The sequence below is a fragment of the Qipengyuania sp. S6317L1 genome (genome assembly GCF_023015615.1).
Lineage (GTDB): Bacteria > Pseudomonadota > Alphaproteobacteria > Sphingomonadales > Sphingomonadaceae > Erythrobacter.
Genome location: NZ_JALKAJ010000002.1, coordinates 913,255 through 967,196, shown reverse-complemented (window position 1 = coordinate 967,196; position 53,942 = coordinate 913,255). Strand labels below are relative to the sequence as shown.

Sequence of the window (53,942 nt, the reverse complement as noted above, 5' to 3'; positions counted from 1 at the left end):
TTGACGGGTTTTTCGCCCTGTGTGCGCTCGGCATAGCTGCGTTCGAATTCTTCGCGGTCATAGGACCCGTCGCTTGCCTCGCCCAATTGGCGGCATACGACAATCTCGCCCTGTATGCGGCCCACTTCGTTCTCGCGCTCGCATTGTTCCTCGATCACGGCATCGGGATCGCGCGGGACGGTCACCGACAGATCGAGCCCTCCGCCAAACGGGCGTGGAGGCGCGCTTGGGGCCGCGGTTTCGACCTGCGCTTCGCCTTCGGGATCGGATGTCACACCATCTTCATCTTGCGCGGCCAGGGGCGTAACAAGAACCGAGCCACAAATGACCGCAGCCCAAGCGCGCACAATTGGTGAGTTATTCATAGGAATGCTCGACAAGCGTGTGTCCTCATGGCTAAGCGCTCTGGCGACAGGTAAGGCCCCGACCCATCATGGGCGCAAAAGGACTGAATTCGCGATGAACACTACCGATACGAACGCTGCTCTTGGCACAGATGTACTGGCCGCAAAAGACCAAGATGACCAAAATGCGATTGACCGCGTGCTGGTTCTTGAAATGGTCCGGGTGACCGAAGCGGCGGCCGTGGCGGCGGCGCAATTGATCGGGCGCGGCGATGAGAAAGCGGCTGATGCAGCAGCGGTGGAAGCCATGCGCCGTGCGTTCGATACGCTTTACATGGACGGCACCGTGGTGATCGGTGAAGGCGAGCGCGACGAAGCGCCGATGCTCTATATCGGGGAGAAGGTCGGCGGGGCGCCTGATAAAGGCCCGAAAATCGACATCGCGCTCGACCCTCTCGAAGGCACGACGATCACCGCCAAGGCCGGTCCCAACGCGCTTGCGGTTCTCGCCGCGTCGGAAAAAGGCGGGCTTTTGAATGCGCCCGATGTTTACATGGACAAGCTCGCCGTTGGGCCAGGCCTTCCCGCCGATGTGATCGACCTTGCCAAAACTCCGACTGAAAATGTCGAGGCAGTGGCGGCGGCCAAGGGTGTTAAGCCTTCGGAGATCAATGTCTGCGTCCTTGACCGTCCGCGCCATGCCGACCTGATCGCAGAGCTGCGCGAAATTGGCTGCGGCGTGCACCTTATCGGCGATGGCGATGTCGCAGGCGTGATCGCCGTGACCGATCAGGACACCACCATCGACATTTACATGGGCCAGGGCGGCGCGCCGGAAGGTGTTCTCGCAGCAGCGGCCCTGCGGTGCGTCGGCGGCCAGTTCAACGGTCGTCTCGTTTTCCGCAACGATGATGAAAAAGCGCGCGCCAAGAAATGGGGCATCACCGACCTTAACAAGATCTACAAGCTCGAAGAGCTGGCGAAATCGGACTGCATCTTTGCCGCAACCGGGGTGACCGACGGGTCACTTCTCGAAGGGGTGAAGAAACGCAAGAAATCAACTGGTGCCACCATCATGACCACCGATAGCGTGGTGATGCGCGCCTCGTCCGGCACAGTGCGCTGGATCAGGGGCGAACACCGGATCGCGCCGCACCGGGGATAGGGCGCAAGAAGCCTAGCGGGTCGGCAAAGCGATGCCGGCCTGCGCCGCGCAGCCGCGCGTGATGCTTTCCACCTGCGCGCGCCCTGCGCCCAGCATATCGGTGACCTCAAGCCCCTGCTCGGCAAGGCGATCGGTCATGCAGGAGCACAAGGCGTTGCCCTTCGCAGGGTCAGGCGACATGCGTCCAAACTGCCGTTCGCACTTCGCAATGCTCGCCTCACGCACTTCTTCAGGCGTCTGCGGCCCGCACGAGCCAAGCGCGACAGTAAGCGCGAGAAGCGCCGGGATAGATGTGATGCGCATGATGCGTCCTTTTCTGGTTCGCCCGCAGTATGCCGCCCCTTGCCTAAATGAGGGTTAACCCTGACCCATTCTATGGCGGCCACGAACTGTGCCCGCTGGTCTCGCTCGACGGCGGCGCTTTTATGGTCACCGGCAACCCCGACAAACGAGGAGTAAAAAGAGCGCCCGCAGAACCGCCGCAAACCCTACTTGCAATATATTGCGCAATATGTTGTATAAAGCGCCAGCAAATCGATACAGGAGACCTCCAATGCCATCATTCCTGCGTGCCATGCTGGCCTTTCTCTGCCTTCTTCAGGCCTCTGCCCTCATGGCCCCTGCACTCTTGGCCAACGCCGCGTCAGGGCCAAGCGTTCAGGCGATCGAAAAGGCGCTGCGCGACAACTACGTTTTCCCGTCCCGCGTGCCCGACATCGTGCAAAGCGTCAGCGATGCAATGGCCGGTCCCGGGTGGAGCGACATGACAGATGCGCAGAGGGCAAACCGCCTTACTGATGCTTTGGTCGATGCGACGGGTGACCACCATTTCGTGGTCGGAGTACAAGAAGAAACAGGCCCATCCCCGGTCGAGTTTTCTAGTCTCGAAGACCCGGCTTCAAACTATGGATTTAACGAAGCCCGCTTGCTCGACGGTAACATCGGCTATGTGCGCTTCGACAATTTCTCAGAGCCTGATGCAGCCTTCGCGACGGCGTCTGCGGCGCTCAAATTTGTCGAAAATGCAGAGGGGCTGATCATTGATCTTCGCTACAATAATGGAGGCTACAACGCCCTTGGCCAATTTATCGCAAGCCACCTTTTCACCAATGAGGAGGATCGGTTGATCACCTCCTACTATTACAATGAGGGCGGCAAGCGGATTGAAAGCGGGCATTGGGTCCTTGCTGGCGTGCCGGGTCGACGGCGCCCCGATATGCCGGTGCACGTACTCACCAGTTCGGTGACATTTTCTGCGGCGGAATGGCTGGCGCATTCGCTTCAGAAAATGGAACGGGCCAAGGTGGTAGGCACACAGACAGCGGGCGGGGGCCATGCTATCGAGCGGTTCCCGCTGGAGGATAGCTGGTTCATTCAGGTGCCGATTGGCGAGATCCGCGGGCCAACCGGCGAAGAGTTTGAGGGTATCGGGGTCACACCCGATCTCGCCGTGCCTTCCCGCCATGCGCTCAAGATTTCGCACCTCGCCATGCTGGAGGAACTCAACGCACTCGAACCAAGCGCCCGGCGCGATTGGGTTCTCGCAGGTCTTCGCCCCGCTATCGCGCCCCCTGAACTCTCTCAGGCATGGCTGGCCGATGTTGCCGGGCAATATGAGGGCCGCGAGCTGATCCATGAAGATGAAGGGCTTACATACAAATGGGCAGGCCGATTCGTGCTTGGGTTGCGCCCTCTTTCGCAGCGCCTTTTTGCAGTCGAAGGCACAGAGGATTTCCGCTTGGAGATCGTGGGCGATACCCGCAGCGACTTTGCGCTTGCGCGGATCTTTGCAGATGGCACAAGGCAGGTGTTTAAGCGGGTTGATGCGAGCGATGAATCCAACTGATATCACCTATCTTGGCCGGCAAGCGGAGCGATTGAGCGACCTTATCGAGGCACAAACGCTCGCGATTTTTGAGCGCGGTGGTGTCGTCATACCGGTGAAGTCGTGCTCCTTGCTGGAGGCTCTGTCGCAATGCCAGCCTGCAAGCGCCTCTGATCTTGCATCCCGGCTTGGTCGCTCGCATCAGATTGTCATTCAAAAGATGCCCAAACTGCTCAAGCTCGACCTGATCGAGCGTCATCCCGATCCCGAGGATGCACGGCGTCAGCTTTTGAGCCTGACGCCGTTCGGGCGCGAACAGTTGGAGCTCATGAAACAGGCGACAGCCAAGCTCGCAGATGCCTACCGCGCGATGGAGCGCGACAGCGGGCCTGTTTTTGAAACGCTTCTTGAGACTATCTCGGCTCTTGAAGAAAAACCGCTGATCGAGCGGATAGAGTGATGCGCTTTCGCACGCATGCGCGCTCATCCGTCGACAAGCGCGCCTTCGCGTGTTGCATTTCAATGACGCTTCATTAGGCGGGGTTGCAACTCACTGACGCGGGGATTCGCAACGATGAAGATCATGTCCGGCAACTCCAACCTGCCGCTCGCCCGGGCGATTGCCGCCTATCTCGAAACACCGTTGACCGATGCGAGCGTGCGCCGGTTCGCCGATGAAGAGATCTTCGTCGAAATCCATGAAAATGTCCGCGGTCAGGATATGTTTCTGGTGCAGTCCACCGGCTATCCGGCCAATGACAATCTGATGGAGCTGTTGATCTGCATCGATGCGCTTCGCCGCGCGTCGGCCCGCCGGATCACGGCGGTCGTGCCGTACTTTGGCTATGCGCGCCAAGACAGGAAGCCCGGCCCGCGCACGCCCATCTCGGCAAAGCTGGTCGCCAACCTCATCACCGAAGCGGGCGCGGACCGAGTTCTGGCGGTTGACCTGCACGCAGGCCAGATCCAGGGCTTTTTCGATATTCCCACCGATAACCTGTATGCAGCGCCCGTCATGGCCGCCGATATTCAGGCGCGCTACGGCGATCAGGATCTGATGGTAATCTCGCCCGACGTGGGCGGTGTCGTTCGCGCGCGGGCCTTGGCCAAACGCCTCGATAACGCCCCGCTCGCTATCGTCGACAAACGCCGCGATCGTCCTGGCGAATCGGAAGTGATGAACATCATCGGCGACGTTTCTGGCCGTCACTGCATTCTGATCGACGATATCATCGATTCAGGCGGCACGCTGTGCAACGCGGCCGAAGCATTGCTTGAAAATGGCGCGAAATCGGTGACCGCCTATATCACCCACGGCGTTTTGTCGGGGGGCGCGGTGGCGCGCATTGATGGCTCTAAACTGAAAGAGCTTGTAATCTCCGATTCGATCCAGTTGACCGAAGCAGCGGAAAAATCAGACAAAATCCGCGCTCTGCCGATTGCGCCGCTGGTGGGCGAAGCGATCCGCCGGATTGCCGACGAAAGCTCTGTCAGCAGCCTGTTTGACTAAACGCGCAAGCTTTTGCCTTTTTGCGATAGCCCGATGTTGTCGGACTGTGTCGCCAGCCGGTTTATCCGGTCTGGCTCATTGCCTTATCAATCCTGTCGATCACGATAAGCGCGCTTTCACGTTGCCGTTCGGAAAGCTGGCCATACTTTGCTGTCGTCAGGGATGACACAAGCAGCTCACGAGCCCCGGTCAGATCGCCCGCAACATAGGATGACACACCGGCATGAAACCGCACCAAAGCGTGATCGGGCCGCCGCTCCAGCGCCATGAGCATACTGCGCATCGCCTTTTCCGGTTTTTCAGCCTCCAGAGCCCGATAACCGCGCGATATGAGCCGACTGACGGTCGCATCCAAAGCGTGCGCATAGCGCCCGCCCGGAAGGCGATTGAATTTGGAGTGGTTGCAATAGTCGCCGACGCAAGCCGGTGTCTGAATGCCCGGCGATCCCGCGCCAGAATTCGCGCCAGAATTCGCGTTTGCGGGAAATGCGAGCAAGGCTCCTGTCGTGAGCGTCAGGAGGCTGGTAAGAGCAACTTTCATATCATCTTCCCCATTCAAGCGTGGCCCAGACAATTGGCAAAATTGTATGTAAAGTCAATGAACGGCCTTTGAATCTACGTGTAGCGGTTCCTATTGGCCGAGATTGCGTCGGCCGCGATTAAGTAAAAACATGAATGGTCCAAATGATGTTTGACCCCGACGAAGTGCGCGACATCCTCATCGGTGCGGCGCGTGCTGGTAATGCGCTCACCTATTCGCAAATGCTTGGGCTGCTCGGGTACCGTTTTACACGGCCAAAGATGCGGGCATTGTGCAAGGTGCTCGACGCCCATGACGAGGATGCGCGTATCGCAGGCGAGCCGGGGCTTGCGGTCCTCGTGGTGCGGCAATCGGACGGCCTGCCCGGACAAGGCTGGTTCGTCAGCCGCTCGCACCTTTCGGGCGAAATGGCCAAGAAGTCTGGGCTCGAATGGCCGCTTGATTGGGAGGGGCCCGAGGCCAAGGCCTATATCGCGCTTCACCAAAACGAGGCTTTCGATTACTGGCAGGATAGGTAAATAGCCCCCATGACTCCAGCCGATCTCGAATTCGCCAACCGCCTTGCCGATGCAGCCGGTTCCGTCATCCGCCCGCTGTTTCGCGGCGACGCCAAGGGCGACTGGGAGGCGGAAACCAAAGCCGATGCCTCCGCCGTCACCGAGGCCGATCGCGCCGCCGAGGCGGTCATGCGCAAGATGATCGAGGAAGAGCGCCCCGATGACGGCATTATCGGGGAGGAATATGGCACAAGCAACGAGAGCGCAGGGCGCCAATGGGTGCTTGATCCGATTGACGGCACGCAAAGCTTTGTCGCAGGGCGCGCGATTTTCGGCACCCTCATTGCCCTGATGCAGGACGGCTGGCCCGTGCTCGGCATCATCGACCAACCGGTGCAGCGCGAACGCTGGGCGGGCCGCGTGGGCGATGGCACGACGCTTAATGGCAAGCCTGTCAAAACGCGGCCCTGTCGCGGGATCGAGGGCATGAGCATGGCGACCACCTCGCCCCATTGTTTCAGCGCGGATGAGGCCGATGCGTGGCTGAATGTGGTCACCAACGCCTACCCTAAGAAGCCGTGGCCGATCTATGGCGGCGATTGCTACAATTACGCGCTTCTGGCGAGTGGCCATATCGACCTCGTGATGGAAACAGGGCTCAAGCTGCACGACTACGCAGCACTCGTCCCCGTGGTCGAAGGCGCAGGCGGCGTGATGAGCGACTGGCAAGGCAATCCGCTTGACGCCGACAGCGACGGGACCGTGATTGCATTGGGCGATCCGGCGCGGATCGAGGATGTGCTGGCGGCAATGGGTTCGAGCGAGCTTGCGCCCAATGTAAAACAATCGACCGACAGCTCGATCTTGCCGAGTTCAGAAGGTTTCAGCTTTCCTTCGAACAACGAGTGATGGTTGCGAGCCAACCCACTCACCTCTTCTTTTACGGCGTCCTCCAGGAAGGCCTTGGCCCTGATGAGGGCGACTGGCCGTTCCTTGCCGGGCTCGGCATGGGAGCGCCTGCGACGACGCAAGGGGCGCTTTATGCGATCCCCTTTGAAGGCGAGTGGTTCCCTGCGCTTATCCTGACACAGGCGCGCTATTCGACGATTGTTCACGGCACAATCTACGAGGCGAGCCATGTGGACATGGGGCCTGTCGATGCGTTCGAGGGCGAGAGCTACACGCGCCAACCGGTGCCCGTTGATGGCTGGGACGGATATGGCGAGACGCTGGCCGATGCCTACATCTGGACCGATGAGTTGCCGGAAGGGTCTGAGCCCATTGCGAGTGGGAACTTTGCGCAGTGGCTGACCGAGACGGGGCGGCCAAGCTATTCTGGAGGGGCCTATTCAGGCGGGTAGAGATACCGCTTTCCTACATCGCTGATGCGCGTCACACTTGCAGGCGGAGCCGTTCTGTCACCACGCGCAACTTTCGGTTCTTGATTGACCCTGCGCCAAGGCTGCGTTTCATCAACTAAACCCACGCTGGCGCGGTGCCCGAATCGCTTGCATTGCCCCCGAAAATCGCTATGTGACGCGCCTCACTGACACGAATTTGCGAGTCCGGCCTGGCGACAAGGGCTGCCAGGGCTGGTCCAACGTGTCTCTATTGAAGGAGATGAAAATGCCCAAGCTTAAGACCAAAAGCGGTGTGAAGAAGCGCTTCAAAATCACCGCAACCGGCAAGGTCAAGCACGGTGTAGCTGGTAAGCGCCACCGTCTGATCAGCCACAATGCAAAGTATATCCGTCAAAACCGCGGTACCACTCTCGCAGCCGATGCGGATGCGAAGACAGTGAAGAAATGGGCCCCTTACGGGCTCGATTGATCGCGATTTAAGGAGACTTGAGATATGCCACGCATTAAACGCGGCGTTACCACGCGCCAGAAACACAAGCGTCTTCTTGAACAGGCCAAGGGTTACCGCGGCCGCCGCAAGAATACCATCCGTATTGCCCGTCAGGCAGTCGAAAAAGCAGGCCAGTACGCCTATCGCGACCGCAAGGTTAAGAAGCGGTCTTTCCGCGCGCTTTGGATCCAGCGCATCAACGCAGCAGTGCGCGCCGAAGGCCTCACCTACTCGCAATTCATGCACGGCGTGAAACTCGCCGGGATCGAGCTTGACCGCAAAGTCATGGCCGATCTTGCCATGAACGAAGAAGCGGCGTTCAAAACGATCATCGCTCAGGCGAAAGAAGCGCTTCCAGCGTAAGCCAAGGCCAGCCGATCGGTTCGGCGGCATGCAAAGAAAAAACAAGGGGCCCGGCGCTGGCAAAGCGTCGCGGCCCCTTTGTTTGTCTGGCGTTCCGGATTGTAGAACGGCGACACAAATCTTGTAGTTATCGGACAGTTGCTGCACACACGTGCCATGGGCGCGGAGGATACTTTCAATTCTGGACGGGGTGCGGTCGCTGAGCGGCCAAACAGCACGCACCAATCCGTTAGAGCGCATTTCCACGCGCCGCCCGCTCAGTTTGATGGGTGCTTTACAACCTTCTATCAGCTCGAGCTTGACGTGCCCGGTGGCGGCGAGGTTGAGGATTACCTTCAGCCAGAGTGGGCGAATTTGCGCTTTTTTGGCGGTTCGTGTCCGACCTCCCAGATCGGCGATTACAGCCTTTCGGGCGCTCGCTTCGTGGTGACAGGGCCAAGCTCCGAGGCGTGTCATTTCCGCATTGGCACCTCGCGCATGTGGGGCATTGGCCTCCTGCCGCTTGGTTGGGCGCGCCTCATCAATGCGGACGCCTTTGACTATCGCAACGCGCTTTGTGATGGCGCAGCAGATGCGCAATTTGCACAGTTCGATTGCCTGAGCGATACCTTGTGTGACCCGGATGCCGATCCCAAAGCGCAGCTTGCCGCGATCATTAAAGTGATGAAGCGCCTGATGCGACCCACGCGCGACGAGGCCAAGATTGTTCGGGTGCATAACGCCTTGGTCAATGGCGATCACCTCGCTGTCGCGAGCCTCGCCGAGGCGTGCGGAATGAGCATTCGCACGCTTGAGCGGGTGTGCCGGCGGTATTTCGGCTTCACCCCCAAGCGCCTTATGCGCCGTCAACGCTTCACCAGAAGCCTTGCCAGTTACATGCTGCACAGCGGCGCCTTGTGGACACAATCGATGGACGAAGAGTATCACGATCAGGCCCAATTCACCCGCGAGTTCAGCGAGTTCATGACAATGACGCCCAGCAAATACGCAAGCCTCGATCACCCGATCCTTGCCTCTTTCATCGAGGCAAGAGCCCGCATCTGGGGCAGCGCGGCGCAGGCGCTCGATGCGCCGAGGCAATCGAGCGATAGCGCGGATTAGGGCGAGCCAAGGCACAAGGTCATGCATGCAAAAACAGGCAGCTCGGTCACGATCCGCTTCGCCTTGCCCAGCGCGCGGCTGAAGCCCTTTGTGACGACCTATTACTACACGCAAGTGGTCGCATCGCCTGATGAGGGACAGGTCGAGGACCGCCTTCACCCCGAATGGGCAAACATTCGCTTTCTTGGCCAAGATCCGGCGCATTGCGCGATCAACGGCGGGCCTTTCGAGCCAGTGCCTGAATTCTCTGTCACCGGACCGACGTCGTGTTCGCCGCAATTTCGCATGGGCTCGGGCAGAAGCTGGGGCATCGGTCTTATGCCGCTTGGCTGGGCGGCGTTCTTTGCCGCGCAAGCCAGCGATTATGCCGACCGGATTGCCGACGGGGCAAGTGAGCCAGCCTTCGCAGCGTTTCGCCCGCTTGCGCAAAGCCTGGCGAAGAGCGACGGAGGTTTCGCCGAAGAGCTTGCCCTGATCGAGGGGCATATGGAGGCAATTGCCCTTCGCCAGACCAACGATATGCGTGCGATTGAAAGGGTCAGTTCGGCTCTGGTCGATCCCAAGCTGGCGATGGTGAGCGAGTTGGCAGATCGCACCGGCATGAACATTCGTTCGCTTGAACGGCTCTCGAAGCGCGCTTTCGGATTTACGCCGAAACTGCTTCTTCGCCGGCAACGTTTCTTGCGAAGCCTTGCGCAATTCATGCTCGATCCCTCGCTGAAATGGCTCAGCACCCTCGACGAGCAGTATCACGATCAGGCCCATTTCGTTCGCGATTTCAAACGTTTTATGGGTATGGGCCCGACCGAATATGCAAAACTGGACAAGCCGATTTTGATGGCCGCCGCGCAGGCGAGAATGGCGATAGCGGGCGAGGCGGTGCAAGTGCTTCACGACCCGAATCGAGGCTAATCGCTGCCGTCGGGAAAAGGTGGCTGGCATCGCTGCGCAAATCTCGCTAGCGGACGCGGCTTATTGAAAGCAGATTTGATGACCGAACTGACAGATCAGAAACAATCCGCCCTTGCGGCAATCAAAGCAAGCCCGACCCTTGATGCGCTCGAGGAGCAGCGCGTTGCTGCACTCGGCAAAAAAGGCTGGGTGAGCCTGGCGCTCAAGACGCTCGGGCAAATGGGCCCGGACGAGCGCAAAGAGGCAGCGCCCGCGATCCAGGCCGTGCGCGGCGAAGTGGCCGAGGCGATTGAGGCGAAGAAGGCGAAGCTCGAGGCATCCGCTCTTGAAGCGCAGCTGGCAGCCGAGACGATTGACCTGACGCTTCCAGCGCCTGAACAACCCAAGGGTTCCATCCACCCGGTAAGCCAGGTGATGGACGAACTTGCAGAGATATTCGCTGATCTAGGCTTTTCGGTGGCAACTGGTCCCGAGATTGAGGACGACTGGCACAATTTCACCGCGCTCAACATGGATGAAAGCCATCCCGCGCGCGCGATGCACGATACGTTCTATTTCCCGGACAAGGCATCTGACGGGGCCTCCATGTTGCTGCGCACCCACACATCGCCGGTGCAGATCCGGTCGATGAAAGAACAAGGCGCGCCCATTCGCCTGATCGCGCCGGGCCGTGTGTATCGCTCCGATTCCGATGCGACCCACACGCCGATGTTCCATCAGGTCGAAGGGCTCGTGGTGGATGAGGACATTCACCTCGGCCACCTTAAATGGACGCTGGAGACATTCTTCAAAGCCTTCTTCGAGCGCGAAGACATCGTCCTGCGTCTTCGCCCCTCCTACTTCCCCTTCACGGAACCTTCGGTCGAGGTCGATGTAGGCTACTCCAACGAAGGCGACCGCCGTGTCGTGGGTGGCCATGGCGACGATGATGGCCACGACTGGATGGAATTGGGCGGCAGCGGCATGGTCAATCGCCGCGTACTAGAATTCGCAGGGATCGATGCCGACAAATATCAAGGGTTCGCCTTTGGCCTCGGCATCGACCGCATTGCCATGTTGAAATACGGAATGAACGATTTGCGCGCTTTCTTTGACGGCGATCCGCGCTGGCTCGCCCACTACGGCTTTTCACCATTCGATCAACCGACGCTTTCCGCAGGTGTGGGAGTGCGCCCATGAAGTTCTCGATCACATGGTTGAAAGACCACCTCGAAACCGAAGCGAGCCTTCAGGAAATCACCGATGCGTTGAACGCAATCGGGCTTGAGGTTGAGGGCGTCGAAGATCCTTCCGAAAGCCTCGCTGGTTTCCGCGTTGCCCATGTTTTGACAGCGGAAAAGCACCCCGATGCGGACAAGCTTCAGGTGCTCAGCGTCGATACCGGCGAAGGTGATCCGGTGCAGGTGGTGTGCGGCGCGCCCAATGCACGCGCAGGGATGAAAGGCGTACTTGGCCTTCCCGGCGCAGTGGTGCCATCAAACGGCATGGAGCTTCGCAAAGCCGCCATTCGCGGTGTCGAGAGCACCGGCATGATGTGTTCTGCGCGCGAGCTTGATTTGGGCGAAGATCATGACGGGATCATAGAACTGCCTGACGATGCGAGCGTCGGTCACAGCTTTGCCGATTATCAAGGCTCCTCACCGATTATCGACGTTGCCATCACGCCCAATCGCCCTGATTGCATGGGCATTTATGGGATTGCACGCGATCTGGCGGCGGCCGGCCTTGGCACGCTCAAGCCTGTCGCAATTCCATCTTTCGACGCTTCCGGTGACTGCCCGGTCGAGGTGAGAACGGATGATCCCGAAGGCTGTCCTGCCTTCTATGGCCGCGTGATCAAGGGCGTTACAAACGGTCCATCGCCCGACTGGCTGCAACAGCGTTTGAAGTCTGCGGGGCAAAAGCCGATCTCGCTGCTCGTTGACCTTACCAATTATCTGATGCTCGCCTTTGGGCGTCCTGCGCACGTTTATGACCTTGCAAAACTGCAAGGCTCGCTTTGTGCGCGCAAGGCGGAGACGGGTGAGGAACTGCTCGCCTTGAACGAGAAGACCTATACGCTCGATGACACCATGACCGCGATTGCCGATGAGGCGAAGGTCGTAGGCATCGGCGGCATTATGGGCGGTGAAGAAACGGGCGTACAGGACGACAGCACCGACGTTCTTCTCGAAATCGCGTTCTTCGACCCCGCCACGACCGGCGTGACGGGCCGAAAGCTCGGCCTTGCGACCGATGCGCGCACGCGCTTTGAACGCGGAGTTGACCCTGAGTTTCTGGACGAGGGGCTTGACCTTCTGACGGGCCTGATCGTCGAACTTGCCGGCGGCACGGCTAGCGAAGCAATCCGCGCTGGATCGCCGCCAAGCGAGGCGAAGATTGTCGCTTTCGACACCGGCCTGACCAAACGCCTTGGCGGCGTGGAGGTCGCCGACGACGAGCAGCGTGCAATCCTTGAAAAGCTTGGCTTTGAGGTTGCGGATGATTGGCAGGTCACTTGCCCGCTTCGCCGCAATGATATCGAGGGACCTGCGGACCTGGTCGAAGAGGTCGTGCGTATCCACGGCCTTGATAAAGTCGAAAGCGTCGCTCTGCCGCGCGTCGATGGTGTAGCGCGTCCGACCGCCAGCCCCCAGCAAATGCTTGAGCGCAAATTGCGCCGGGCTGCGGCTGGCAGTGGGCTCGATGAAGCGATCACCTGGTCGTTCCTGCCTGAGGACGTGGCCGAACATTTCACGGCTACAGATGACCTCTGGAAGCTGAGCAACCCGATCAGCGAGGACATGAAAGTCATGCGTCCCTCGCTTATCCCGGGGCTTTTGCTGGCGGCGAAACGCAATGCCGACCGTGGCGCGGGCGTGACCCGCGTGTTCGAACTTGGCCGTCGCTATTTCAAAGGCAAAGGCGACGCGAGCGATGAGCGTGCGACCCTTGGCGTGGTACTCGCTGGCGAGAAGACGCAGCGCGGCTGGGCGAATGGCAAGGCGACGAGCTTTGATGCCTATGACGCCAAAGCCGCAGCGATAACTCTGCTTGAGGCCGCGGGCGCTCCAACCGCTCGGTTGATGGTGATGGGCGAGGCTGGCGAACAGTTCCACCCCGGCCAATCGGCAACCCTGCGCCTTGGGCCGAAGAACGTGCTCGCACGGTTTGGCATGATCCACCCGGCAACGCTCAAGGCGTTTGATATGGATGGGCCCGTCGCAGCGGTCGAGCTTTTCCTCGACGCGATCCCCGCGAAGAAGGCGAGCAAAGGTCCCGTAAGTTTCGCCCGCCCGAGCTTCACGCCGCCTGCGCTGCAAGAGGTGACACGCGACTTCGCATTCCTCGTGCCCGCTGACCTTGCCGCCGAAGACTTGCTCAAAACGGTGCGCGGATCGGATAAGACGAACATCACCGCCGCGCGCGTCTTCGACGTGTTCACGGGCGAAGGTGTACCCGAGGGCAAGAAATCCATCGCGATCGAAGTGACGCTTCAGCCGCAGGAAAAGAGCTTCAAGGACAAGGAACTCAAAGCCATCGCTGATACGGTTGTTACTGCTGCGGAAAAAGTCGGAGCAGAACTGCGCGGTTGATCGGGCGAGCTGGTATTTGGACCGGTCGGCCTGGGGCGTTTAGTTGCCCCAGCCACCTTGTTCGCTGCCAGCGGACTTGCCCCAATCATCGCCGTATTTCTTCTCGAACCTCATCTGCTCGATATCTTGCTCCATCTCGGAAATGGCGAGCATGGCCTCGTTTGATGCCTGGATGTGAGTCTGCATCTCCGGATTGTTTCCAATCATGGCTTTGGCAGCAGGGTTGGTTGCGAACATCATATCGAATGAACGCCCTTCAATGGCGGATGCGACGATTTCATTGGTGAACTGGTTCATCATATTGGCGTGATGGCTGTCCAGCTTTGCATTCAGCGCCTTACCATCAGGGGTCTGTGCTTGAGTGATGACGCGCGAGCCGGCGCCATCGGCCTCCACCTGATTGACGATGCGATAAAGCTCTTTGCCGCGTGAATCGGTGAGGACAATCAGAACCGTATCGTCGAGTGGGCGTGACACCCGAAAGTTATTGATGCTGCGCCCCATTAACGCTGTTGGGACGCGCACTTTTTCAATCGCTTTCATCACCTGTTCGGGCGACTTTTCGTAATAGGTGCCCGATTGCCCGCAGGCTGCAAGAGCCAAGGCTCCAATGCTGGCAAGAACAAGTGCGCGAAATTTCATCTATTGAACCTTCGATTTCAGAATCCGGTGCTGTAATTGGCGCAAGACCTTTAAAACGAGGCTAATGGAACGATTGGCCGCGTGAACAGTCTTTTTGAAGAACTCAAAACACGGAGACTTTTCATGATGAAACCCGCAATTGCGGCATCCCTTTCGCTCGCCCTCATTCCAGTCAGCGCCCACGCCCAGTCGGAGCCAGTCGCACTGTCGCAAGCAGAGCGCCCGGCCTCGCAGCAAGCTCTCGATGCGACGTTGGCCGAGCTTATCGCGCTGTCGCACAATACCCAGCAGGCGCATTGGAATGCTGTTGGTGAGGAATTCTATCAGGTGCACGATCTTCTCGGGCATTTTTATGAAGCGTACGGCCCGCTGGTCGACTCGATCGCAGAGCGGTCGCGCCAGCTGGGCTATCCTGCCGATGGCCGACCCAGCAGCATCGGTGAGCGCGCGCAATTAACTGAAATGCGAGCGAGCGAAATTCGCGATGTTGAAGCGGTTGCCATGCTTGCTGGACAGCTCAAAACGGTGTCGGACCGTTTGGGCACGCGGATCGGAACTGTAGGCGATGATCCGGTGACACAGGATATGCTGATCGAAGTCACAACTTTGATCGACAAGCAGATGTGGCTCCTTGGCGCGCACATGCGCTGAGCGTACCCCACATTTAGCTAGACCATGGGGCGGGTGGCTGGTAGCCGCGCGCCACCATGACTTCCAATCGCCGCACTTTCGCGATCATCTCGCACCCTGACGCCGGTAAGACGACGCTCACCGAAAAGCTCCTCTTGCAAGGCGGCGCGATCCACCTTGCGGGTGAGGTGAAGGCGCGCGGCGACCAGCGGCGTGCGCGCTCTGACTGGATGAAGATCGAGCAGCAGCGCGGGATTTCCGTTACCTCATCGGTTATGACGTTTGAGCGCGACGGCGTCACGTTCAACCTGCTCGATACGCCGGGGCACGAGGACTTTTCTGAAGATACCTATCGCACGCTGACCGCCGTGGACTCGGCGGTGATGGTGATTGACGCGGCCAAGGGTATCGAGCCGCAGACGCGCAAGCTCTTCGAGGTTTGCCGCCTTCGTTCCGTTCCGATCATCACCTTCGTCAACAAGGTCGACCGCGAAGGTCGGCCGGTCTTCGAGCTGCTCGACGAGATTGCCGACATGCTTGCACTCGACGTGTCGCCGCAAATGTATCCGGTGGGCATGGGCGGCGAATTTCAGGGCATTCTCGACTTTGCGAGCGGCGAAGTGGTCGTGCCTGAGGGGCCATCGCGCGAGTTCAAAGGCAAGCGGGTTGCAGACTTCGACCTACCCGAAGAGGTCGCCGAAAACGTCGAACTGGCCAAGATCGGCTATCCCGAATTCGACTTGGAAGCCTATCGCAATGGCGATTTGACGCCTGTCTATTTCGGTTCTGCGCTCAAGAATTTCGGCGTTACCGAACTGATCGAAGCCATCGCCGATTTCGCGCCGCCACCCCGTTCCCAGCCCGCAGGCGAAGAGCGGGTCGAGCCCGATCATAATGAAGTCACCGGCTTCATCTTCAAGGTGCAGGCGAACATGGATCCGAACCACCGGGATCGCATCGCTTTTATGCGTCAGGTGTCGGGCACGTTTAAACGCGGCATGAAGCTGACGCCGTCGGGTTTGGGCAAGCCGATTGCGATCCATTCGCCCATCCTGTTTTTCGCGCAGGATCGCGAGATTGCGGACACTGCAGAGGCAGGCGATATCATCGGCATTCCCAACCACGGCACATTGCGTGTGGGCGATACGCTGTCGGAGAAGAACCAGCTGAGGTTCACGGGGCTGCCAAACTTTGCGCCGGAAATCTTGCGGCGGGTGCAATTGAAAGATCCGACCAAGACCAAACAATTGCGCAAGGCCCTGGACGATCTTTCGGAAGAGGGCGTCATACAGGTTTTCTATCCCGAGATCGGCGCGCAACATATCGTCGGCGTTGTCGGCCAGCTTCAGTTAGAAGTGCTCATTTCGCGGCTTTCCGCAGAATATAAGGTGGAAGCGGCGCTTGAAGCGTCGCCGTTCGCCACTGCGCGTTGGCTCAAGGGCGATGCGAAAGCCCTCGATGATTTTGAAAGCTTCAACCGCGCAAACCTTGCGCGTGACCGCGATGGAGACCTGGTGTTCATGGCCAAGAGCCCGTGGGACGTGAATTATCAGGTTGAAAAGAACCCCGAGCTTACTTTTTCCGCCACAAAGGAAAGGTAACTTGCGAGGCTTGGCCGTTCGCGGCATTGGGGTTGCATGACCCAAACAGGCCCCACTTCCCAAAGCTTCATCTCACAGCGCCTCAAATTGAATTATGTCGATTGGGGCAACCACGACGCGCCGCCTCTGGTGCTTGTGCACGGCGGGCGCGATCATGCGCGCAGCTGGGATTGGGCGGCCCAGGAACTTGCCAAAGACTACCACGTGGTCGCGATGGACCATCGCGGTCACGGCGACAGCGACTGGGTTTCGGACGGCAATTACACCTCGAACGATATGGTCTATGACCTGGCGCAGCTTGTGCACCAACTGGGCCGGGGTCCTGTAACCATCGTTTCTCACTCAATGGGAGGCAATGTCGCCCTGCGATACACAGCCATGCTCCCCGATATGGTGACCAAACTGGTTGCAATCGAAGGTCTTGGTCCCTCTCCGGAATGGAAAGAAGAGCAGCGCCAGACGCCATACCCCGAACGCATGCGCGAATGGATCGAAAAGAAGCGCAAAGCCGCAGGGCGGACCCCGCGCAAATATGAAAGCATCGAGGCTGCATTTGCGCGAATGATCGAGGAAAACTCCTACCTCACAAAAGAGCAGGCCCGGCATCTCACCATCCACGGCGTCAACCGTAACGAGGACGGCACCTACAGCTGGAAGTTCGATCCGCACCTCAACGTGTGGCAGGTGGAAGATGTGGCTGATGAATTCATGGAGGCGATGTGGGGCGCGATTACATGTCCAACGCTGCTGCTTTACGGCGAGAAGAGCTGGGCATCCAATCCTGAAAAAGATGGGCGTCTTGAACATTTCAACACCGCCAGCGTGATCGAATTCGAAAATGCAGGGCACTGGCTGCACCATGATCAGTTTGACAAATTCATGGGCGTGCTGCGCGACTTTCTCTAGCGGTTGGAGCATATTGATATGGCTGAATTCTTCGAGGCACTGAACGAAAAACACACAGCCATGATCGTGCAGCAACCGGTGTTTTTCGTCGCAACTGCTGCCAGCGATGGACGCATCAACCTGAGCCCCAAGGGCTACGATGCGTTCCGGGTGCTCACGCCCACTCAGGTTGCCTATCTCGACTTGGGCGGTTCGGGCAACGAAACCCACGCCCATTTGATGGCGGATCAGCCCGACAGGGGCCGCATCACCATCATGTTCTGCAACTTCCAGCAGCCCGCCCTTATACTGCGCATCTACGGCAAGGGGCGCCCGGTCCTGCCGCAGGATGAGGAATGGAGTGCGCTTGCCGCCGGTTTCACTCTTTTGCCGGGCACAAGGCAGATTTTCGTCATTGATGTAGAAAGCGTACAGACATCGTGCGGGTGGGGTGTCCCGTTCATGAGCCTCGAGGGTGAACGCGAGACGCTTCAAAAGGCTCACCGCCAAGCTGATCCGGCCGAGTGGGAGGCAAAGGTGGCCGGTCGAACGTCGAGCATCGATGGACTGACCACTCGCGCGACAAACCGATATATTGCTGGCGAGCGATCAGATTGATTAAATTGTTACGCACATTGCGCAAATCCAGGCCGAAACAATCGACGCTGCCTAAAAAATAACCAAAAGATTAAAAATAGGGCACACAATTTTGTGCAGGTGCACAATTGGTCTGAGCCGTGAACGCGGATTCAGGCGGATTCCCTAGCGAAAATTGCCTTCGCGCGAAAATGGCACGCTCTTTGCTCCCATCGGAGGTGAGCCGGAATGGCCGGCCGAAACCTACAAAAGGGGGCAAGGATGAAGTTCATCATCGCCATCATAAAACCATTCAAACTCGATGAGGTGCGCGAAGCGCTTGGAACCATCGGGGTCGCTGGAATGACTGTATCCGAGGTCAAGGGGTTTGGCCGTCAGAAAGGTCAGACCGAAATCTACCGTGGCGCAGAATACTCCACCAACATGCTGCCCAAGGTGAAACTTGAGATTGCAGTGAGCGATGAAATCGCTGGCCAAGTGGTCGAAACCATCCAGCAGACCGCCAACACCGAGGCTATCGGGGACGGCAAAATCTTCGTTCTCGACCTCGCCTCCGCCACGCGCATCCGCACGGGCGAAGCTGGCGAAACCGCACTTTAAGTCTTGGGGAACAGGCTCATGAAATCACCTCTCCTAAAAGGCGCAGCACTTCTTGGTGCAAGCGCTCTTATCGCACAGCCAGCCATGGCTGCCGCGCCAGATGCGGAAGCCGTTTCCGCTGGCACGGCTTACATTTTCAATACTCTGCTGTTCTTGATCGGCGGCTTCCTCGTGATGTGGATGGCCGCTGGCTTTGCCATGCTCGAAGCTGGCCTTGTCCGCGCAAAGAACACATCAACGCAGTGCATCAAGAATATCGGCCTTTATTCGATTGCCGGTTTGATGTTCTGGGTGATCGGTTATTCGATCGCTTATCCGGGTTTTGCCGAAGGGTCGCTTGGCCTCTTTGGCGTGGCTGGCTTTCCTTATGCAATGCAAGGCGTCGGCTCGGCGGACACTGAAACCGGCTATTCGGTCGCTTCAGACTGGTTCTTCCAGATGGTGTTCTGCGCAACCACCGCTTCGATTGTTTCGGGCACGGTAGCAGAGCGTGTGAAGATCGTTCCGTTCTTCATCTTCGTAACTGTTCTCACCGGCATCATCTATCCAGTTGTTGTCAGCTGGGAGTGGGGCGGCGGCTATCTTGATAGCGTCCATGGCTTCAGCGACTTCGCTGGTTCTACCCTCGTCCACTCAACCGGTGGCTGGGCAGCTCTTGTCGGCGCGATCATCATCGGCGCACGTGCAGGCCGCTATGGTGCAGACGGCAAAGTGAACGTTTTCCCGGGCGCGAACATTCCGCTTGCAACGCTGGGCACTTTCATCCTGTGGCTCGGTTGGTTCGGCTTTAACGGTGCATCGCAGCTTGCGATGGGCACTGTGGGCGATGCCTCTGACGTCTCGAAGATCTTCGTCAACACCAACATGGCAGCAGCCGGCGGTGTGGTCGTTGCGATCATCCTGACGCAGGTTCTCTATAAGAAAGCGGACGTTACCATGGCGCTTAACGGCGCGCTGGCTGGCCTTGTTTCGATTACGGCTGAGCCTCTTGCGCCAACCGTGGGTCAATCGATCCTTATCGGCGGCATCGGCGGCGTGATCGTGGTCTTCACCGTTCCGCTGCTCGACAAGTTCAAGATCGACGACGTTGTCGGCGCAATCCCTGTTCACCTCGTTGCAGGTATCTGGGGTACGCTGATCGTTGCCTGGACGGGTGATGCGACCTTCATGGGTCAGTTGGTCGGTGTTCTTCTCACCGCTGTCTGGGTCTCGGCTGCATCGGCTGTCGTCTGGCTCGCTCTCAAGTTCACCATCGGTCTGCGTCCTTCGGAAGAAGACGAGATGATGGGGCTCGATAAGGCCGAAATCGGCGTCGAAGCCTATCCTGAATTCGCTCGGTAAGAGCGCAAACAGTTTGGCGCAGGGAAGGACCTCTCTCCTCTCTCTCCCTTCCTTGCGCCAACCGACGTTCCTCCTGCGAACGAACAAACTCATGAAGGCCGGAGCGCGAGAAACGCTCCGGCCTCTTTTTTATGTCTCAGATGATATGGGTTAGGCGGTTTCGGCGGCCTTGATGAAGTCGGCGCAGCGTTCGCCAATCATTATCGATGGCGCATTTGTGTTGCCACTGACCAGCTTGGGCATGACGCTCGCATCCGCAATCCAAAGCCCGTCCAGCCCGCGCATTTTCAGCGTTGGGTCAACCACCGCATCGTCATCGCCGCCCATGCGACAGGTGCCTACGGGGTGATAGACGGTGTCCGCGCGCTCGCGGATCAATTGATTGAGCTCATCATCATCATCGAGGTTGATGGGATGTCGGTCAGTGGGGCCAAAGGCTTGCATTGCCGGTGCATCAACAATCCGATGAGACAGCCGGACCCCGCCGCGCAAAACAGCGATGTCGCGATCGTCGTCAAGGAAATTGGGATCAATCACCGGCGCTGCCGCAGCATCGTTTGAGCCGAGCCGGACTGTGCCGTGGCTTTCGGGACGAAGCACACAGGCGTGGAGTGAAAAGCCATGGGTGTTCACTTTCTCGCGCCCATGATCCTCCAGAACCGCCGGCACAAAATGCCATTGCACATCAGGAGCAGGCGCGCCGTCGCTGACTGTCCAGAACCCGCCGCCCTCTGCATAAGGCGTGGTCATTGGACCGGTGCGACTGCGACGATGTTCAAGGATAGCGGCGGCCATCTTGAGCGTACCTTTGAGCGTTCCGCCAATCGGAACATCGCTTTCGGTTTCCCAGCCGGACACGTAGTCGATGTGATCTTGCAGGTTGGAGCCCACAGCGGGCTTGTCCAACACCACGTCGATATTGTGTTCCCTGAGGTGGCCGGCAGGGCCAATACCCGAAAGCATCAGGATCTGTGGCGAATTGAAAGCGCCTGCTGACAGAACAACGCCTTTGGTTGCGTGCAGCACCTCGGACTTTTTGCCGCGCCGGATTTGCACACCGGTAACACGGCCCTCTTCGATCACGAGCTTTTCGACCAGGGTGTTCGTGCGGATGTCGATATTGCCTTGCTCGCGAATGGGCTCGACATAGGCGCGGGACGCGGACCAGCGTTCGCCATCACGCTGTGTCACCTGATACAGGCCAAACCCTTCCTGTGTCTCACCGTTAAAATCGTCATTGCGCTTCAACTGAAGCTCGGCTGCTGCCTCGACAAAGGCTCCGCTGGCCGGGTTTACCCCGCGCTGGTTGGAGACGAAGAGCGGCCCGCCGGCGCCGTGATAATCATCCGCGCCGCGCTCGTTGCTTTCGGCCTTGCGGAAATAGGGCAGGACATCGTCGTAGCTCCAGCCGGTGCAGCCCATCGCGGCCCAGTTATCATAGTCCCAGCGATTGCCGCGGATATAGACCATCGCGTTGATTGCGGAAGAACCACCGAGGCCGCGCCCGCGCGGCTGATATCCGATCCGGCCGTTCAACCCCTCTTGAGGGACGGTTTCAAATTTGTAGTTCGACGAATTGCGGATGAAGGGCATGAAGCCCGGCGTCTTGATGAACACGTTGTCGTTGCGGCCGCCCGCTTCCAACAAACAAACCCGCCGTGTCCCATCTACGCCCAGACGTCCAGCTACAGCGCTACCTGCACTGCCACCGCCAATGACGATGTAGTCAAAACTCTCCATGATCTCTCCTTCACATAGGAGAGTTAGCAGCTTCGGCAGAGCCTGCAATCAGGTTTTGATCAGCCACTGGCTTTGCTTCGACAGGCAAGGTGCCCCTCTGACGCTGTTGCCAGCGTGCGCGGATCGTGTCGGAAGTCTCGCGGCTACCGTCGTGAGACCAGCCCGGTTCGCGCAGCAGATAAGACAGCTTATGCCTCCAGGGCGCGCGCCAGATGTCGCTCACCATGCCGATCCATTCATGGAAAACCGCGTAGAACAGATTGAAACTGCCAAGCTGTTTTACAATCCCGTAACGAATGGGTTCGCCGCCTTCATCGGTGCGTTGTTCGGGTTCAAAGGTGCCGAACATCTTGTCCCAGATGATGAAAACGCCTGCGTAATTTCGATCGAGATAGCGCGGGTTGGTCGCGTGGTGGACGCGATGGTGGCTGGGCGTGTTCATCACCGCCTCAAACCACTTCGGCATGCGGTCGATCGCCTCGGTGTGGATCCAGAATTGGTAAATGAGGTTAAACCCGCCGCAGATTGCGATCATCACCGGGTGAAAGCCCAGCAGCACCAAAGGAATCGCAAACAGCAAGCCGAAGGTGAAAGCACCCGTCCAACTTTGTCTGAGAGCAGTGGAGAGATTATAGTGCTGCGAGGAATGATGGTTCACATGGCTTGCCCACATCCAACGGATACGGTGCCCGGCGCGGTGGACCCAGTAGTATTTGAGATCATCCAGCACGAAGCATAGAGGCCAAGCCCACCAGATGGCCCACCACTGATCCCCCATATCGAAGATTCGGTATTCATATGCCTCGATAAATACATATGCTGCCAATCCGCCGAACAGAGCACCAGCTATGGTTGAGCCAAGGCCAAAGGCGAGGCTGACCAGGGTGTCCATCGGCTCATAGGCCTCTGGCCGCCGGAACCGCGCCCACACCATCTCGGCGAGCACTGCGACCACGAACAAGGGGACCGCATATTGGGTGGGTGAAAAGTCTGGCATTACGCGTGTCTATAGCCGGTTGATTGCATCGACCCAAGTCGCAGGCTTATCAAGCGAAAGGCGAACAGGGCCAAAGCGGGGGTCGCCGCAGGTAACGATGATCGCATCGACTTCCTCGCTCACGCGCGCATCGCTTGATAAAATGCGGCCCGCGAACTGATTGCCGTGACGTTTGATCAGCATGATCCTTCCTTCATCATCCGATGCAAGCGCCGCCAAGCCGCCTCTGGCAATGGCGACGCGCCGCGCCTCGAAACCGTCTTCTACCTCGGTCGCAACCGATTTCACCGATTCGTCATTCTCAAGCACGCGCTCGCCGCCCAGTCGCATGGCGCGGGCAAGGGCATAAAGCGCAAGGATCGCAATCAGCGACCCTGCGAACTGCACGAGGAGAGGGGGAATATCCATCGTAAGCAAGGCTAAATCCCGGAACGCGCGTTTCAGCGCGCCGCCAGCATATCCATCATCGGGCGGATCGGGCTTACATCATAACCAGCCGACATGGCTGCCTGCGTAATCTGATCGGGGTCATCACCCATCTTGGCCTTGGCCAGAGCCCAAAGGAAGGTCGAACGGGTGCCCGACCGGCAATAGGCAAGAACAGGCCCTTCTGCGTTTTCCAGAACCCCGACCATGGCATCAACCTGTTGTTCGCTAAAGCCGGAATGTCCAATTGGAACAGCAACATAGGCGAGGCCTGCTGCCGTGGCTTCTGCTTCGACATTGGCGCTTTGAGGGGCGCTTGGCTCTTCCCCGTCTGGACGATTGTTGACGATTGTCTTGATTCCCGCCGCCTTTGCTGCCGTCACATCGGGGAGCGTAATCTGCTCACTGGCGAATACATCTTGAGAAAGGGCTTTAAAATTGGGCACAGTAGTTAGGCTCCTGTTTCGCGTCTTTGATCCAGCCCGTGATTTCTCGCAAAAGCTGGGTTTTGCTGTCTTGCTGCATGGATTTGACAAGCAATGATGTTGCTTGAACCTGTCACACTTGGGCGGCATAAACCATAATGAGTTTAAATCATTCGCATAGCGGCCTTATGTGCGCTATGGTGGGACGAGAAAGAGGCACAATCAGATTCTTGATTGCGCCGCAAACGTTTGGCGCGGCTCGTTGCCCCCGCTGTCAGCGTTCGTGAATTTGGGCAGCGTGATAAGGTAATTGCTCAGTTATGGGATACGATAGGGGACGTCGACGCGGTCGGGACAAGCGCGATGGTTTCGGCGAGGACGGCTTCGATCCATTTGGCGGCGGCGACGGCTATAAGCCCCCGCGCGATTTCGGAAATGACCGTGGTGGAGACCGCTTCGGCGGCGGCGATCGTTATGGCGGCGGAGGCGGTGGAGACCGTTTCGGCGGCGGTGACCGTGATCGCGGCGGCTTTGGTGGCGGCCCACGTGGTGGTGGGGGCGGTGGCCCTCGCGGCGGCGGCGGCGGCGGTTTCAACCGCATGCCCGCTCAAGTTGTCGGCACCGGCAAAGGCACGGTAAAATTTTTCAACGGTCAAAAAGGCTTCGGCTTTATTCAGCAGGAAACTGGCGGTGAGGACGTGTTCGTTCACATCAGCGCGGTCGAGCGTGCTGGGCTTGAGGGCCTCGCTGAAGGCCAGGAGCTCGAGTTCAATCTGGTCGACCGTGGTGGCAAGATTTCCGCGCAAGATCTCCAGGTTGTTGGCGACGTCATCGAAGCACCACAGGCTGCCGCTGCGCCAAAGCGTGAGCTGACCGGTGACAAGGCGACCGGAACGGTCAAGTTCTTCAACTCGATGAAGGGCTTTGGCTTCCTGGTGCGCGACGATGGCCAGCCGGATGCATTTGTGCACATCAGCGCCGTTGAACGCTCTGGCCTCTCAGAGATCGCCGAAGGTGAACGCTTCGAGTTCGACCTCGAAGTTGATCGACGAGGCAAGTATTCAGCAGTCAATCTGGTGCCAGTGCAGGAGTAGCCTCCTTCACCATTCAGGCCGTTTGACCAAGTGTTCGAGCTGCCTTGAAATTTTTTGCATGGCGGCTCATTCATGGGCCGCCATTTGCTTTTGGCCCTATTGTTTTTGATGCGCACTCAAAATCCAGGAAAAGAGAATATGACGATATCGCCGCTCATGCCAGTTTACCCACGGTGCGGAGTCCGTCCGGTGAAGGGCGACCATTGCCACCTGATCGATGAGGATGGCACGCGCTATCTGGACTTTGCCAGCGGGATTGCGGTGAACCTGCTCGGACACTCGCATGAAGGATTGATCAAAGCGATTCAGAACCAGGCGGCCGAACTCATGCATGTTTCGAACCTGTATGGCAGCCCGCAAGGGGAAAAGCTGGCGCAGCAATTGGTGGACGCAAGCTTTGCCGACACCGTTTTCTTCACCAATTCAGGTGCTGAAGCGGTTGAGGGCGCGATTAAGGCAGCGCGCGCCTATCATCAAAATGCCGGCGATGCTGGCAATCCGGAACGGTTTGAGCTGATCACCTTTGCAAACGCTTTTCACGGGCGCACCATGGCCACGATCAGCGCGTCCAACCAGACCAAAATGCACCACGGCTTCTCGCCGCTCCTTGATGGCTTCAAATATGCCGAGTTTGATGATTTGGAATCGGTCAAGGCATTGATGGGCCCCCACACGGCAGGATTTCTCGTCGAACCGATCCAAGGGGAGGGCGGCATTCGCCCTGCTTCCGATGCCTTCATGAAGGGTCTGCGCGAGCTTGCCGATGAGCACGACCTCATGCTGGTCCTCGACGAAGTGCAGTGCGGGGTCGCTCGTACAGGGAAAATGTATGCCTATGAGCACTATGGCATCGAACCAGATATCGTTGCGACAGCAAAAGGGCTTGGTGGCGGCTTTCCTCTGGGCGCTGTCCTTGCAACCGAGAAAGCGGCCCGCGGGATGACCTTTGGAACCCACGGCTCGACCTATGGCGGTAACCCGCTTGCCATGGCAGCAGGAAGCGCGGTTCTTGACGCAGTCGCAAACCCCGAATTTCTTGATAATGTTGCGGAGAAGGGCGAGCGCATCCGCACGCGGCTCGAGCAATTCATCGGCAACTACCCCGATCTTTTCGAGCTTGTTCGCGGCAAGGGATTGATGCTGGGCATCAAGATGAAGGTCGAAAGCCGGCCTTTCTTTGTGCACCTGCGCGACAATCACCAGCTGCTTACGGTTGCGGCAGGTGACAACACGCTTCGGATTATCCCACCGCTTGTTATCGAAGATGCAGAAATCGAAGAGTTCTTCGATAAGCTTTCGGCAGGTGCTGCAAGCTACAAAGTGCCGGAAGCTGCGTGATGGCCTTCGAATTCCGCCATTTTCTCGACCTTGGCGATGCCGGGCCTGACGCAATTGCCGCGATGATTGCAGATGCGATCGACCGGAAAGAGGCGCGTATCGACCTGCCCAAAGGCCGGGCCGATGCTGATCAGCCCTTGGCCGGGCGCGTTCTCGCCCTGGTATTCGAGAAGAACTCGACCCGGACCCGGGTGAGCTTCGATATTGCCATGCGGCAATTGGGTGGAACGGTGTTGATCCTCGAAGCCGGGTCCAGCCAGCTTGGCCGGGGAGAAACGATAGCTGACACCGCCCGCGTGCTCAGCCGCATGGTCGATGCGATCATGCTGCGGACCGACGATCACGCCAAGATCGAGGAAATGGCGCGTCATGCCAGTGTGCCTGTGATTAATGGGCTGACCGACCGTTCGCATCCGTGTCAGATTGTCGCCGATCTTCTCACCGTGATCGAGCACGGCAAATCGCTGCCCGGTTTGGAACTCGCATGGTTCGGCGATGGCAACAATGTCTTGCACTCGGTGCTCGAGGCAGCAGGCTTGATGAAATTCAACGTTCGCGTTGCGACCCCTGCCGGCTTTGAGCCTTCGCCCGAATTTGTCGATATGGCCCGCGCAGGTGGTGCCACTGTAACCTTGACGAATTCCGCAAATGAGGCGGCCACGGGTGCCGATGTGCTTGTGACCGACACCTGGATTTCGATGGGTCAGGCCGACGCGGACGAGAAACGTCGCGCTATGGAGCCGTTTCAGGTGAACGAGGACCTGATGGCGCTAGCAAAGCCTGATGCGCTTTTTCTGCACTGCCTTCCGGCACATGTCGGGGAAGAGGTTAGCGAAAGCGTCTTCGAAAGCGACCAGTCGGTGGTCTTCGACGAAGCGGAAAATCGCATCCACGCGCAAAAATCCGTGCTTTTGTGGTGCTTTGACAGGCTGGGTTGATCCTTGTTTGAGGCTCGGGTCTTATCGAAACGCCTCTTAGCTACCATATACAGCCGCGATGAACGCAACAGCTGAAACCTTCGCCGACAAAATCCTTGGCTTCACAGTGCCCGGCCGCAATGCACGCGGTCGCTTGGTGCGCCTCGACCGCGTAGTTGATGAGGTGCTTGCCGCACACGACTACCCTCCTCCCGTCACTCATCTGCTCGAAGAAGCGCTTGTGCTCACTGCGCTTATGGGTGGCCTTCTCAAATCCGAGGGCGACGATGCGCAACTCACCATGCAAGCACACACGAAAGTGGGCGCAGTCTCGCTTCTTGTTTGTGATTATCGCGGGGGCGACTTGCGCGGCTACGCCGAGTTCGACGCCGAACGTCTCGCAGAGCTAGGAGCCAATCCCACTCTGCCTGCATTGTTTGGTGAAGGGTATCTGGCGATCACGTTCGAGACCGGTGCAGGTCAGCGCTATCAGGGGATTGTGCCACTCGAGGGGGATGGCCTCGCTCAAGCGTGCGAATCCTATTTCAGCCAGTCAGAACAGATTCCGACGCTCATCCGTGTCGCCAGCCGTTCCGGCGGCAGGGGCGGGGTTGCTGCGGGCCTTTTGGTTCAGCATCTTGCTGACGGCGAAGAGGGGCGCGAGCGTCTGCACGTGCGCATGGATCACCCTGATTGGGAGCACGTTGCCACTATGGCTGGCTCGATTGGTCACGATGAGCTGTTGGACGAGAAGCTCTCGCTCGAAACGCTTGTGTGGCGCCTTCTCCATGAGGAGGACGAGGTGCGCGTCCAAGTGGGAAGCGCCCTGTCACGCGGGTGCCGGTGCAGCGCGGACTATTATACTTCTGTCATTTCGCGATTTCCCGAAAGCGAGCGCGACGAAATGCGCAATGATTCGGGGATCATCTCTGTCGACTGCGCATTTTGTGCGAAGACTTTTGAGCTACCAATTTAACATTTCGTCGCTGTTCAGCAACGGCTCATCGTGGAAGTGTAAATTCTCACAAGGAATAGACACGAGATTAGCCGAGGTAGTCGACATGAGTACAAGCCGAAAAATCTCTCCTATTGGCATAGTTGCCGCGGTTGGCATGGTAATGCTGGGTCTGGCGTTGCCTGTCGCTGCTCAGCCCGACAGCCTCTCAATGCTTGGCGGCCTTTCCAAAGGCGAGTGGACGATCAAGCATCGCGATGGCTCTGCGGATCGGAAAATCTGTGTGAAGTCAGGCCGCGAGCTTATCCAGCTGCGCCACCGAGAAGCTGGCTGTAGCCGCTTTGTGGTCGAAGATGCGAAGAGCAAGATTACAATCCAGTACACTTGCCCGGGCAATGGCTATGGGCGCACCGATATCCGCAAGGAAACTGGTGAACTTGTGCAGATTGAGAGTCAGGGCATCGCCTCTGGTCTGCCGTTTCAGTTCGCTGCTGAAGCAAGGCACAGCGGAAGCTGCTGAAACGAACGGCGCCTGGCCGGGATTGCCAAATGGCGATTTGGCGCTTAGCCGCGTCGCCATGACGTCCACTCAATCACCAGCAATCGTGCTCCTGTCAGGGGGGCTGGATTCCATGGTCTCGGCGGCCCGCGCATTGGAGAGCGGTTTTGCCGTCCATGCACTGACGGTCAATTATGGTCAGCGCCACCGGGTCGAACTAGACCGCGCCAAATCGATATCCGAAAAATTGGGACTTGCCAGCCACACCGAGATCGCCCTTGATCTAAGGGCGTTTGGCGGATCGGCCCTTACCGACGATATCGACGTTCCAAAATCAGGGGTCGAGGACACCATCCCTGTAACCTACGTTCCTGCGCGCAATCTTGTATTCTTGGCCCTCACAACCGCTTGCGCCGAGGCTAAGGGGGCACGCGACATGTTCATCGGGGTGAACGCGCTCGATTATTCGGGATACCCCGATTGCCGTCCGGAATTTATTGAAAGCTTCGCTGAAACAGCGAGACTTGGAACCAAGGCCGGGGTCGAAGGCAGCCCGATCACTATTCACGCTCCGCTTCAGCACATGACCAAAGCCGACATCGCAAAAGAGTGTGCGCGGCTAGGTTTGGACCCTGCGTGGAGCTGGTCATGCTATGACCCCACAACCGAAGGTCTCCCTTGCGGCAAATGCGACTCGTGCCGATTGCGCAAAAAGGGTTTTGCCGAAGCGGGAATTACCGATAGCACGATCTACGCTGATTAAGCGGAGGCACCAGCGCCTTCCTTTTCGATGCAACACAATTGGGGAGATAATTCGTTGAGTGACAAAGCGACCGCGCCGGCGGAGACTGAAGATAGCGGTTCCGTCAGCCACGGTGACCAGAGTGTTCCGGCTTATAGCTGGTATGCGCTTAGCGTCTTGGTCCTGATCTACGTCCTCAACTTTATCGACCGTCAGATTCTTTCAATTCTGGCCAATGATATCAAAGCGGATCTCGGCGTTGATGATGCCTATTTGGGTTTTCTCTACGGCACGGCTTTCGCGATCTTCTATGCGCTGTTCGGGATCCCTCTTGGCAAGTTAGCAGACAGTTGGAAGCGGGTCCGATTAATGACCCTGGGGCTCTCGCTCTGGTCAGCCATGACCGCTTTGTCCGGATTTGCGAAAGATGCCGGTCAATTGACTGTTGCACGCATCGGCGTGGGTGTTGGCGAGGCAACCGCCAGTCCCTCGGCCTATTCGCTTATCTCTGACTGGTTTCCAGTTCGACTGCGCGCTACCGCTCTCGCGATATATAGCTCCGGGCTCTACATCGGTGGGGGCATTTCGCTCGCCATTGGTGGAATGGTGGTCGACCGCTGGAACGCGGCGTATCCCGATGGCGGACCGCTCGGTCTTGCGGGTTGGCAGGCGGCTTTTGTCGCCGTCGGCCTGCCAGGATTGCTTTTGGCTATCTGGGTCATGACCCTACGCGAGCCAATAAGAGGCGCGATTGACGGTATTCCAACGCCAGAGGACCCTCACCCGTTTCGCGGATTTGTGCGTGAGCTGACCACCGTCATTCCCGGCTTCACATTCTTCGGAGCGGGGTCTCGCGGTGTTGCGGCTTTACTGATCAACATCGGCGCATTGTTGGTAATGCTTACGGTTGGCCATGGGCTTACTTTGGCGCTGGGCACCGGCCAGGGTTTCATCATGGAAGCGATCCAAGGGGGCCTTGCGACGCAGCTTCCTGCCATCAGCGACCAGTGGCTGCTGCTTGCGATTGGATATTACGCCGTTTTCAGCTGGGCCTGTGCACTTCGAGTTCGCGATTATCCCACTTTCGCTTTGACGTGGGGGTCACCCGCCTTCCTTTGCACCATCCTTGGCTACGGCGCGGTAGCTTTCGTTGCTTACGCCGCGAGCTATTGGGGGGCCCCTTATGCCGAACGCGTTTTCGAAGTCTCGAAGGTTAGCCTTGGATTTTGGCTGGGCGGAGGCGGCGCGCTAGGTGGATTCCTCGGCGTTATTCTTGGCGGTAGAATGGCCGATGTGTTGCTCGCAAAATCCAGCGCGGGGAGGGTATGGGTCGTACTCTTCGGCCTGCTGAGCCCTCTCCCTTTTGCCTATGTGCAATACACAACAGAAAGCTACCCGCTTTTCACCGCTCTTAACATTGTAGTTAGCGGCCTGGCTGCTTCCGCACTTGGGGCGGCAGCAGCTGCCAGTCAGGCTCTCGTCCTCCCGCGCATGCGCGGCACGGCCACTGCTACTTTTTTCCTTGCCACAACGCTCGTTGGGCTTGCGCTCGGGCCGTTTACTGCAGGGTATGTTTCGACACAGAACGGTGATGACTTGAGCGCTGGCGTTCTCTCGACGCTTTGGATTGCACCGATAGGTTTCGCTCTTCTAATTGCATCGATCAAGCTCACGCCGAAAGCTAGCAGCACCGTCGTGGCGCGGGCGGCGGCGGCTGGAGAAGCGATCGAGGTAAAAGCTTGAGGGCTGCTCTAAGCGCCGGCGCTTAGGTGCTACTGGCGCTTAGCAATCGTCAGCTGGGAGAAATCCGCCTTGATACACTAACGGGCCGATAATCCGTTCGAGGATTTGTGCGGCCTCGTTGTGCAGACGCATCAAGCGGCCTCATCTTTGGAGGCTTGGGCTGCACTGAAGTCGGTTCTTTATATTCGACGCAAGATGAAGTGTTAGATTGAACAGACATAAAAAAAGGGCCGGATCGCTCCGGCCCTTTTCTTGTTTGTGATGAAGCCAGAGCTTACATGCCCGAACCCGGACCGTAAGTGACCTCTACGCGACGGTTTTGCAATTCACGCACACCGTCAGCAGTTGGAACACGTGGCTGTGTCTCACCGAAAGCTTCACTGGAAATCCGGCTTGCGGGGATACCGCGACCTGTCAGATATCCGTTTACGCTGTCGTTACGACGTGCAGCGAGTGCTTCGTTGTACGAAACGCTACCAGCACGGTCGGTGTGACCAGCAAGCATGACCGCAGCAGTGCCGCAGTTCGCGTAGGCCGTGACCGCGTTGTCCAGGATCGACGCTGCGTCGGCTGTGATCACTGACTCATCGAAATCAAAGAAAACGATGTAAGGGCCAGTATTGCACGGCGTTGGCGGCGGCGGTGGAGGCGGTGGAGGCGGCGGCGGCGGTGGAGGCGGCGGCGGCGGTGGTGGAGGTGGCGGCGGTGGTGGTGTTTCGCCACCGAAGTTGTAGCTCAGCGTACCCAGAAGCGAGTGAGTGACAAAAGTCGAACTCAGGTCGCGACCGATTGGGTCGATGATGTCGACACCAGGTACCACGAAGTAACGATACTTCAGTCCAACGTCCCAGCTGTCGCTGAGAGGTGTGCGGATACCAGCCAGAAACTGATAGGCAAAGCCGGTGTCGGAATCGTCCCAGACACCAGGACCGTTCGTGTTCACACGACCTTCGTAGTCCACACGAGCGATACCAACACCGCCACCTGCGAACCCTTGCAGGCCGTCGTCGTCACCAAAGTCGAGAAGCCCGTTTACCATGAAGCTAAGAGCGCTTGATGTGCCAATAGCTGGACGGGTTTCCTGACCAAAGAAATTGACCCCTTGATCAGTTCCGTTGAAGTTGAGCGGAAGACCAGCAGAACCGGCTTCGACATTCTCAAGATCAGCGCGACGGTAGCTGGTTTCAGTCTCAAGACGGAAGCCGCCGAAGTCGTAACCTACCGCTGCACCCACATCAAAACCTGTGTCGTGCGAAATGATAGCTTGATCCGGAGTGCCGTTAATATCAATGTCGACGTCCTCAACGATCATCGCACCAGCATCACCTTGGATGTACCATTGGCCCTCGCGGGCCATGGCCGGTGTTGTCAGAGCCGTTGAAGCCATCGCCAAACCAATGACGAAATTGCGCATTATGGAATTCCCCTTTTTCGAGTTGAGGCGCTAGCCCTGTCTAACTTCTCGGTTTTGCACAAGCAAGCAGTCAATGCGCTCGACTGTTGCAAGATTGCCTCTAATTACTCCTTTCTCTTGGAAAAGTGGCGGAAATTCTGGTTTCTTGCCTGATCTCAGAAGGTGATCGCCGGCTTGGCTTACTCCGGGTTTGCAAAGATTCCGGCTGTTTTCAGAGCGTCGATCAAAAGGCTCAGGGTTGCCCTTGCTTCAGAATCAACAACGCTTCCACCAGTGGGTGCCTGAGGCTCAGATGCCGCGACCCAGTCACTTGCGAAAAAGTAGGAGGTATGTGCGGTAGCATCAAAAACACTCATGCCTTGGTGCGGAGTTATGAACGTCCAAGCCCCGCCAATACGGATCGCAATTTCCGCGTCGTGCCCAGCCCATTCATCCGTGGCGTTCGCCAGAATACGATAGCGCGATCCCTCGATTGGATCAGCTGGCGCAGTTGCAAGCGAATCATCCACGACGCCTGCCAGCAGCGCATCAATTGTGGAGAACGCATGATTGATAAAGGGTTCTTTCTGCGCCTGACCTGCGAACAGTAGCGGCAGGTTTATGTGAGTGGTCATTGAGGGGAAAGCGATTGGGCTTGCCATGGTTTGTCTCCAAGCGATCAGGATAGTGTGGTGAGCAAAAGTGCTGGCGAGGCCCCGTAAGAGCCGACCTGTTTAACCCACAGATCGTCGGGGCCATGAGCGACTAAGAGAGCGTTGCGTTCGCTTGCCGATAGGTGGAACTCTGGCTCAAAGGTCGCCCATGAGGCGAAAGGCGTATCGCTAGGCCCGAAGCCGATAGTGTAGGATTCGTGTTCCTCGACCAGCGGCACTTCAACGCCATCGGGCCACGTCCATTGTCCTCTCGCACGCCGGGTCCAGCATAGATGCCAAGTTCCATCCGAAAGCACGCGCTTACGGGGCGAAACCGGCATTATCGCCCGGCGAGCGAGCCCCGGGTTCTCGATATCCGCGAACACCGGATCTTCATCAGCAAGGCCAATTGCTGCAATTCGACCTGCACCACCACTTGGCGCAAGAGCGGGATCGAGAAGAATTGGCCGATCGTCCAGAAGGACCACGCTCGTGCCCGTTTCATGACCATCAAGTGCGGCCGGCTCTGTACCGGCCCGGCCTCGCAGCAGGCCAGATAATCGCCATTCGCCATTGCCAAGCGACTGGGCGTGAAGGAATTGGATGAGTTCGTTGCCCACCATCACCCTGTTTGAGCCATTGGCCAAACCGGATACGTCCGTACTTTGAAATGGCAGATCTGGCGCGCTCAGGGTAACGCGCATTTCGGCATTGCTTTCGATGTGGGTTGCACCAGACATGCCGAGCGGTTCCGAAAGCGTACCGGCGACTGCTCGCAAATTGCCGGTCGAACCGGCTTCAACAAGTGTGGCGCCCTGTTCGACGAAGAGCGCAGCGCCGCGCCAACCTGCACTTTGAGATGTCGCAGCGACGAGCAGTGCGCGATCCGATGGGTTTGCATTGTTTTCTGGAGGCGCTTCGAAAGCGAAGATCTTGGTTGGCGTGATGGGTTCGTCTGGAGCTGTGTTGGAAGCGCCTGCATCGCCCGCAAGTTGACCGGCAATCTCCGGAGAGACCCGGTCCAAGCCCAACTCAACGCCAAGGTTGGACCATTCCCAATCTTTCACCAGCCAAATACCTGGCGCATCGGGGAGCTTCACGATGCTTCCGGGGCTTATTTGAGTGTTGAGTTCGCCAATTCTCCAAACGACGCGTTCGTTGCGCCAGCGCGCCCGGTGAGCATTGGAGTTTGCCAGTTTGCGCGCTCCTTGGGCATTCATGGCAGCGGGCATTTCGACCATGAGTTCTCGCCCATCAGGGCGAAGGCCCAGCGCCCGTTGCACGCTGGGCTGGTAGTCGCGTTCCTCATCGTAATACCGAAGGGCAAGCGGTTCATTCCCGATATTGTCGCCGCGCTGCTTATGCCGTTCGGTCGCGTCCTCACTATCGCGCAGTGAAATTTGTTCAGGCAGGACGGGGATATTGTCGGCAGATGAATAGGCCGAGGACAAACGCAACCCGCTTGCATGCGTCGTGCAGACCAGAGGATAGACTTGGTTGATCGTCGACAAAACTGATCCAATCGCGCCGCCTTCATCGGAAAAGCCAAGCGTGTCTTTCAAGACAACATCGCCGGTGCCCTTTTGCGCCGCAGGCACCAATTGACTGATCGAGACCGTTTCGTGGTTGTGCGCGAAAACTTCAAACGTAAGCGCAGGGATGCGATTGCCAAAATCGGCAAGCTGCAAGTCTTCGAACACGACATAGGCCGTGTCTCTGAAAGCAGGCGTGAGATCGCCGCGATCAGCGGCTATCAAGGGATCCACGGGTGCGTCGCCTGTGCCTTGGTAGACGCGCAGTTCACCTGCTACTTTAAGGTCTTCCGCCGCGCCGCGCAGTAGGTTCCCGTCGGCCCAGATCCTTCCGATCCGGTCAATTGGTGTACTGGAAAGTGCGACGGCAAAGGATGCCGAGTAGGAGAAAGTGGTAACAGATGGCTGCCCTTTTCCCCCGCCACCTTTGTTCTGTGTCTCCTGCAACTCTGTCGACCAGATGATTGTGCCCGCAACCCGCATCCGGCCAAAGTTGCGTGGCAGGGGCTGACCGTAACTGGAGGTTGTGACTGAAAGCTCTTTGAGGCGCGGTCCTTGGCGTGTCGGACCAAACAAGGCCTGGTCGGCTTCGCGACCGATGAATGCTCCAATCGCGCCTCCTACCGGACCGCCAAGTGCTGTACCCACAGCCGTTAGGACCAGAGTTGCCATCTTAATTTCCTTTTCGCGGCTGGTGCAGGCGCCAGTGTGCCTGAATGGTTCCAATGGGAGGAAAGGACTGGCGGACTACGCGCCTCAGCCCGGCATGAGCGTGTATGACTTCGCAATTGTTTGCAGCGATCACGAGATGGTGTTGGCCCGGGCCCGGTTTCGTCACAAGAACGTCCCCCGCCTGAACAGAGCCCGACGCGCGGACAAAACCCGATTGCTTCGCGCATCCAATCCAGCGTTGAATCTCGCTATTGCGAAGGGCGTAACCTTCCGGGACTGAAGGCGCCTCTCCGATTGCCTCCAGGCTGCATGCCAGAAGGCCAATGCAATCCAGCCCGGTTTCCGGATCGCGCCCGTTCAAGCGAAAGCGAACCCCGATAAAGCGGGCGGCGGCGAGAGCGAGTTTTTCCCCGCGCGGTGAGTATTTGTTCACCCTAGTGCTTGACCATAGCGAGCAAGCAAATCGTTGCCTGGCAAGAATGGCTCTCCACGAAAATTGACAGCGTTCCCAAATCTGTTCGCGCAAGTAGAGAGGGTGTGGTCGCATCCTTCCCGAAGTTCGGCTGGCGTTGCGGCCAGAAGGCCAGCATCGAGTGGACGATCAAGAGCAAGCCATTCGCCATCGACACCCACGATTGCAAACGGGATGCCGGTCTGCGGTCCGTCGAGAAACCGAATCTGACCGTCGAGAAATTCGCCAGATGCAATTCCTTCTATGCGCACCCGGTTGAGGTCCGCATCCACCTCGGCCAAGACGACGCGCGCGGTAAAGCGCACTGCAGACAAACCACATCCGCGACCGCAGAAAGCGGCTCTGCATGTCGGACTGGTGCGGGGGACCAGATCTTGCTCAAGCACAGCTTTGGCCGAGCGCAATTCGCCAGAAAACCCAATGCGATCATCTTCGATCCGCCCCAAGCTGCCTGTGTACAGCACGCGCGCTTTCAGGGTTTCCCAATCCACGACGCCAACTTCAATCGCGGCGTTATCAAACAGGCCGGCTGCAAGGTCGCGTTCTCGAATTGTGTCGTGGCTGAGCGCACCTTCCACTCCAGCGTTCTCTTCCGATAGATCTGAGCTGAGCCTGACAGCGGTTGGCACCATGCCTGGCGCCGAACGGTGACGAATGCCGCCGAAAGTCAAATCGCGATCATGGCTCGTAAAACCCAATGTCACACCGTCGCGCCGGAAAATGCGCCAGAAGGTTGCAGCTGTCTCGAGTTCGCGGTCGAAGAACGTCCGTGTCATATTTCTTCCCGCAATTCGATTAAGGGAATGCTGGGTGCCTCGCCGGCTTCAAAGTTGACGCTTGATATGTCGATCCGGTCCTCGGCAAACCGGACCGGTACATCGAAAAGAAATCCTGCGCGCACTTCAGCGCCTATGGGAGGAGCGGAACCGAAGATGAGCTTTCCCTTGCTCGAAAGGACCCAATCCGTTGAGGGGATGCCGCCTACGCTCACCAATAAGGTTTCGGCTCTGGCGCGAGTTATGGGGCGGACCTGTGGTTCTGTCCCGGTGCCATAGGATTTGGTGAGCTGAAACTCTGCCACCGTCCCATCACCGACGCCGAGCAATTGATCGAGCTGTGTGGGTGAACCTGTCATCCCGTTCGAGCTGTGATCGTAGGGGTCGCTAATTCGGAAACCGCGCGCCGCTCCGCGCCGGGCCCGGAAGAAGCCCAGGAGTTCGCCCAATTCCGTTTCGGAGCGGATACCCGGCCCTACATCAAAGTGCACCCGTGCATCCGCCCATAGTGAATTTCGCCTTTCATGGCCGGAAGATGTGACAGAAACGGAAGTCGAAAACTCTGGCGCAACCGAGGTCGAGCGCCCCAGAGCAAAGGGATAAATGACGTCGTCAAAAGCTTCCATTTGTTCCTCTTGGGTTAAGGGGTGCCGGGTGTATCCATCACGATTGACCTGGGGTTGGGCCCAAACATATCGGCGTTCGATTGTCCGGCTGGCGGCCTCATCGAGGCCCTTGTCGATCCGAGTCCAATATTGTTCATCGTCAGACGCGTTGAGAACGAAACCGGCGAGGTAGTCCTGCTTTTCGATCGGGTACTGCAGGCGCTCGTCCACAAATGCGTATGCTGCTCTCCTGAGCGCGTCCGCCCCTTCGGTCAGCCAATCGTAATCTTCGAGCTGTAATCGATCAAAAGCCGGGGCCGCCCATCCCATCGGTAGATTGGCGCGGTAAAGCTCGGTCATTTGGGGGCTTAGAATAGTCGGGGTGAAGACAAGGATCATCACCTCGGATGGGCCGCCTGCAGCGCCGCGAACCGCAGCCGTCAGGTCGGCGGTCGATTGCGCCAGAAGCGCGCCCGCGTCATCGAGTAGACCAATCTGAGCAGGATTAAGGGCCTCGCGCATATCCGAAATATCAGGCGGATTGCCTCCGAAAGCGGCGCGCGCGGCATCGTCATAAAGGCAGATCTCGCCCGCTGCGGTGGTCCACCACCAAGGCTCGCCGATTTGCATCCGCACGGGTTGTCCAGCATCGTTAAGCAGATTGACAAAATTGACCGAGCTCGACCGAAGCCAGTCCATCGCCTCACTATTCGCAGGGGACAGAAGGCTGGAAGGTGGCACCCATCCGGTCAGTGCTGGTTCCCCATCAAGCGTGCGCTGTTTCCAGCTTTCGGGGCAGTAATCGTTGAACAGTTCATAAGAGATCGAGGCAATCACCTCCAGATCTTCGTTGCTCGCTAGACCAAACAGACTCCGGTGCCATTGGTTTGCCGGCTCGCACAGGTCTCCGTCAGGAATTGCCAAAAGCGCGCCTGATTGCTGCCCAAGCCGCATGAAATGGCTCATGCCTACGTAGTGGATGAAGTCTCCGCGATAGCCGAGGCCCACGAGGTTGCGCAGGATGCGCGCTGGCGTCTGGTCGTAATTGTCATCATAGGCGGTCGCGAGCCGCTCTCCATGGACGGGCAGGCGCACATCTCCGATTTCGAGCATCGAGTGTCGGCCATCCGCGACAATTTCAGACACCGTCACGCGGCCATTGAAGCGTTGAGGCAGCGGCGTGGTGCTGCCTGCCACAAATTCCGGTGGGACAAGTGAGATAAACATCCGGTCGATGTCGCCGACATAAACTGGCGTGCCGGGTAGGGAGAAACCGCTCTCCAGCTGCGAGAAAGGCAAGGTAATTACCGCATCTGTCGGCGTGCCCTGCGCATAATTCCAGAGCCTGACGAAAGATGTTTGCTGGTTGCCCTCTGCATCACGTCCCTCGATCGTGAGCGTAGGGCCATTTACTTGATCAAGCGCGACCACGCCTTCGGATTGCCAGCGGAAGCTCAGACTGGTGTTCGAATAATCTCGGTTCGTCTCATACGCCAGAAGCGGGTGATCGAGTGTATCTTCGCTCGCCCAGATTAGCCCGACGAGTTCGCCTTCGTGATGAAGCTCGACATCGATCTGCATGGAGTCTGCGCCTGTGGTGATGACAGAAGCCATCGCGGGCCGCGGGAAATTGACCGTCCAGAAGCGTGGATCGAAACGCTGGATGAAAGAAGAGTCCTGCCCGCGGCGTTCGCGCGCTAGCCAGTATGCCATAAGTCGATGATCCCTAGTTCACTGCGCCGAAAGCGCGCGGCGCACAGCGCTTGCAACCTGGCGCGAGGAGCGTTGCATTGCTGTGGGTGCGGCAGTCCCTCGTGGGGGCGCGAGTTGGATGGCGACCCTCACATCGCGGCTGGGCAGCTCTGCCCCTCGATTGGCGGCAATGCTCCCGGAAGAGGTCGGGACAAAGAGTTCAGGCCCGTTTTCGCCGACAACATAGCCGCGCCCAGGGCTGACAGGCCCCCCTGTTGCCCGGCCTGGCAGACCGAGAAGCGATCCGAAAGTCTGGGTCAGTGTGCCGCCTAATCCGCCTGAACCAGAACCGCCGAATAGCGAGCCAATTCCCGTCGAGATCGCTCTTGCAGCAATCGCATCGAGCGAACGGAAGGCGACCTTCTGCAGATCGTCGAAGCCTAGCGAGCCTCTACGCACGGCGGACAAGAGCCCTCGCTCCAAAACCGATCCTGCCCGGTCAAAACCATCGATAAGTGAATGGTCGAGGGTGCTGCGCAGACCTTCGATATCCGCATTGAAGCGGTCTGTGTTGGCGCGAAGGTCAATCACCAATTCGTCGAAATTATCATCCATTGCTTTCGCGCTCCATCATCTCAGCGATTGTTTCCATCGAAGGTCCGCGCCCGGCGGCGGCGGCTTCGGGGTCTCTCAAGGCGCCCCTGAGTTCAGCGGGCGTCGCCTGCCAAAAATCCGACGCGCGCCAGCCGAGCCATCGAGCAGCCACGCTCCACCACTGCGAGGAGGCGGCAGCAAAATCGGCCTGCGTCTCATCCGTCATGATTGGCCTTGCAGCACCTGGGAAAGGATCGCGCGGACAGGTTTGGTGGTGGTGATGAGGCCTCGTTTGAGCACGGCCTCGCCCACCTCCTTTTGAGAGGGGCGTGGGTCGGCTTCAATGCAATGCCAGATCAAGGCAGTGACCTGCGACAAGGTCAATTCACCGTTAGAGGCGCGCTCGACCAAGGCGAAAAGCGAGCCAATCTCTTCTTCTGCAGCGACCAAATTTTCAAAGCTTGGACGCAGGACAAATGTGCGCTCGCCCAGATCGAATGTCGCCTCGCCCCTTTGGGCATTGGCCGGCTTGGTCACGCCGGAACGACCGGGCCAGAGCTTTCAAGCTGGAGCGTGTAATTTCGCTCCCCGTTGAAATCGCCCGAATAATCGAGGCGCTGGACCAGAAAGCGCCCGCGAAGACGTTCACCATCTTCAAACGAAAGCTCATAGTCATCAATGGTCCCCGCCAAGGCGTGCGCTCGCACCGCGGTTTCAGCGCCGCTGCCAAGAAAAATTCCTGCGGCGTTGACCGAAACCGAGCGGGTTCCAGCGCCGGAGAGCAGGTCTCGCCAGCCGCCCGATTCCTTATTGGTGACGGCAACCAGGTCGCCATTGATCGACAATTGCGTGGTCCGCATTCCGGCCACGGTTTCATATGAGACAGGCGATCCCCCGTCTCCGATTTTGAGCAGGAAGGCTGATCCGTTCTGCGCGGGCATATTCTTTCTCCAGAGTAAAAGTGTTCAGGTTTTCGGGGCAAAAATGCGGAACCGGAATTCCAGAAGGGAACCGCGCAAGTTTGCGTCGCGCTCTTCGCTTCGAGCGCGCAGGAAGCGGATCGATGCAAGCTCAAATCCGGAATGTAAGGGAGGCAGATTTAAAACGCGCTGTTCGATGGCTTCTACCAGCGGGCCGTCGGCGTCGGGTTCATCAGCGCGGCTTTCCAGCTCAAGCGCAATTCGGACCTCCCGGCCCCGCCGCTCTTTGGTCCCCCAATCGGTTGACGCACTTGCCGCAATGCCAAGCCAGGGCGCACTTGCATGAACGGGAGCCTCTTCTTCAATCGCATTGATCGAAGAAAGCTCCGGGTCATCGCGAAGCCACTGAAGAAGCTGGGCGCGTAAGTGATTTTCCATGAGCTCAACCTTGTGTGAAATTTGGCCAAAGCGACTGGGCGGAATGCCAATTGACCTCGCCAGCGTGGGCGGTTTGCCGGACGCGCTCGGTATGCTGCGCGGCTATGCGCTTGCCACGCTCTCGAAGCCTTCTGACGAGCGCATCATTCTGCGCGTTTGCGGCAATCATGTGAGCCGCAAAGACTGATAAGGGCGCCAAAGGGCGCTCACGATTGCGGGTGGTGACGAGGATTTCTCCGGATCACCTGGACGGTCACGGTCGCGGTAATAATGCGCACACAAGCGGATGATCCCCTGCTTGAGAGCGGGGGGGACGCCCTTCCAATCGCTGCTCATTCCTACGCGCGCGGTTGCTGTGACATTTTGTCCCTCGAAGTCTTGCAAGAGAGTGATCCAAAGCCGCCCTTGCGCACTGATCCCGACTTCGAATTGCGAGGTGTCGATCACGGTGCGACCACCGTTTTGAGCAACGAGCTCGAGAGTTGGAAGCGACATCGCTGGCCGAGCAACGAGCTCTGACCTACCCGAATGGGTCGGCAACTGCTCTTCTATCAATTGCGACAAGGGCGCCTGGCCTGTGAAGGCTTCGCACATGGCAAGGCCGGTGTGCAGGAGGTCCGCAAGCAGAGCGTCCTCGTTCGGCCGTGTAATCCCGAGCCAGCTTTTCAGTTCGCTAAGCGCATCGCCGCTAACGTCAGCTGGCTCCACTATTCTCCGCTGCATTGCGGTCTCCCACATTCGAAAACAAATCAAAGGTGCGCCCGCGCCGCCGTCTTCTCGCTGGAGTGAAGCATTGAGAAGGGCAGCGCGGGCGCGGGTGTGCCGGCAAGGGAGCAAGGGGGAACTCAACCTTGCCGGGAAGGCGTGGGACCTGCCTTAAGACGGTCCCGCTCTGGGCTATTAGGCTTCGATTTTGAGAAGCTTGATCGCGTTTGAATCGAGCACCTGGCCCCCGACACGCTTGGTCGCGTAGAAGTGGACAAAAGGTTTGTTCGTGAACGGATCGCGCAGCACGCGGGTCGCTGAATGTTCAGCGATCAGATAGCCGTGGCGGAAGTTGCCAAAGGCGATCGGGAATTCACCGCTTGCGACATCCGGCATATCTTCAGCCTCAACCACCGGGTAGCCAAGAAGGCGGTCTGGTTGGCCCTCGACCATACCGGGTTGCCACAGAAATGCACCGTCCGAGGTCTTGAGCTTACGAACGCTGGCAAGCGTTGCGGAATTCATCACGAAGCTTGCGCCCTGACGGTGGCCGGACTTGAGCGAATGAATGAGGTCGATGAGCTTGGCGTCTGGTGCTGCGTCGAAACCGTTGGCATCGCCTGAACCGATGTACTGAACCGTTTTGAACGGACGCACGCCGTCTTCAGCGGTGCTTGTGGGGGAACGCAGGAAGCCTTCGGGTTGGTTTGTGCCAGTACCGTCGACGAATGCGGAACCCTCGGCGCGGGCGAACTCCACTGCAATTTCATTGGCGAGCCACGTTTCGAGGTCGAATGCCGCATCGTCAAGCATCGCCTGGCTGGCGGCTGGATTGGCGAACAGGTCGCCGGTGGGCGGCGCGATTTCAGCAAAGTTAGGCGCGTCCGTTTCCGGGCGCGGGGCCACTTCGCTTACCCATCCCGAGGCCGTGCCGCCAGTAGCGACGAGTTTGCGATAGCCCGAAGTGCCGGTCTGCACGACTTGGGCGATCGCGCGGATCGGACTGATTTCGACAAGCTCGCTTGCGATCATCTGGTCGATTTTCCGAGGCACTGCAAAGCCGCCGTCTTGTGGAGACGCACCGTTGATTGATTTGACTTCTGTCTCGCGGCCCCGGCGAAGGTAGCCGTCAACAAAGCCTTTGACCTCTTCGCTTTGTGCAGCCGCCGCGCTGCCGATGGCTGGGCGTGATGCGGCGCGTGAAACCTTGTCGAGGCGCGCTTTCACTTCATCAACGTCGGTGCGCAGCGTTTTGATATCAGCCTCGGCCTGGTCCTGGCGAGCGACAATATCGAAGCTTTGCTCCATCTGGTCGTCTGCAACTGCCAGAGCAGCAGCGGAGCCAGTCAGTGGGGTAGAATTGGTATCCATGGGGTAGTTGGCCTTTCTGTTGGGCATAAAAAAGGCCGCCCATGATGGCGGCCCGTGGGGGGGTCATTGAAAAGGCGGTCAGGTCACAAAATGGACACGGGCGCCATGTTGCAAGGGGTGGGTCACAAGGCTGACTTCGAACAGATCAATCTCTGCCAGTTGGCGTCCCGTCTCGGTGTGCGATGCGCGCCGCGCGCGGTAGCCGAAGCTGAGGCCTGAAACCTCTCCCTTGACGAGCATTCGGGCCGCGCGGCTGCCCGTTCGATCAATGCGCGCGACCACACGAAGGCCGCGTTCGTCTTCGGTGACGGTTTCGATCTCGCCTATCTTTTGATCTGGCCTGTGTTGCCACAGGAGCGGGACCGCCGTTGTGCGATTGGCGAGCGTCGCAGCAAAGGCTCCGGGCAGTATCGTATCGCGGTCGGCATCAGCGATATTGAAGAGCCCGGCATAACCTGCAAATCGCAAGGGCTTCTGCGCAGATCCTGGCGCTCTCATCACAGCAATTCCCATACGCCGAGGCGCACCGCGATGCCGATCAAAAGCATCGCAAGAAATCCGCGAATGAGCCACTCGATGAAAGCTTTCCAGGCACTTGCCTTTGCATCGCGCCATGCCTGCAAAAGCTCGCGCAGTTCATCGAGATCATTCTCTGCGCCCGGATCTGCAAGGCCCAGGCGATCCAGGACCCGGTCGGTTGCGATCTCGGTGGTTTCCTCAAGGATCGCGCGCAAGGTCACGATGTCTGCGCCATCTTGATTGGCTTGCGCCATGAGGCTGGCGAGTGTGTCTGAACGGGTCATTGAACCTTGTCCTCCGCTTTAAGTCCCAGCAATTCGCGTTTTTCGCTGCGGGTAAGAAAATCAGCGTCAGACACCTGCTTCCAGAGCCGCTCGCGGTCTTCGGAAAGCGCGGTGATGCGATCGAGATCGATCCCGATGGTGCCGTCCCTGAACCAGGGAGAGAGACCTTCTCGAAGTGCTGAAAAAAGCTTTTCGGCAAGCGGCAGCAGAGTAAGGCGCCAAAGCGCGCGATTGGCCTCGCGGTAATTTGCATATGTGTTGTCACCCGGCAGCCCGAGCAGCATCGGCGGCACGCCAAAGGCGAGCGCGATCTCTCGGGCCGCTGCGCTTTTAAGGGTCGCAAAATCCATATCGGCAGGAGACATGGCCATCGATTGCCAGCGCAGCCCGCCATCGAGCAGCATTGGCCGTCCTGCATTGACCGAGCCCGAAAACGCCGCCTCAAGTTCCCCTTTCAGCCGCTCGAATTGCTCGTGAGTAAGGCCAGACCCGTCGCCCTGTTCGTAAACCAGAGCACCAGACGGTCGCGCCGCGTTCTCGAGCAGAGCGCGGTTCCATTCCGACGCCGCATTGTGGATCGCAACGGCCTGCGTGGCCGCAGCCAGAGCGCCCGCTCCCATGTAATCGTCGAGGGGGTGCATCGTCTTGATCTGGATGACGCTCGGCCACCCATCTTCGTCTTCTACCGGCAAAGTGATTTTGTCGCCGAGCACCGAATAATTGTATGCGCATGGCCACCCGTCAGGGCCTGCCACGACGCTTACCCGGTCGGGACGCAAGGCAAAGAGTTCTATGGGCCGGCCGCTTGCATCCTTGATGATCTGCACAAAGCCATTGCCGTGCAAAAGCAGATGCGAAGCGAGTGTTTCGATCAGCGACTGTCCCGCACTGGTCGCGGTGATGAGATTGGCGAGCTGTTCATTATTGCTTGTGGTGGGGGCTTGCCCCACGCCTTCGGCCACAATCCGCACCGCGCGCTGGGCGATGGGATTGGCGAGAAAGCCCTCACGCACGCAGCGTTCGTATTGGTAAGGTTTTGGGCCTCCACCTTCGACAAATGCCGGTGTCCACCCTTGCGCAATCCCGCGCGCTAAAGGCACGCGGGCATCCTCCCCGCCTTTAACGGCGGAGAGCAACTGATCGAGCCAAGCCATTGGCAATTTCCTTTATGATTGTTGAGCGGTTGGCCCCACCGGACCTATATCGAGCGCACGCTCGGATTGGTTCGCGGGCCAAGCATCAATTCTGTCAGTGCCCATACAAGTGCATCGGCGCGGTCCGGCGAGCGTCCAGGCCCTGCATATTCGCCGCCGATAAGCAGCCCGCACATTTGGTCTTCGAGCGCGGGAAACGAGCCGCAATGGTAAACCTTGCCCGCTTCATAGAGCGCAGCGACCGGCTCAGCGCGCGCGACCTTGCCCCGGCTTGCATGGACCAGTCGAATGGGCAGCTGCGCGTTTGCCGCACGCAGTACGCTTTCGACCATTGCGCCGCCCTGATTGGCTTCGGCAACCACGCGGTCGGCATTCCATTCACCGGCTGCTGTGGCTACGCGCTCGGCCCAGGCATGGGGCTTTGCGTGAGAAATCGAACAGTCCGCAAGCACGCGGCCAATCCCGTCCTGGCCAATGCCAGCGACGACTATGCCGCATTCGTCGCCAGACGATGAGACAGGTGGGTCAACGCCCACGACAATGCGCCGCAAGTCGTCAGAATGAACTGGATCGCGGGCCTGTTCGATGGTCGATCGCCGCCACAGGGCTCCTTCGAGATCGGTGAGCATCTCGCCAGCAATTTCCTGGCGTGCCAGCTGTGTGCCGCCAAATTCGCTGTTGATCGCCTCCAGAAATCGCCGGGGCAAATTGGCCGCATTGTCGTAGGTTGAGCCGTGGGTGAGCACGACGCTTTCGTTTTTCTGTCCATCAATCAGGCGCTGCACAATGGGCACCGCGCGCGGCGTTGTGGTCACAACTGTACGCGGATCACTTCCTAGTCGCAGCCCCATAAGAAGGTTGTCCCATGCCCGCGTCGAGCGGTCGTGTGACAGTGGCCATTTCCCGATTTCATCGCACCAGGCGTGACTGAACTGCGGCCCACGCAAACTCTCCGGTTCTGCCGCCGAAAACAATTGCGCCTGCGCTCCATTGGGAAACCGCACACGGCGCAAGGATGACTCAAAAATTGGCTGGCGATCAGGAGGACAGCAGGCAAGCAAACCACTCTCTCCTTCGACCATGACCGAACGTGCTTCCGTTAACGAGGACGAGACAAGGGCAATGCGCGCCTCGCAATTCTCCTCGGCAATCAGGCGGACCCATTCTGCGCCCGCGCGCGTTTTTCCGAACCCTCGTCCGGCCATGATGAGCCAGATGCGCCAATCGCCTGCTGGCGGTAATTGAGGTTCGCGCGCCTGCATGAACCAATGCCAATCAAGCTCCTTGCGTTCATCAGCATTGAGTGCAGCAACCACCCGGTTCCGCGTTTCAGGCGATGCGGACAGTATCCAATCGAGACGTTCGCTCATCCCTGTTTTTCCGATCTTGCGCGCTCTTTCTCGCGGCGAACCTGTTCGCGAATGGCATCAACCTTGCGGTCAATCGATGCGCGTACTTCAATCGCGCTTACGTTGCGTTGCTGCGCCTGGGCGCGCGCCGCATTTTCGCGATGCGCTGCCAGCAAACGGATGGCGTTGGCAAAATCATATTTGTCGCCGTCTGCTGTTTGCAGCTTGCCTTCGCGCAGACGGCCGAGAATTTCCATTTCCAGATGAGTGTAGCCTTCCCACAAAGCCGCTAACCACTGACGGGCAAATTCTGGCTCTTCGCGGCGGATTTTGTATGCCCGGCTAGGATTAATTCCGGCCTTTTGTGCGGATTGGGTGACGTTTGAACTTTCAGCAAGATAGTCGAGAAATAGCCCGCGCCAGTGGCGGTTCAGCTTGACGTTTTCTCCTTCTTTGAGTTGGCTCTTAATCTTGGTTCTCGGCCCTCTGCGACCGGCCATAAGCTTCCTCCGTCCCCAGATAACAAAAAAGGCAGCGCTCCGGGCGGGAGGCTGCCGAATGGGGTGTGTTATCGCTCGGGAGCGACTCACACTTTTGCGATGCTGCCTTTTTCTAGCCAAATAGCGTCACGATGTCAATAGAAAATAACCAAATGGGTTAGTTTTTTGAGGTTGCGTCTCTTTTGGGGCTGCCTTAGTCCCCGCTTTTCCGCTGGCCATTCGCACGCGGATTAATTGGGATCACACGCAAATGGCTTGGCTCAGAGGATTGTACAATTGGACGCTGGAAAAAGCGGCGCACCCCTATGCGGTAGGGTGGCTGGCTTTCTTCAGCTTCATCGAATCGAGCTTCTTTCCCATTCCTCCCCATCCTCTGCTGGGCCTTATGTGTCTGGCCGAGCCGAAGAAGGCGATCCGGTTTGCAACCATATGCACTTTGGCGTCGGTTGCCGGCGGGCTTTTGGGATATGGCATCGGATACTTCCTCTACGATGCTGTTGGCGCATGGGTGATCGGTCTGCTTGGCCTCACCGAGAGTTTTCCAGTGGCGGCGTGCTACATCCGCGAGCAGGGCGCGATGGCGGTCTTTTTCGCGGCGGGGACCCCCGTTCCTTTCAAGCTGATGACCATAACCGCCGGGTTTATCGAGATGAACCTTGCGACTTTCACCTTGGCGGCTCTCGCTGGACGATCGCTCATTTTCATGTTGGTGGGCATTTTGTTCCAGATCTTCGGCGCGCCGATCAAGGCGATCATCGATAAGTATCTGGGACTGCTTACAACGCTATTCGTTGTGCTCGTGGTTGGCGGTTTTGTCCTGTTTACGCAATTGGCCGGAAGCGATGAGAGCTCAGGTGAGGCGCACATCTGCGATTCCGCGACAGATGTCAGGAATTCTTGAGCTGCTCAGATTGGTTGGCGAAAAGGCCGGATATAGCCCATTAGGTTAGTGGACTTGACGCAAGTCCAGAATTCGCCCGGCAGCAACGCCTAGCGGTCGCGATATTCCGGCCGCCGCTTTTCAAGAAATGCGCGCTGGGCTTCTGTCGAATCCTGGGTTTGAGAGAGCAGCACTTGCTGGCGATCCTCAAGCGCCAGCGCTGCTTCAAAACCGGGCGCATCGATATTCCTGTTAAGCGCATCCTTGCTGAGCCGCAGACCCATGGGCGCCGTCAGAAGCATCTCATCAATGATCTCCTGCGCTGCTGCGCCTAAACCGTCAGCCTCCACGACGGCGCTCACAAACCCGCTCGAAAGGGCGCGCTCGGCGTTCACGAAGCGCCCTGTGAGGATCATCTCCGAGGCGAGCGAGGAGCCGACGAGGCGGGGAAGGAAATAGCTCGACCCCATATCGCAGCCGCCCAGTCCGATTTTGATGTAAGCGGCGTTCATCCGGAAGTCGGGCGTGCAAAAACGGATATCGCTCGACAGTAAAAGGGAAAGACCCCCGCCACAGGCCGCCCCTTGCGCAAGGGCGATGATCGGCTGAGGACACGAGCGCATAAGCTGCATCACCGTTGCGATGCTGCGCTGGGTGCGCCAGCTATGCTGGACCGCGCCTGTGTCCTCAGGCGGTCGCCACGCTTCAAGATCGAGCCCGGCGCAAAAGGCGCGGCCCGCAGCCTTTAAAATCACGACGCGGATATCGTGGCGATCGTGCAACCCGCGAAAATAGGTGGCCAGATCGGTAATCAGCGCCTCATCCATGGCGTTCAAACGATCCGGGCGGTTCAGAGTTACGGTTGCGACCGCTGCATCTTCTTCGATCAGGACCGGATCAGCCATGTTGCGCTTAGATAATGCCTACCGCTTTGCCGGCCCGCTCGAACATGGCGAGGATGGTTTGCACCTCTTCGCTCGAGTGTTCAGCGCAAAGCGAACACCGTAGTAGCGTCATATTGGCTGGTGTTGCCGGTGGGCGGGCAAGGTTGACATAAAGACCCTCTTTCAAGAGCGCCTCCCACATCATCGCACCTTGCGGCAAGTCAGGCATGATGACTGCGATGATCGCGCTCTGCGGCGTCTCGGTGCCAATCTTGAAGCCCAGATCGGTCAGGCCCTTGTGCAGCGTTCGCGAATTTTCCCAAAGGTGTGCGCGCTTGTTGGCGCCATGCATCAGCTTGCGGATCGACGTCGCAGCGGTAGCGACTACGCTTGGCGGAAGGGACGCTGTGAAGACGTAGGGTCGGCACACCAGGCGCATGACGTCGAATTTCGGGTGGTTGGACACGCAGAAACCGCCAACCGTGCCGACGCTTTTCGAGAAAGTGCCGATGATGAAATCGACATCGTCGATCACGCCCTGTTCTTCGCACACCCCGCGGCCATTCTCTCCGATAAAGCCCATCGAGTGCGCTTCGTCGACCAGCACCATCGCGCCATATTTCTTGGACAGCGCGACCATTTCCTTAAGCGGGGCAACATCGCCCAGCATCGAATAAACGCCTTCGAGAACGACCAGCTTGCCGGCATCCTCCGGCAAACGGCGCAGGCGTTTTTCCAGCGCTTCGATATCGTTGTGGCGGAAAGGCACAATCTCGGCCTTGCCCATCGCGCAGCCATCGTAAATCGAGGCATGGCTATCGATGTCGAGGATGACATAATCGCCTTTGCCCGCGATGGTCGAAATGATACCGAGGTTGGCCTGATACCCGGTTGAGAAGACCATCGCATGGTCCATCCCGTAAAATTCTTTGAGCGCCTCTTCGCACTCCTTGTGCCCTTGATAAGTGCCATTGAGGACGCGGCTTCCGGTGGTGCCCGAGCCAAAGTTCTCAAGCGCATCCTTGCCCGCTTCGAGAACGTCAGGATCGAAGGTCATACCCATATAGTTATAGGTGCCAAGCAGGATTGTATCGCGCCCGTTGCAAATGGCACGGGTAGGCGAGAGCACCTTTTCCATCACAAGATTATACGGATCTTCCACCCCAGTCGCGAGGATCGTCTCGCGCAGCTGGATCATCTCGTCAAACTTGGAGAACAGGTCGCCCTTGGGGCTTGCGGTAGTGGTCGCGGCGTCAGTCATAAATGGCTCTTATCAGCTATCCTGCAGCTTGTGCACCGCTGCAACCAATTGGCCGTAATTCTCAATCTCGGCCTGTTGGTTCATGCTGATGATAATGTCGAATTCATCTTCAATCTCCGCCACGAAATCCATGACCGTAAGGCTGTCAAATTCGAGGTCATTGGCAAATGTCGTGGAATTTTCGATTGTCACGCCTTTCTTGTTGAAGGGCTCAATGAGAGCGCGGATGCGTTCGTCGACTTCAGCTTCGGTCATTTGGCGGGTGCTTTCTATCAAGGATACGGCGCACATGCGCGCGCGGTTGCATAAGGCAAAGCTTGAGCGCGGTGAACTTGTCAAGCTCTCAGCCTGATGGCAGACTTTGGATATGGGGTGATATGGGGGCAATACAGATATGGCACAAGGCGGGATAGAGCTGGCACGAGACGGGGCTGACGGTGCATCGGCTGGGCGCGAGGAACTCCCTCGCAAATTTTCAAATCATGCGATCCATCTGGTCAGGACCGCTCAGGTTCAGACGCTTTCGCTATCGTCCATGGCGGATAACAAGGCTTCGATCCTGATCGGCGCGACTTTTGTCGTATTCTCGATGTCGATTACAAACCTTTTCGGTGGCGGTGCGACATGGGCCGTCCTGACGTTGGCTGCAACCGCGTTCGTATCATCGCTGTTCGCTGTGCTCTCTGTCATCCCCTCAGTGCCCAATGCCCCTGAAAACAAAAAAGATTTCAACTATCTGTTCTTTGGTCATTACGTGGCTTTGGATGCCGATGAATGGATCGAGGACCTTCTTGACAAGTTTGAAACGGACGAAGGCCTCTTTCGCACCATGCTAACCGACATTCACCAAGGCGGTCAGGTGCTGGCTGCCAAGAAATACAAATACCTCAATTACGCCTATCGCACATTTGTATGGGGCGTGTTTCTCACCTGGCTTGTCTTCGCGTACGAAAATCTGCTCCTCTAGGATGGCAGAAGCTCTTTCACTGCATTCATGAAAGGGATGATGGACACAGGCTTTGACAGATAACCCGCTGCTCCCGCTTCCCTGATCCGCTCCTCATCACCTTTGGCGGCAAAGGCTGTGACTGCAAGCACGGGGATATCACACAGCGCGGGATCCTTTTTTGCTGCTTCGATCAGATCGACGCCGGAGACACCCGGAAGCTGGATATCCATGATGATGAGATCCGGCACTGCGCCGCGCGCATTGTCCAAAACTTTATGGCCGTCCGCCACCGGTTCGACGTCGAAACCTTGCGTTTTTAAAACATCGCAGAACAATTTCCGGTTGAGGTCGTTATCCTCAACAACCATAATTCGCTTTGTCATTTAGTACGCCCGCCGTTTGCAATTTAAGAACACCTAATCGCAGGGGAAGCCCATCACAATCCCTGATCCCACTGACCCGTCCGATAAAGGCGGTGCACCTGACCAACTTGTCAGAGCGAAGACTTTGGCGCTCGCAGCGCTTGGCTGGATCCTGCAGGATGGTGACCGGGCCGAGCGGTATTTGTCGCTCACCGGGCTTGATCCCGACGCGTTGCGAGCGGGACTTGATGACCGACAGGTTCTGGGCTCGGCGCTTGAATTTCTGGCAAATCACGAACCAGACCTTATACGCGCTGCCGAAGCGCTGGCGGTGACGCCGGAAGAATTGATAGAAATGCGAAGGATACTGTCCTGATGAGCCGCCCACTGATTATCAGCGATTGTGACGAAGTGATCTTGCACATGGTCGCCCCGTTCAAGGTTTGGCTCGAAGAGAGCGAAGGCGTGGATTTCAATCTCAGCGGTGGGGATTTCTCAAAAGCGCTCCGGTGGCGCGAGACGGGTGAATTTCTTGCGCCGGAAGATATCTGGAAAAAGTTAGGCGGGTTTTTCGCAACCGAGATGGAAAGCCAAAATCCGATCAACGGGTCAATTCACGCCCTCAACACTTTGGCAGAAGAGGCCGATGTGGTCGTGCTCACCAATCTGGTCGATGCCAACCGCGACAAGCGAGCCGAGCAATTGGCGGCGCACGGGCTCCATGCAAAGGTTTATACAAATCAAGGGCCGAAGGGCCCGGCGATGGCGAAGATTATCGAAGAATTTCAACCCAGTAGAGCGCTCTTCATTGATGATTTGGCTCAGCATCATGCGTCTGTGAAAGAGATAACGCCTCACGTCACACGCCTTCATTTCTGCGGTGAGCCGATGATCTCATCGTCAATTCCTTGCGCCCATAAAGCAGGCCATGCCCACGCGCGGATTGACCAATGGGATGAGGCTCTGCCGTGGCTTTCACAACAACTCAGAGAGGACGCAGCATGAGCGTTGAAAATCGTTTGAACGAACTCGGAATTAAGTTGCCTCAAGCGGCAGCTCCTGTTGCGAGCTATGTGCCCGTCGTCGTCGAGGGTGGATTTGCATACGTTTCCGGCCAATTGCCGTTTGTGGACGGGAACCTTGTAACCGGACGGCTGGGCGAAAGCGTTGACCTTGATCGCGGGATGGAAGCCGCGCGCGCTTGCGGATTGATGATTTTGGCCCAGTTGAAAGGGGCGGGCGTGCTTGAGGATGTGAGCCGCGTTGTAAAGCTCGGCGCCTTCGTCAACTCAACCGGCGACTTCACCGACCAGCCCAAGGTTGCCAATGGCGCCTCCGACCTGATGCTCGAAGTCTTTGGCGATGCGGGCCGACATGCACGGGCCGCTGTGAGCGCGCCGTCACTGCCATTGGGCGCGGCGGTCGAAGTGGACGCAGTCATCGCGCTTGGTTCCTGATCTCCGAGCCGACGACCTTGCGGACTGCGCCCGAATGGCTGACCCGGTGGGAATATGCGCATCGGGGCCTGCATTCAGCCGGAGTGCCGGAAAACTCCCTTGCCGCTGCGAAAGCTGCGATTGCGGCGGGCATGGGGATCGAATGCGATATCCAGCGCACCGGTGACGGCCACGCGGTGGTCTTTCATGATTGGCAGCTTGATCGGTTGACCGACGCTGACGCGCTCACTGATGAATGTTCGTTGGCGCAGATCGAAGCACTGTCGTTGAAGGCGAATGGGGAACCGATCCCCTCGCTTGAGACTTTTCTCCAATGTGTAAGCGGCGCGGTGCCGCTTTTGATCGAGATAAAGTCCAAGCCCGGGTATGATGTGGAACAAAGCTGCAAAGCAGTCGCCGATGCGCTTCGGCAATATTCGGGCGACTTGGCCGTGATGAGCTTTGACCCGCGCGTTTCTGCATGGTTTCATGACAATGAGCCAACCGTGGCAGCAGGCCTCGTCATGCGCGAGGACGAGCACGGGCACACACAAACACAAGAAGCGCGCGAGAGGGCGTACGCTAGGGCTGCTCCTGATTTTCTCGCCTACCACGTTCTCGCGCTTTCCAATCCCTGGGTTGCGAAGCTTCGCGAAAATGGCCTTCCGGTTCTGACGTGGACGGTAAATTCGCCCGAAACGCGGGCCGAAGCACTCGAATTTGCTGATGCTTTGATTAGCGAAGCGGAGGGGCTGGCATGAGCGAAGGCGAACTTACAGTTAGGCTGGCGCCCGGTGTTGGTGAATTTAATGCAACCGATTGGAACGCGCTTGGCGGTGCGGATAACCCATTCATGTCGCACGAGTTTCTTACCTCGCTCGAAGATTCGGGCAGTGTCGGTGAAGGCACTGGATGGGACCCGGTTCCCATCACGATCACCGACGCAGATGGCAAATTGCTCGCCGCGATGCCCAGTTATGCCAAGGGACATTCTCAGGGTGAATACGTTTTCGATCACGCTTGGGCTGACGCGCTTCACCGCGCAGGGCGCAACTATTACCCCAAGCTACAGATCGCAGCACCCTTCACCCCCGCGAGCGGTCCTCGCCTTCTTCTGTCCGACCCAGCGCTCGCCACGCATCTTCTCAAGGGGGCTGAGGTGGTGTGCTCGCAAAATGGCCTTTCATCCGCCCACGCGACCTTTGTCGAGCCCGAGCAGGTGCCGATCTTTGAGCAGGAAGACTGGCTCATCCGAAGCGATCTTCAATTTCACTGGCTCAACCGTGATTACGACAGCTTTGATGGTTTTCTGGCCGATCTCGCATCGCGCAAACGAAAGAACCTGCGCAAAGAACGCGAGACAGCGGTTCGGGGCCTTCGGATTGAACGCCTGTCGGGTGATGACATCAAGCAAGAGCACTGGGACGCGTTTTGGGTGTTCTATCAGGACACCGGCGCGCGCAAGTGGGGGACGCCTTATTTGACGCGTGAGGCTTTTACTTTGCTGGGTGAGCGCATGGGGGACAGCATCGTCCTGATCCTTGCGTTCGATGGCGATGAAGCGATCGCAGGCGCGCTCAATTTCGTTGGCAAGGACGCGATTTATGGCCGCTATTGGGGCTGCACGCGTGATGTGCGGTTTTTACACTTCGAGCTGTGTTATTATCAAGCGATAGACATCGCCA

General features: G+C 58.1%; 64 protein-coding genes (2 of these 64 only partly in view). 34 read left to right on the top strand and 30 right to left on the bottom strand.

What is annotated here, in order from left to right; translation table 11 throughout:
* On the bottom strand, positions 1-365 hold the 5' portion of the coding sequence (locus MWU38_RS06020; RefSeq protein WP_247270907.1) for a hypothetical protein. 229 nt of this gene lie to the left of the window's left edge; 365 of the gene's 594 nt are visible here — the first part of the coding sequence; it begins with the start codon at positions 363-365; its stop codon lies beyond the left edge, outside the window.
* A gap of 94 nt (positions 366-459) precedes the next feature.
* Between MWU38_RS06020 and glpX the strand changes: the two genes are divergently transcribed.
* Positions 460-1,509, top strand: coding sequence for a class II fructose-bisphosphatase (glpX, locus tag MWU38_RS06015; protein WP_281494540.1), 1,050 nt, complete (start codon positions 460-462; stop codon positions 1,507-1,509).
* Positions 1,510-1,521: 12 nt separating this feature from the next.
* Here the strand turns inward: glpX and MWU38_RS06010 are convergent, their stop codons facing one another.
* The gene (locus MWU38_RS06010) at positions 1,522-1,812 is read right to left on the bottom strand and encodes a hypothetical protein (protein ID WP_247270906.1); all 291 of its coding nucleotides are present in this window, start codon (positions 1,810-1,812) and stop codon (positions 1,522-1,524) included.
* A 250-nt stretch (positions 1,813-2,062) separates the two neighbouring features.
* Here MWU38_RS06010 and MWU38_RS06005 point away from each other — a divergent pair, with 250 nt between their 5' ends.
* The 3 genes from MWU38_RS06005 to MWU38_RS05995 all read left to right on the top strand — a co-directional run bounded on the left by MWU38_RS06005 (position 2,063) and on the right by MWU38_RS05995 (position 4,844).
* Positions 2,063-3,355, top strand: coding sequence for a S41 family peptidase (locus MWU38_RS06005; protein ID WP_247270905.1), 1,293 nt, complete (start codon positions 2,063-2,065; stop codon positions 3,353-3,355).
* A complete protein-coding gene (locus tag MWU38_RS06000) occupies positions 3,333-3,794 on the top strand; it encodes a MarR family transcriptional regulator (protein WP_247270904.1) in 462 nt (153 codons plus the stop codon). Before MWU38_RS06005 ends, MWU38_RS06000 begins: the two co-directional genes overlap by 23 nt.
* A 114-nt stretch (positions 3,795-3,908) precedes the next feature.
* Positions 3,909-4,844 (top strand): ribose-phosphate pyrophosphokinase, encoded by a 936-nt coding sequence (locus MWU38_RS05995; RefSeq protein ID WP_247270903.1) that lies wholly within the window; start codon positions 3,909-3,911, stop codon positions 4,842-4,844.
* Between the two features lie 61 nt (positions 4,845-4,905).
* On the opposite strand, the gene MWU38_RS05990 is transcribed toward MWU38_RS05995, so the two are convergent.
* On the bottom strand, positions 4,906-5,385 hold the full coding sequence (locus MWU38_RS05990) for a hypothetical protein (protein ID WP_247270902.1): 480 nt from the start codon (positions 5,383-5,385) through the stop codon (positions 4,906-4,908).
* Positions 5,386-5,519: 134 nt separating this feature from the next.
* Here MWU38_RS05990 and MWU38_RS05985 point away from each other — a divergent pair, with 134 nt between their 5' ends.
* From MWU38_RS05985 to pheT, 9 genes are all read left to right on the top strand, one after another.
* Positions 5,520-5,903 (top strand): ribose-phosphate pyrophosphokinase, encoded by a 384-nt coding sequence (locus tag MWU38_RS05985; protein WP_247270901.1) that lies wholly within the window; start codon positions 5,520-5,522, stop codon positions 5,901-5,903.
* A gap of 9 nt (positions 5,904-5,912) precedes the next feature.
* Positions 5,913-6,791: an inositol monophosphatase family protein gene (locus tag MWU38_RS05980; RefSeq protein ID WP_247270900.1), complete on the top strand. Its 879-nt coding sequence runs from the start codon at positions 5,913-5,915 to the stop codon at positions 6,789-6,791.
* A complete protein-coding gene (locus MWU38_RS05975) occupies positions 6,791-7,243 on the top strand; it encodes a gamma-glutamylcyclotransferase family protein (protein WP_247270899.1) in 453 nt (150 codons plus the stop codon). The genes MWU38_RS05980 and MWU38_RS05975 overlap by 1 nt, the downstream gene beginning before the upstream one ends.
* A gap of 265 nt (positions 7,244-7,508) precedes the next feature.
* Positions 7,509-7,712, top strand: a complete 204-nt coding sequence (gene rpmI / locus MWU38_RS05970) for a 50S ribosomal protein L35 (protein ID WP_247270898.1) — start codon at positions 7,509-7,511, stop codon at positions 7,710-7,712.
* Positions 7,713-7,736: 24 nt separating this feature from the next.
* Positions 7,737-8,096: a 50S ribosomal protein L20 gene (gene rplT, locus MWU38_RS05965; protein ID WP_247270897.1), complete on the top strand. Its 360-nt coding sequence runs from the start codon at positions 7,737-7,739 to the stop codon at positions 8,094-8,096.
* A gap of 156 nt (positions 8,097-8,252) precedes the next feature.
* The gene (locus MWU38_RS05960; protein WP_247270896.1) at positions 8,253-9,197 is read left to right on the top strand and encodes an AraC family transcriptional regulator; all 945 of its coding nucleotides are present in this window, start codon (positions 8,253-8,255) and stop codon (positions 9,195-9,197) included.
* Positions 9,198-9,218: 21 nt separating this feature from the next.
* Entirely contained in the window at positions 9,219-10,109 is an 891-nt protein-coding gene (locus MWU38_RS05955) for a helix-turn-helix domain-containing protein (RefSeq protein WP_247270895.1), read from the top strand.
* A gap of 78 nt (positions 10,110-10,187) precedes the next feature.
* A complete protein-coding gene (gene pheS, locus MWU38_RS05950) occupies positions 10,188-11,288 on the top strand; it encodes a phenylalanine--tRNA ligase subunit alpha (RefSeq protein ID WP_247270894.1) in 1,101 nt (366 codons plus the stop codon).
* The gene (gene pheT, locus MWU38_RS05945) at positions 11,285-13,684 is read left to right on the top strand and encodes a phenylalanine--tRNA ligase subunit beta (protein WP_247270893.1); all 2,400 of its coding nucleotides are present in this window, start codon (positions 11,285-11,287) and stop codon (positions 13,682-13,684) included. The genes pheS and pheT overlap by 4 nt, the downstream gene beginning before the upstream one ends.
* Before the next feature lie 39 nt (positions 13,685-13,723).
* Here the strand turns inward: pheT and MWU38_RS05940 are convergent, their stop codons facing one another.
* Positions 13,724-14,326, bottom strand: coding sequence for a hypothetical protein (locus MWU38_RS05940; RefSeq protein WP_247270892.1), 603 nt, complete (start codon positions 14,324-14,326; stop codon positions 13,724-13,726).
* Positions 14,327-14,449: 123 nt separating this feature from the next.
* On the opposite strand from MWU38_RS05940, the gene MWU38_RS05935 reads away from it, so the two are divergent.
* The 6 genes from MWU38_RS05935 (at position 14,450) to MWU38_RS05910 (ending at position 19,980) form a co-directional block, all read left to right on the top strand.
* Entirely contained in the window at positions 14,450-14,977 is a 528-nt protein-coding gene (locus MWU38_RS05935; protein WP_247270891.1) for a DNA starvation/stationary phase protection protein, read from the top strand.
* Between the two features lie 56 nt (positions 14,978-15,033).
* Positions 15,034-16,557, top strand: a complete 1,524-nt coding sequence (locus tag MWU38_RS05930) for a peptide chain release factor 3 (protein ID WP_247270890.1) — start codon at positions 15,034-15,036, stop codon at positions 16,555-16,557.
* A 36-nt stretch (positions 16,558-16,593) separates the two neighbouring features.
* The gene (locus tag MWU38_RS05925; protein ID WP_247270889.1) at positions 16,594-17,463 is read left to right on the top strand and encodes an alpha/beta hydrolase; all 870 of its coding nucleotides are present in this window, start codon (positions 16,594-16,596) and stop codon (positions 17,461-17,463) included.
* A gap of 18 nt (positions 17,464-17,481) precedes the next feature.
* Complete coding sequence (locus MWU38_RS05920; RefSeq protein ID WP_247270888.1) at positions 17,482-18,060, top strand: pyridoxamine 5'-phosphate oxidase family protein; 579 nt, start codon at positions 17,482-17,484, stop codon at positions 18,058-18,060.
* A 240-nt stretch (positions 18,061-18,300) separates the two neighbouring features.
* The gene (locus MWU38_RS05915) at positions 18,301-18,639 is read left to right on the top strand and encodes a P-II family nitrogen regulator (protein WP_247270887.1); all 339 of its coding nucleotides are present in this window, start codon (positions 18,301-18,303) and stop codon (positions 18,637-18,639) included.
* An 18-nt stretch (positions 18,640-18,657) separates the two neighbouring features.
* On the top strand, positions 18,658-19,980 hold the full coding sequence (locus MWU38_RS05910) for an ammonium transporter (protein ID WP_247270886.1): 1,323 nt from the start codon (positions 18,658-18,660) through the stop codon (positions 19,978-19,980).
* 150 nt (positions 19,981-20,130) lie between these two features.
* Here the strand turns inward: MWU38_RS05910 and MWU38_RS05905 are convergent, their stop codons facing one another.
* The 4 genes from MWU38_RS05905 to MWU38_RS05890 are packed head-to-tail and all read right to left on the bottom strand — an operon-like array spanning position 20,131 to position 23,589.
* The gene (locus MWU38_RS05905) at positions 20,131-21,720 is read right to left on the bottom strand and encodes a GMC family oxidoreductase N-terminal domain-containing protein (protein ID WP_247270885.1); all 1,590 of its coding nucleotides are present in this window, start codon (positions 21,718-21,720) and stop codon (positions 20,131-20,133) included.
* Between the two features lie 10 nt (positions 21,721-21,730).
* Entirely contained in the window at positions 21,731-22,717 is a 987-nt protein-coding gene (locus tag MWU38_RS05900; RefSeq protein ID WP_247270884.1) for a sterol desaturase family protein, read from the bottom strand.
* A gap of 9 nt (positions 22,718-22,726) precedes the next feature.
* Positions 22,727-23,125, bottom strand: coding sequence for a hypothetical protein (locus tag MWU38_RS05895; protein ID WP_247270883.1), 399 nt, complete (start codon positions 23,123-23,125; stop codon positions 22,727-22,729).
* Between the two features lie 32 nt (positions 23,126-23,157).
* The gene (locus MWU38_RS05890; RefSeq protein WP_247270882.1) at positions 23,158-23,589 is read right to left on the bottom strand and encodes a TIGR01244 family sulfur transferase; all 432 of its coding nucleotides are present in this window, start codon (positions 23,587-23,589) and stop codon (positions 23,158-23,160) included.
* A gap of 299 nt (positions 23,590-23,888) precedes the next feature.
* Between MWU38_RS05890 and MWU38_RS14910 the strand changes: the two genes are divergently transcribed.
* From MWU38_RS14910 to MWU38_RS05845, 7 genes are all read left to right on the top strand, one after another.
* Positions 23,889-24,662 (top strand): cold-shock protein, encoded by a 774-nt coding sequence (locus MWU38_RS14910; protein WP_281494539.1) that lies wholly within the window; start codon positions 23,889-23,891, stop codon positions 24,660-24,662.
* A 138-nt stretch (positions 24,663-24,800) separates the two neighbouring features.
* Positions 24,801-26,000 carry an aspartate aminotransferase family protein gene (locus tag MWU38_RS05870; protein WP_247270881.1) on the top strand — a complete coding sequence of 400 codons (1,200 nt, stop codon included), beginning with the start codon at positions 24,801-24,803 and terminating at the stop codon, positions 25,998-26,000.
* Positions 26,000-26,938, top strand: a complete 939-nt coding sequence (gene argF, locus MWU38_RS05865; protein ID WP_247270880.1) for an ornithine carbamoyltransferase — start codon at positions 26,000-26,002, stop codon at positions 26,936-26,938. The genes MWU38_RS05870 and argF overlap by 1 nt, the downstream gene beginning before the upstream one ends.
* A 58-nt stretch (positions 26,939-26,996) precedes the next feature.
* Positions 26,997-27,893 (top strand): Hsp33 family molecular chaperone HslO, encoded by an 897-nt coding sequence (locus MWU38_RS05860; protein ID WP_247270879.1) that lies wholly within the window; start codon positions 26,997-26,999, stop codon positions 27,891-27,893.
* Positions 27,894-27,978: 85 nt separating this feature from the next.
* The gene (locus tag MWU38_RS05855) at positions 27,979-28,392 is read left to right on the top strand and encodes a hypothetical protein (protein WP_247270878.1); all 414 of its coding nucleotides are present in this window, start codon (positions 27,979-27,981) and stop codon (positions 28,390-28,392) included.
* Positions 28,393-28,450: 58 nt separating this feature from the next.
* On the top strand, positions 28,451-29,134 hold the full coding sequence (gene queC, locus MWU38_RS05850) for a 7-cyano-7-deazaguanine synthase QueC (RefSeq protein ID WP_247270877.1): 684 nt from the start codon (positions 28,451-28,453) through the stop codon (positions 29,132-29,134).
* A gap of 27 nt (positions 29,135-29,161) precedes the next feature.
* Positions 29,162-30,856: an MFS transporter gene (locus tag MWU38_RS05845; protein WP_247270876.1), complete on the top strand. Its 1,695-nt coding sequence runs from the start codon at positions 29,162-29,164 to the stop codon at positions 30,854-30,856.
* A 274-nt stretch (positions 30,857-31,130) separates the two neighbouring features.
* Here MWU38_RS05845 and MWU38_RS05840 read toward each other — a convergent pair whose 3' ends face one another.
* The 11 genes from MWU38_RS05840 to MWU38_RS05790 all read right to left on the bottom strand — a co-directional run bounded on the left by MWU38_RS05840 (position 31,131) and on the right by MWU38_RS05790 (position 40,603).
* On the bottom strand, positions 31,131-32,270 hold the full coding sequence (locus MWU38_RS05840) for an OmpA family protein (protein WP_247270875.1): 1,140 nt from the start codon (positions 32,268-32,270) through the stop codon (positions 31,131-31,133).
* A gap of 179 nt (positions 32,271-32,449) precedes the next feature.
* Entirely contained in the window at positions 32,450-32,911 is a 462-nt protein-coding gene (locus MWU38_RS05835) for a DUF2793 domain-containing protein (RefSeq protein WP_247270874.1), read from the bottom strand.
* A gap of 17 nt (positions 32,912-32,928) precedes the next feature.
* Positions 32,929-35,106, bottom strand: coding sequence for a phage tail protein (locus MWU38_RS05830; RefSeq protein WP_247270873.1), 2,178 nt, complete (start codon positions 35,104-35,106; stop codon positions 32,929-32,931).
* Between the two features lies 1 nt (position 35,107).
* Positions 35,108-35,539: a C40 family peptidase gene (locus tag MWU38_RS05825; protein ID WP_247270872.1), complete on the bottom strand. Its 432-nt coding sequence runs from the start codon at positions 35,537-35,539 to the stop codon at positions 35,108-35,110.
* The gene (locus MWU38_RS05820) at positions 35,536-36,354 is read right to left on the bottom strand and encodes a DUF2163 domain-containing protein (protein ID WP_247270871.1); all 819 of its coding nucleotides are present in this window, start codon (positions 36,352-36,354) and stop codon (positions 35,536-35,538) included. The genes MWU38_RS05825 and MWU38_RS05820 overlap by 4 nt, the downstream gene beginning before the upstream one ends.
* The gene (locus MWU38_RS05815; protein WP_247270870.1) at positions 36,351-38,672 is read right to left on the bottom strand and encodes a DUF2460 domain-containing protein; all 2,322 of its coding nucleotides are present in this window, start codon (positions 38,670-38,672) and stop codon (positions 36,351-36,353) included. The genes MWU38_RS05820 and MWU38_RS05815 overlap by 4 nt, the downstream gene beginning before the upstream one ends.
* Before the next feature lie 18 nt (positions 38,673-38,690).
* Positions 38,691-39,266: a tail tape measure protein gene (locus MWU38_RS05810; protein WP_247270869.1), complete on the bottom strand. Its 576-nt coding sequence runs from the start codon at positions 39,264-39,266 to the stop codon at positions 38,691-38,693.
* Entirely contained in the window at positions 39,259-39,471 is a 213-nt protein-coding gene (locus tag MWU38_RS05805; protein ID WP_247270868.1) for a phage tail assembly chaperone, read from the bottom strand. Before MWU38_RS05805 ends, MWU38_RS05810 begins: the two co-directional genes overlap by 8 nt.
* Positions 39,468-39,782, bottom strand: coding sequence for a gene transfer agent family protein (locus MWU38_RS05800; RefSeq protein WP_247270867.1), 315 nt, complete (start codon positions 39,780-39,782; stop codon positions 39,468-39,470). The genes MWU38_RS05805 and MWU38_RS05800 overlap by 4 nt, the downstream gene beginning before the upstream one ends.
* Positions 39,779-40,186: a phage tail protein gene (locus MWU38_RS05795; RefSeq protein WP_247270866.1), complete on the bottom strand. Its 408-nt coding sequence runs from the start codon at positions 40,184-40,186 to the stop codon at positions 39,779-39,781. The genes MWU38_RS05800 and MWU38_RS05795 overlap by 4 nt, the downstream gene beginning before the upstream one ends.
* A 24-nt stretch (positions 40,187-40,210) precedes the next feature.
* On the bottom strand, positions 40,211-40,603 hold the full coding sequence (locus MWU38_RS05790; protein ID WP_247270865.1) for a DUF3168 domain-containing protein: 393 nt from the start codon (positions 40,601-40,603) through the stop codon (positions 40,211-40,213).
* Between the two features lie 43 nt (positions 40,604-40,646).
* On the opposite strand from MWU38_RS05790, the gene MWU38_RS05785 reads away from it, so the two are divergent.
* Complete coding sequence (locus tag MWU38_RS05785; RefSeq protein ID WP_247270864.1) at positions 40,647-40,790, top strand: hypothetical protein; 144 nt, start codon at positions 40,647-40,649, stop codon at positions 40,788-40,790.
* Here MWU38_RS05785 and MWU38_RS05780 read toward each other — a convergent pair.
* From MWU38_RS05780 to MWU38_RS05750, 7 genes are all read right to left on the bottom strand, one after another.
* A complete protein-coding gene (locus tag MWU38_RS05780) occupies positions 40,769-41,326 on the bottom strand; it encodes a hypothetical protein (RefSeq protein WP_247270863.1) in 558 nt (185 codons plus the stop codon). The two genes, MWU38_RS05785 and MWU38_RS05780, sit on opposite strands and share 22 nt — an antisense overlap.
* 177 nt (positions 41,327-41,503) lie before the next feature.
* Entirely contained in the window at positions 41,504-42,616 is a 1,113-nt protein-coding gene (locus MWU38_RS05775; RefSeq protein ID WP_247271251.1) for a phage major capsid protein, read from the bottom strand.
* 141 nt (positions 42,617-42,757) lie between these two features.
* The gene (locus tag MWU38_RS05770; protein WP_247270862.1) at positions 42,758-43,177 is read right to left on the bottom strand and encodes an HK97 family phage prohead protease; all 420 of its coding nucleotides are present in this window, start codon (positions 43,175-43,177) and stop codon (positions 42,758-42,760) included.
* Positions 43,177-43,482, bottom strand: a complete 306-nt coding sequence (locus MWU38_RS05765; protein ID WP_247270861.1) for a DUF6127 family protein — start codon at positions 43,480-43,482, stop codon at positions 43,177-43,179. Before MWU38_RS05765 ends, MWU38_RS05770 begins: the two co-directional genes overlap by 1 nt.
* Positions 43,479-44,636 carry a phage portal protein gene (locus tag MWU38_RS05760; RefSeq protein ID WP_247270860.1) on the bottom strand — a complete coding sequence of 386 codons (1,158 nt, stop codon included), beginning with the start codon at positions 44,634-44,636 and terminating at the stop codon, positions 43,479-43,481. Before MWU38_RS05760 ends, MWU38_RS05765 begins: the two co-directional genes overlap by 4 nt.
* Before the next feature lie 44 nt (positions 44,637-44,680).
* The gene (locus tag MWU38_RS05755) at positions 44,681-46,006 is read right to left on the bottom strand and encodes a terminase family protein (RefSeq protein WP_247270859.1); all 1,326 of its coding nucleotides are present in this window, start codon (positions 46,004-46,006) and stop codon (positions 44,681-44,683) included.
* Positions 46,003-46,605, bottom strand: coding sequence for a hypothetical protein (locus MWU38_RS05750; RefSeq protein ID WP_247270858.1), 603 nt, complete (start codon positions 46,603-46,605; stop codon positions 46,003-46,005). Before MWU38_RS05750 ends, MWU38_RS05755 begins: the two co-directional genes overlap by 4 nt.
* Positions 46,606-46,735: 130 nt before the next feature.
* Between MWU38_RS05750 and MWU38_RS05745 the strand changes: the two genes are divergently transcribed.
* The gene (locus MWU38_RS05745) at positions 46,736-47,386 is read left to right on the top strand and encodes a DedA family protein (protein ID WP_247270857.1); all 651 of its coding nucleotides are present in this window, start codon (positions 46,736-46,738) and stop codon (positions 47,384-47,386) included.
* An 89-nt stretch (positions 47,387-47,475) separates the two neighbouring features.
* Here the strand turns inward: MWU38_RS05745 and MWU38_RS05740 are convergent, their stop codons facing one another.
* The 3 genes from MWU38_RS05740 to MWU38_RS05730 are packed head-to-tail and all read right to left on the bottom strand — an operon-like array spanning position 47,476 to position 49,765.
* Positions 47,476-48,270, bottom strand: a complete 795-nt coding sequence (locus tag MWU38_RS05740; protein ID WP_247270856.1) for an enoyl-CoA hydratase/isomerase family protein — start codon at positions 48,268-48,270, stop codon at positions 47,476-47,478.
* 7 nt (positions 48,271-48,277) lie between these two features.
* Complete coding sequence (locus tag MWU38_RS05735; protein ID WP_247270855.1) at positions 48,278-49,510, bottom strand: aminotransferase class I/II-fold pyridoxal phosphate-dependent enzyme; 1,233 nt, start codon at positions 49,508-49,510, stop codon at positions 48,278-48,280.
* Positions 49,511-49,522: 12 nt separating this feature from the next.
* Positions 49,523-49,765 carry an acyl carrier protein gene (locus MWU38_RS05730; protein ID WP_247270854.1) on the bottom strand — a complete coding sequence of 81 codons (243 nt, stop codon included), beginning with the start codon at positions 49,763-49,765 and terminating at the stop codon, positions 49,523-49,525.
* A gap of 139 nt (positions 49,766-49,904) precedes the next feature.
* Between MWU38_RS05730 and MWU38_RS05725 the strand changes: the two genes are divergently transcribed.
* On the top strand, positions 49,905-50,477 hold the full coding sequence (locus tag MWU38_RS05725) for a Pycsar system effector family protein (protein WP_247270853.1): 573 nt from the start codon (positions 49,905-49,907) through the stop codon (positions 50,475-50,477).
* Here the strand turns inward: MWU38_RS05725 and MWU38_RS05720 are convergent.
* Positions 50,474-50,842, bottom strand: coding sequence for a response regulator (locus tag MWU38_RS05720; RefSeq protein ID WP_247270852.1), 369 nt, complete (start codon positions 50,840-50,842; stop codon positions 50,474-50,476). The genes MWU38_RS05725 and MWU38_RS05720 overlap by 4 nt on opposite strands.
* Before the next feature lie 124 nt (positions 50,843-50,966).
* On the opposite strand from MWU38_RS05720, the gene MWU38_RS05715 reads away from it, so the two are divergent.
* The 5 genes in view from MWU38_RS05715 to MWU38_RS05695 are tightly spaced (at most 17 nt apart) and all read left to right on the top strand, a layout consistent with a single transcriptional unit that may run on beyond the window.
* A complete protein-coding gene (locus MWU38_RS05715; protein ID WP_247270851.1) occupies positions 50,967-51,197 on the top strand; it encodes a DUF3572 family protein in 231 nt (76 codons plus the stop codon).
* The gene (locus MWU38_RS05710; RefSeq protein WP_247270850.1) at positions 51,197-51,826 is read left to right on the top strand and encodes an HAD family hydrolase; all 630 of its coding nucleotides are present in this window, start codon (positions 51,197-51,199) and stop codon (positions 51,824-51,826) included. Before MWU38_RS05715 ends, MWU38_RS05710 begins: the two co-directional genes overlap by 1 nt.
* A complete protein-coding gene (locus MWU38_RS05705; RefSeq protein ID WP_247270849.1) occupies positions 51,823-52,278 on the top strand; it encodes a RidA family protein in 456 nt (151 codons plus the stop codon). Before MWU38_RS05710 ends, MWU38_RS05705 begins: the two co-directional genes overlap by 4 nt.
* 17 nt (positions 52,279-52,295) lie before the next feature.
* A complete protein-coding gene (locus MWU38_RS05700) occupies positions 52,296-53,018 on the top strand; it encodes a glycerophosphodiester phosphodiesterase family protein (protein WP_281494538.1) in 723 nt (240 codons plus the stop codon).
* A protein-coding gene (locus MWU38_RS05695; RefSeq protein ID WP_247270847.1) for a GNAT family N-acetyltransferase crosses the window boundary here: on the top strand, positions 53,015-53,942 show its 5' portion. It continues 212 nt past the right edge of the window; the window shows 928 of its 1,140 coding nt (coding positions 1-928); the start codon lies at positions 53,015-53,017; the stop codon falls past the right edge of the window. Before MWU38_RS05700 ends, MWU38_RS05695 begins: the two co-directional genes overlap by 4 nt.

Excerpts from the sequence above, each read along its gene's own strand:
- MWU38_RS05840 (WP_247270875.1), bottom strand. The coding sequence starts at position 32,270 with ATGCGCAATTTCGTCATTGGTTTGGCGATGGCTTCAACGGCTCTGACA.
- MWU38_RS05725 (WP_247270853.1), top strand. The coding sequence starts at position 49,905 with ATGGCACAAGGCGGGATAGAGCTGGCACGAGACGGGGCTGACGGTGCA.
- MWU38_RS05785 (WP_247270864.1), top strand. The coding sequence starts at position 40,647 with ATGCCAATTGACCTCGCCAGCGTGGGCGGTTTGCCGGACGCGCTCGGT.
- pheS (WP_247270894.1), top strand. The coding sequence starts at position 10,188 with ATGACCGAACTGACAGATCAGAAACAATCCGCCCTTGCGGCAATCAAA.
- MWU38_RS05960 (WP_247270896.1), top strand. The coding sequence starts at position 8,253 with ATGGGCGCGGAGGATACTTTCAATTCTGGACGGGGTGCGGTCGCTGAG.
- MWU38_RS05845 (WP_247270876.1), top strand. The coding sequence starts at position 29,162 with ATGCAACACAATTGGGGAGATAATTCGTTGAGTGACAAAGCGACCGCG.
- MWU38_RS05810 (WP_247270869.1), bottom strand. The coding sequence starts at position 39,266 with ATGGATGATAATTTCGACGAATTGGTGATTGACCTTCGCGCCAACACA.
- MWU38_RS05990 (WP_247270902.1), bottom strand. The coding sequence starts at position 5,385 with ATGAAAGTTGCTCTTACCAGCCTCCTGACGCTCACGACAGGAGCCTTG.
- MWU38_RS05975 (WP_247270899.1), top strand. The coding sequence starts at position 6,791 with ATGGTTGCGAGCCAACCCACTCACCTCTTCTTTTACGGCGTCCTCCAG.
- MWU38_RS05805 (WP_247270868.1), bottom strand. The coding sequence starts at position 39,471 with ATGACGGATGAGACGCAGGCCGATTTTGCTGCCGCCTCCTCGCAGTGG.
- MWU38_RS05790 (WP_247270865.1), bottom strand. The coding sequence starts at position 40,603 with ATGGAAAATCACTTACGCGCCCAGCTTCTTCAGTGGCTTCGCGATGAC.
- queC (WP_247270877.1), top strand. The coding sequence starts at position 28,451 with ATGACGTCCACTCAATCACCAGCAATCGTGCTCCTGTCAGGGGGGCTG.
- MWU38_RS05980 (WP_247270900.1), top strand. The coding sequence starts at position 5,913 with ATGACTCCAGCCGATCTCGAATTCGCCAACCGCCTTGCCGATGCAGCC.
- MWU38_RS05755 (WP_247270859.1), bottom strand. The coding sequence starts at position 46,006 with ATGAGCGAACGTCTCGATTGGATACTGTCCGCATCGCCTGAAACGCGG.
- MWU38_RS05815 (WP_247270870.1), bottom strand. The coding sequence starts at position 38,672 with ATGGCATACTGGCTAGCGCGCGAACGCCGCGGGCAGGACTCTTCTTTC.
- MWU38_RS05720 (WP_247270852.1), bottom strand. The coding sequence starts at position 50,842 with ATGACAAAGCGAATTATGGTTGTTGAGGATAACGACCTCAACCGGAAA.
- MWU38_RS05870 (WP_247270881.1), top strand. The coding sequence starts at position 24,801 with ATGACGATATCGCCGCTCATGCCAGTTTACCCACGGTGCGGAGTCCGT.
- MWU38_RS05920 (WP_247270888.1), top strand. The coding sequence starts at position 17,482 with ATGGCTGAATTCTTCGAGGCACTGAACGAAAAACACACAGCCATGATC.
- MWU38_RS05905 (WP_247270885.1), bottom strand. The coding sequence starts at position 21,720 with ATGGAGAGTTTTGACTACATCGTCATTGGCGGTGGCAGTGCAGGTAGC.
- MWU38_RS05995 (WP_247270903.1), top strand. The coding sequence starts at position 3,909 with ATGAAGATCATGTCCGGCAACTCCAACCTGCCGCTCGCCCGGGCGATT.
- MWU38_RS06010 (WP_247270906.1), bottom strand. The coding sequence starts at position 1,812 with ATGCGCATCACATCTATCCCGGCGCTTCTCGCGCTTACTGTCGCGCTT.
- MWU38_RS05855 (WP_247270878.1), top strand. The coding sequence starts at position 27,979 with ATGAGTACAAGCCGAAAAATCTCTCCTATTGGCATAGTTGCCGCGGTT.
- MWU38_RS05915 (WP_247270887.1), top strand. The coding sequence starts at position 18,301 with ATGAAGTTCATCATCGCCATCATAAAACCATTCAAACTCGATGAGGTG.
- MWU38_RS05895 (WP_247270883.1), bottom strand. The coding sequence starts at position 23,125 with ATGGATATTCCCCCTCTCCTCGTGCAGTTCGCAGGGTCGCTGATTGCG.
- MWU38_RS06000 (WP_247270904.1), top strand. The coding sequence starts at position 3,333 with ATGCGAGCGATGAATCCAACTGATATCACCTATCTTGGCCGGCAAGCG.
- MWU38_RS05830 (WP_247270873.1), bottom strand. The coding sequence starts at position 35,106 with ATGGCAACTCTGGTCCTAACGGCTGTGGGTACAGCACTTGGCGGTCCG.
- glpX (WP_281494540.1), top strand. The coding sequence starts at position 460 with ATGAACACTACCGATACGAACGCTGCTCTTGGCACAGATGTACTGGCC.
- MWU38_RS05780 (WP_247270863.1), bottom strand. The coding sequence starts at position 41,326 with ATGCAGCGGAGAATAGTGGAGCCAGCTGACGTTAGCGGCGATGCGCTT.
- MWU38_RS14910 (WP_281494539.1), top strand. The coding sequence starts at position 23,889 with ATGGGATACGATAGGGGACGTCGACGCGGTCGGGACAAGCGCGATGGT.
- MWU38_RS05735 (WP_247270855.1), bottom strand. The coding sequence starts at position 49,510 with ATGACTGACGCCGCGACCACTACCGCAAGCCCCAAGGGCGACCTGTTC.
- rpmI (WP_247270898.1), top strand. The coding sequence starts at position 7,509 with ATGCCCAAGCTTAAGACCAAAAGCGGTGTGAAGAAGCGCTTCAAAATC.
- MWU38_RS06005 (WP_247270905.1), top strand. The coding sequence starts at position 2,063 with ATGCCATCATTCCTGCGTGCCATGCTGGCCTTTCTCTGCCTTCTTCAG.
- MWU38_RS05795 (WP_247270866.1), bottom strand. The coding sequence starts at position 40,186 with ATGCCCGCGCAGAACGGATCAGCCTTCCTGCTCAAAATCGGAGACGGG.
- MWU38_RS05925 (WP_247270889.1), top strand. The coding sequence starts at position 16,594 with ATGACCCAAACAGGCCCCACTTCCCAAAGCTTCATCTCACAGCGCCTC.
- MWU38_RS05760 (WP_247270860.1), bottom strand. The coding sequence starts at position 44,636 with ATGGCTTGGCTCGATCAGTTGCTCTCCGCCGTTAAAGGCGGGGAGGAT.
- pheT (WP_247270893.1), top strand. The coding sequence starts at position 11,285 with ATGAAGTTCTCGATCACATGGTTGAAAGACCACCTCGAAACCGAAGCG.
- MWU38_RS05705 (WP_247270849.1), top strand. The coding sequence starts at position 51,823 with ATGAGCGTTGAAAATCGTTTGAACGAACTCGGAATTAAGTTGCCTCAA.
- MWU38_RS05930 (WP_247270890.1), top strand. The coding sequence starts at position 15,034 with ATGACTTCCAATCGCCGCACTTTCGCGATCATCTCGCACCCTGACGCC.
- MWU38_RS05775 (WP_247271251.1), bottom strand. The coding sequence starts at position 42,616 with ATGGAGCAAAGCTTCGATATTGTCGCTCGCCAGGACCAGGCCGAGGCT.
- MWU38_RS05900 (WP_247270884.1), bottom strand. The coding sequence starts at position 22,717 with ATGCCAGACTTTTCACCCACCCAATATGCGGTCCCCTTGTTCGTGGTC.
- MWU38_RS05820 (WP_247270871.1), bottom strand. The coding sequence starts at position 36,354 with ATGACACGGACGTTCTTCGACCGCGAACTCGAGACAGCTGCAACCTTC.
- MWU38_RS05835 (WP_247270874.1), bottom strand. The coding sequence starts at position 32,911 with ATGGCAAGCCCAATCGCTTTCCCCTCAATGACCACTCACATAAACCTG.
- MWU38_RS05985 (WP_247270901.1), top strand. The coding sequence starts at position 5,520 with ATGGTCCAAATGATGTTTGACCCCGACGAAGTGCGCGACATCCTCATC.
- MWU38_RS05765 (WP_247270861.1), bottom strand. The coding sequence starts at position 43,482 with ATGACCCGTTCAGACACACTCGCCAGCCTCATGGCGCAAGCCAATCAA.
- MWU38_RS05740 (WP_247270856.1), bottom strand. The coding sequence starts at position 48,270 with ATGGCTGATCCGGTCCTGATCGAAGAAGATGCAGCGGTCGCAACCGTA.
- MWU38_RS05730 (WP_247270854.1), bottom strand. The coding sequence starts at position 49,765 with ATGACCGAAGCTGAAGTCGACGAACGCATCCGCGCTCTCATTGAGCCC.
- MWU38_RS05770 (WP_247270862.1), bottom strand. The coding sequence starts at position 43,177 with ATGAGAGCGCCAGGATCTGCGCAGAAGCCCTTGCGATTTGCAGGTTAT.
- MWU38_RS05860 (WP_247270879.1), top strand. The coding sequence starts at position 26,997 with ATGAACGCAACAGCTGAAACCTTCGCCGACAAAATCCTTGGCTTCACA.
- MWU38_RS05745 (WP_247270857.1), top strand. The coding sequence starts at position 46,736 with ATGGCTTGGCTCAGAGGATTGTACAATTGGACGCTGGAAAAAGCGGCG.
- MWU38_RS05940 (WP_247270892.1), bottom strand. The coding sequence starts at position 14,326 with ATGAAATTTCGCGCACTTGTTCTTGCCAGCATTGGAGCCTTGGCTCTT.
- MWU38_RS05955 (WP_247270895.1), top strand. The coding sequence starts at position 9,219 with ATGCATGCAAAAACAGGCAGCTCGGTCACGATCCGCTTCGCCTTGCCC.
- rplT (WP_247270897.1), top strand. The coding sequence starts at position 7,737 with ATGCCACGCATTAAACGCGGCGTTACCACGCGCCAGAAACACAAGCGT.
- argF (WP_247270880.1), top strand. The coding sequence starts at position 26,000 with ATGGCCTTCGAATTCCGCCATTTTCTCGACCTTGGCGATGCCGGGCCT.
- MWU38_RS05935 (WP_247270891.1), top strand. The coding sequence starts at position 14,450 with ATGATGAAACCCGCAATTGCGGCATCCCTTTCGCTCGCCCTCATTCCA.
- MWU38_RS05910 (WP_247270886.1), top strand. The coding sequence starts at position 18,658 with ATGAAATCACCTCTCCTAAAAGGCGCAGCACTTCTTGGTGCAAGCGCT.
- MWU38_RS05710 (WP_247270850.1), top strand. The coding sequence starts at position 51,197 with ATGAGCCGCCCACTGATTATCAGCGATTGTGACGAAGTGATCTTGCAC.